General features: G+C 71.4%; 35 protein-coding genes, 1 tRNA gene and 2 pseudogenes. 16 read left to right on the forward strand and 22 right to left on the reverse strand.

Going from position 1 to position 42806, the window contains the following annotated elements; genetic code table 11:
* Positions 1 to 162: 162 nt before the first annotated feature.
* From ACIRFL_RS37875 to bldG, 3 genes are all read right to left on the reverse strand, one after another.
* Positions 163 to 2571: a sodium-translocating pyrophosphatase gene (locus ACIRFL_RS37875; RefSeq protein WP_404038375.1), complete on the reverse strand. Its 2409-nt coding sequence runs from the start codon at positions 2569 to 2571 to the stop codon at positions 163 to 165.
* A gap of 377 nt (positions 2572 to 2948) precedes the next feature.
* Positions 2949 to 3386 (reverse strand): ATP-binding protein, encoded by a 438-nt coding sequence (locus tag ACIRFL_RS37880; RefSeq protein ID WP_351731573.1) that lies wholly within the window; start codon positions 3384 to 3386, stop codon positions 2949 to 2951.
* Between the two features lie 157 nt (positions 3387 to 3543).
* Positions 3544 to 3885, reverse strand: coding sequence for an anti-sigma factor antagonist BldG (bldG, locus tag ACIRFL_RS37885; protein WP_010986038.1), 342 nt, complete (start codon positions 3883 to 3885; stop codon positions 3544 to 3546).
* Between the two features lie 81 nt (positions 3886 to 3966).
* Here bldG and ACIRFL_RS37890 point away from each other — a divergent pair, with 81 nt between their 5' ends.
* Positions 3967 to 6684 carry a DEAD/DEAH box helicase gene (locus ACIRFL_RS37890; protein WP_404038378.1) on the forward strand — a complete coding sequence of 906 codons (2718 nt, stop codon included), beginning with the start codon at positions 3967 to 3969 and terminating at the stop codon, positions 6682 to 6684.
* A 217-nt stretch (positions 6685 to 6901) separates the two neighbouring features.
* Here the strand turns inward: ACIRFL_RS37890 and ACIRFL_RS37895 are convergent.
* The 7 genes and pseudogenes from ACIRFL_RS37895 to ssd form a co-directional block, all read right to left on the reverse strand.
* Positions 6902 to 7225, reverse strand: a pseudogene (locus tag ACIRFL_RS37895) (Rv3654c family TadE-like protein); the annotation flags it as partial.
* Between the two features lie 224 nt (positions 7226 to 7449).
* Positions 7450 to 7797 carry a TadE family type IV pilus minor pilin gene (locus ACIRFL_RS37900; protein WP_404038381.1) on the reverse strand — a complete coding sequence of 116 codons (348 nt, stop codon included), beginning with the start codon at positions 7795 to 7797 and terminating at the stop codon, positions 7450 to 7452.
* Positions 7798 to 7825: 28 nt separating this feature from the next.
* On the reverse strand, positions 7826 to 8026 hold the full coding sequence (locus ACIRFL_RS37905; protein WP_404038384.1) for a DUF4244 domain-containing protein: 201 nt from the start codon (positions 8024 to 8026) through the stop codon (positions 7826 to 7828).
* Between the two features lie 128 nt (positions 8027 to 8154).
* On the reverse strand, positions 8155 to 8970 hold the full coding sequence (locus tag ACIRFL_RS37910; RefSeq protein WP_404038386.1) for a type II secretion system F family protein: 816 nt from the start codon (positions 8968 to 8970) through the stop codon (positions 8155 to 8157).
* Positions 8967 to 9836, reverse strand: a complete 870-nt coding sequence (locus tag ACIRFL_RS37915) for a type II secretion system F family protein (RefSeq protein ID WP_404038389.1) — start codon at positions 9834 to 9836, stop codon at positions 8967 to 8969. Before ACIRFL_RS37915 ends, ACIRFL_RS37910 begins: the two co-directional genes overlap by 4 nt.
* Complete coding sequence (locus tag ACIRFL_RS37920) at positions 9820 to 11034, reverse strand: TadA family conjugal transfer-associated ATPase (protein WP_404038392.1); 1215 nt, start codon at positions 11032 to 11034, stop codon at positions 9820 to 9822. The genes ACIRFL_RS37915 and ACIRFL_RS37920 overlap by 17 nt, the downstream gene beginning before the upstream one ends.
* Positions 11031 to 12134 carry a septum site-determining protein Ssd gene (gene ssd, locus ACIRFL_RS37925; RefSeq protein WP_404038394.1) on the reverse strand — a complete coding sequence of 368 codons (1104 nt, stop codon included), beginning with the start codon at positions 12132 to 12134 and terminating at the stop codon, positions 11031 to 11033. The genes ACIRFL_RS37920 and ssd overlap by 4 nt, the downstream gene beginning before the upstream one ends.
* 582 nt (positions 12135 to 12716) lie before the next feature.
* Here ssd and ACIRFL_RS37930 point away from each other — a divergent pair.
* Positions 12717 to 13550 (forward strand): HAD family hydrolase, encoded by an 834-nt coding sequence (locus tag ACIRFL_RS37930; protein ID WP_404038396.1) that lies wholly within the window; start codon positions 12717 to 12719, stop codon positions 13548 to 13550.
* A gap of 332 nt (positions 13551 to 13882) precedes the next feature.
* Here the strand turns inward: ACIRFL_RS37930 and ACIRFL_RS37935 are convergent, their stop codons facing one another.
* Entirely contained in the window at positions 13883 to 14707 is an 825-nt protein-coding gene (locus ACIRFL_RS37935) for an oxidoreductase (RefSeq protein ID WP_404038399.1), read from the reverse strand.
* Positions 14708 to 14806: 99 nt separating this feature from the next.
* Here ACIRFL_RS37935 and ACIRFL_RS37940 point away from each other — a divergent pair, with 99 nt between their 5' ends.
* A complete protein-coding gene (locus tag ACIRFL_RS37940) occupies positions 14807 to 15787 on the forward strand; it encodes an ATP-binding protein (protein ID WP_404038402.1) in 981 nt (326 codons plus the stop codon).
* A 3-nt stretch (positions 15788 to 15790) separates the two neighbouring features.
* Here ACIRFL_RS37940 and ACIRFL_RS37945 read toward each other — a convergent pair whose 3' ends face one another.
* A complete protein-coding gene (locus ACIRFL_RS37945) occupies positions 15791 to 17056 on the reverse strand; it encodes a hypothetical protein (RefSeq protein WP_404038405.1) in 1266 nt (421 codons plus the stop codon).
* A 328-nt stretch (positions 17057 to 17384) separates the two neighbouring features.
* Between ACIRFL_RS37945 and ACIRFL_RS37950 the strand changes: the two genes are divergently transcribed.
* The 6 genes from ACIRFL_RS37950 to ACIRFL_RS37975 all read left to right on the forward strand — a co-directional run bounded on the left by ACIRFL_RS37950 (position 17385) and on the right by ACIRFL_RS37975 (position 26165).
* Positions 17385 to 20126: a bifunctional SulP family inorganic anion transporter/carbonic anhydrase gene (locus ACIRFL_RS37950; RefSeq protein ID WP_404038408.1), complete on the forward strand. Its 2742-nt coding sequence runs from the start codon at positions 17385 to 17387 to the stop codon at positions 20124 to 20126.
* 626 nt (positions 20127 to 20752) lie between these two features.
* The gene (gene acs, locus ACIRFL_RS37955) at positions 20753 to 22708 is read left to right on the forward strand and encodes an acetate--CoA ligase (protein ID WP_404038411.1); all 1956 of its coding nucleotides are present in this window, start codon (positions 20753 to 20755) and stop codon (positions 22706 to 22708) included.
* 214 nt (positions 22709 to 22922) lie between these two features.
* Complete coding sequence (nhaA, locus tag ACIRFL_RS37960) at positions 22923 to 24359, forward strand: Na+/H+ antiporter NhaA (RefSeq protein WP_404038413.1); 1437 nt, start codon at positions 22923 to 22925, stop codon at positions 24357 to 24359.
* A 90-nt stretch (positions 24360 to 24449) separates the two neighbouring features.
* Positions 24450 to 24938 carry a phage holin family protein gene (locus ACIRFL_RS37965; RefSeq protein WP_404038415.1) on the forward strand — a complete coding sequence of 163 codons (489 nt, stop codon included), beginning with the start codon at positions 24450 to 24452 and terminating at the stop codon, positions 24936 to 24938.
* Positions 24935 to 25858, forward strand: a complete 924-nt coding sequence (locus ACIRFL_RS37970; RefSeq protein WP_404038417.1) for an alpha/beta fold hydrolase — start codon at positions 24935 to 24937, stop codon at positions 25856 to 25858. The genes ACIRFL_RS37965 and ACIRFL_RS37970 overlap by 4 nt, the downstream gene beginning before the upstream one ends.
* A 127-nt stretch (positions 25859 to 25985) precedes the next feature.
* Positions 25986 to 26165, forward strand: a complete 180-nt coding sequence (locus ACIRFL_RS37975; RefSeq protein ID WP_404038419.1) for a hypothetical protein — start codon at positions 25986 to 25988, stop codon at positions 26163 to 26165.
* Between the two features lie 18 nt (positions 26166 to 26183).
* Here ACIRFL_RS37975 and ACIRFL_RS37980 read toward each other — a convergent pair whose 3' ends face one another.
* The 3 genes from ACIRFL_RS37980 to nth all read right to left on the reverse strand — a co-directional run bounded on the left by ACIRFL_RS37980 (position 26184) and on the right by nth (position 29349).
* Positions 26184 to 27383, reverse strand: a complete 1200-nt coding sequence (locus ACIRFL_RS37980) for a MarP family serine protease (RefSeq protein ID WP_404038422.1) — start codon at positions 27381 to 27383, stop codon at positions 26184 to 26186.
* Between the two features lie 96 nt (positions 27384 to 27479).
* Positions 27480 to 28295, reverse strand: coding sequence for an NUDIX hydrolase (locus ACIRFL_RS37985; RefSeq protein ID WP_404038424.1), 816 nt, complete (start codon positions 28293 to 28295; stop codon positions 27480 to 27482).
* A gap of 79 nt (positions 28296 to 28374) precedes the next feature.
* Positions 28375 to 29349 carry an endonuclease III gene (nth, locus tag ACIRFL_RS37990; protein WP_404038446.1) on the reverse strand — a complete coding sequence of 325 codons (975 nt, stop codon included), beginning with the start codon at positions 29347 to 29349 and terminating at the stop codon, positions 28375 to 28377.
* A gap of 413 nt (positions 29350 to 29762) precedes the next feature.
* Here nth and ACIRFL_RS37995 point away from each other — a divergent pair, with 413 nt between their 5' ends.
* Positions 29763 to 30437, forward strand: a complete 675-nt coding sequence (locus tag ACIRFL_RS37995; RefSeq protein WP_023547771.1) for a Crp/Fnr family transcriptional regulator — start codon at positions 29763 to 29765, stop codon at positions 30435 to 30437.
* Between the two features lie 309 nt (positions 30438 to 30746).
* Here ACIRFL_RS37995 and ACIRFL_RS38000 read toward each other — a convergent pair whose 3' ends face one another.
* From ACIRFL_RS38000 to ACIRFL_RS38015, 4 genes are read right to left on the reverse strand one after another with little or no spacing between them, the layout of a single operon-like run.
* A complete protein-coding gene (locus ACIRFL_RS38000; protein WP_404038426.1) occupies positions 30747 to 31577 on the reverse strand; it encodes an MBL fold metallo-hydrolase in 831 nt (276 codons plus the stop codon).
* A complete protein-coding gene (locus ACIRFL_RS38005) occupies positions 31574 to 32461 on the reverse strand; it encodes an NUDIX hydrolase (protein ID WP_404038428.1) in 888 nt (295 codons plus the stop codon). The genes ACIRFL_RS38000 and ACIRFL_RS38005 overlap by 4 nt, the downstream gene beginning before the upstream one ends.
* Before the next feature lie 56 nt (positions 32462 to 32517).
* Positions 32518 to 32982 carry a RidA family protein gene (locus ACIRFL_RS38010; protein ID WP_404038430.1) on the reverse strand — a complete coding sequence of 155 codons (465 nt, stop codon included), beginning with the start codon at positions 32980 to 32982 and terminating at the stop codon, positions 32518 to 32520.
* Entirely contained in the window at positions 32982 to 33140 is a 159-nt protein-coding gene (locus ACIRFL_RS38015; RefSeq protein ID WP_003991873.1) for a DUF4177 domain-containing protein, read from the reverse strand. Before ACIRFL_RS38015 ends, ACIRFL_RS38010 begins: the two co-directional genes overlap by 1 nt.
* Before the next feature lie 71 nt (positions 33141 to 33211).
* Between ACIRFL_RS38015 and ACIRFL_RS38020 the strand changes: the two genes are divergently transcribed.
* Both ACIRFL_RS38020 and ACIRFL_RS38025 read left to right on the forward strand, forming a co-directional pair.
* On the forward strand, positions 33212 to 34189 hold the full coding sequence (locus tag ACIRFL_RS38020) for an ArsA family ATPase (protein WP_404038432.1): 978 nt from the start codon (positions 33212 to 33214) through the stop codon (positions 34187 to 34189).
* A complete protein-coding gene (locus tag ACIRFL_RS38025) occupies positions 34186 to 35565 on the forward strand; it encodes an ArsA family ATPase (protein ID WP_404038435.1) in 1380 nt (459 codons plus the stop codon). The genes ACIRFL_RS38020 and ACIRFL_RS38025 overlap by 4 nt, the downstream gene beginning before the upstream one ends.
* Positions 35566 to 35603: 38 nt before the next feature.
* On the opposite strand, the gene wblA is transcribed toward ACIRFL_RS38025, so the two are convergent.
* Positions 35604 to 35942: a transcriptional regulator WblA gene (gene wblA, locus ACIRFL_RS38030; protein WP_388715710.1), complete on the reverse strand. Its 339-nt coding sequence runs from the start codon at positions 35940 to 35942 to the stop codon at positions 35604 to 35606.
* A 440-nt stretch (positions 35943 to 36382) separates the two neighbouring features.
* Between wblA and ACIRFL_RS38035 the strand changes: the two genes are divergently transcribed.
* Positions 36383 to 38665: a transglycosylase domain-containing protein gene (locus ACIRFL_RS38035; protein ID WP_404038438.1), complete on the forward strand. Its 2283-nt coding sequence runs from the start codon at positions 36383 to 36385 to the stop codon at positions 38663 to 38665.
* A 713-nt stretch (positions 38666 to 39378) separates the two neighbouring features.
* Here ACIRFL_RS38035 and ACIRFL_RS38040 read toward each other — a convergent pair.
* Complete coding sequence (locus ACIRFL_RS38040) at positions 39379 to 39846, reverse strand: GatB/YqeY domain-containing protein (RefSeq protein WP_351731505.1); 468 nt, start codon at positions 39844 to 39846, stop codon at positions 39379 to 39381.
* Between the two features lie 95 nt (positions 39847 to 39941).
* On the opposite strand from ACIRFL_RS38040, the gene ACIRFL_RS38045 reads away from it, so the two are divergent.
* The 3 genes from ACIRFL_RS38045 to ACIRFL_RS38055 all read left to right on the forward strand — a co-directional run bounded on the left by ACIRFL_RS38045 (position 39942) and on the right by ACIRFL_RS38055 (position 41846).
* Positions 39942 to 40868, forward strand: coding sequence for a metallophosphoesterase (locus ACIRFL_RS38045; protein WP_404038441.1), 927 nt, complete (start codon positions 39942 to 39944; stop codon positions 40866 to 40868).
* 80 nt (positions 40869 to 40948) lie between these two features.
* Positions 40949 to 41740 (forward strand): Pr6Pr family membrane protein, encoded by a 792-nt coding sequence (locus ACIRFL_RS38050; protein WP_404038444.1) that lies wholly within the window; start codon positions 40949 to 40951, stop codon positions 41738 to 41740.
* Positions 41741 to 41772: 32 nt separating this feature from the next.
* A tRNA-Pro gene (locus ACIRFL_RS38055) sits at positions 41773 to 41846 on the forward strand.
* Positions 41847 to 41964: 118 nt separating this feature from the next.
* Here the strand turns inward: ACIRFL_RS38055 and ACIRFL_RS38060 are convergent.
* A pseudogene (locus ACIRFL_RS38060) lies at positions 41965 to 42718 on the reverse strand (LacI family DNA-binding transcriptional regulator); the annotation flags it as partial.
* Between the last annotated feature and the right edge of the window lie 88 nt (positions 42719 to 42806).

Genomic DNA, 42806 nt, shown 5'->3' on the forward strand with positions numbered 1-42806 from the left:
CCCGGGGGGGCGCGGGGGGGGCCCCCCCGCCTCCGTCCCCCCCCCCCGCCCCCCCGGGGGGGGGGCCGGGGGGGCGCGGGGGGGGGGGCCGCCCCGGGGGGGGGGGGGGGGGGCCGGCGCCCCCCCCCCCCCCCGCCCGTTGAGCGACCTTGGTGGGACCGCCTAGGGAACCACCGCGGGATCGGCCGACTCGGACGCCCGCTCGGCGTTCTCCTCGTCGTCCCCCACGGCGATGCCGCGCCGCTTGGAGACGTACACCGCGCCGACGATGACCACGAGCGCGAGGACCGCGATCAGGATCCGCACGCCGAGGCTCTTGTCGCTGCCGTAGGAGAACTTGATGATGGCCGGCGCGATCAACAGCGACACCAGGTTCATCACCTTCAGCAGCGGGTTGATCGCGGGTCCCGCGGTGTCCTTGAAGGGGTCGCCGACGGTGTCGCCGATCACCGTGGCCGCGTGGGCCTCGCTGCCCTTGCCGCCGTGGTTGCCGTCCTCCACGAGCTTCTTGGCGTTGTCCCAGGCGCCGCCGGAGTTGGCGAGGAACACGGCCATCAGCGTGCCCGCGCCGATGGCGCCGGCCAGATAGGAGCCGAGCGCGCCGACGCCGAGCGTGAAGCCGATGAAGATCGGCGCCATCACGGCCAGCAGGCCCGGCGTGGCCAGTTCCCGCAGGGCGTCCTTGGTACAGATGTCGACGACCCTGCCGTACTCGGGCTTCTCGCTGAAGTCCATGATCCCGGGCTTCTCGCGGAACTGCCGGCGCACCTCGAACACCACGGAGCCCGCCGACCGCGACACGGCGTTGATGGCGAGCCCGGAGAAGAGGAAGACGACCGCCGCGCCCGCGATGAGGCCGACCAGGTTGTTGGGCTGCGAGATGTCCAGCATCAGGGTCATCGGCGCGCCCGCCCCGGAGAGCCGTTCGCCGACGTCGTGCGCCCCGGTCGTGATCGCGTCGCGGTACGACCCGAACAGCGCCGAGGCCGCCAGGACGGCGGTGGCGATGGCGATGCCCTTGGTGATGGCCTTGGTGGTGTTGCCGACCGCGTCCAGGTTGGTGAGCACCTGCGCGCCCGCGCCCTGGACGTCGCCGGACATCTCGGCGATGCCCTGTGCGTTGTCGGAGACCGGGCCGAAGGTGTCCATGGCGACGATCACACCGACGGTGGTGAGCAGGCCGGTGCCGGCCAGCGCGACCGCGAACAGGGCCAGCATGATCGACGTACCGCCGAGCAGGAACGCTCCGTAGACGCCGAGTCCGATCAGCAACGCGGTGTACACGGCCGATTCGAGACCGATCGAGATGCCGGCGAGCACGACGGTGGCCGGACCGGTGAGCGAGGTCTTGCCGATGTCGCGCACGGGGCGGCGCGAGGTCTCGGTGAAGTAGCCGGTGAGCTGCTGGATCACCGCGGCGAGCAGGATGCCGATCGCCACCGCGACCAGGGCGAGGATCCGCGGATCGCCGTTCTTGCCGCTGATCGCCGCGTCCGTGACGCCGCTGAGGTCGGAGTATTTCCCCGGGAGGTAGACGAAGACCGCCACCGCCACCAGGGCGAGCGAGATCACGGCCGAGATGAAGAAGCCACGGTTGATCGCGGACATGCCGCTGCGGTCGGCCCGGCGCGGGGCGACCGCGAAGATGCCGATCATGGCGGTGATCACACCGATGGCCGGCACCAGCAGCGGGAAGGCGAGCCCGGAGTCACCGAACGCCGCCTTGCCGAGGATCAGCGCGGCGACCAGGGTCACGGCATACGACTCGAACAGGTCGGCGGCCATGCCCGCACAGTCGCCGACGTTGTCGCCCACGTTGTCGGCAATGGTCGCGGCATTGCGCGGGTCGTCCTCCGGAATGCCCTGCTCGACCTTGCCGACCAGGTCGGCGCCGACGTCGGCGGCCTTGGTGAAGATGCCGCCCCCGACCCGCATGAACATGGCGATCAGGGCGGCCCCGAGGCCGAAGCCCTCAAGCACCTTCGGCGCGTCGGCCGCGTACACCAGCACGACACAGGAGGCGCCCAGCAGGCCGAGCCCCACCGTGAACATGCCGACGACGCCGCCCGTACGAAAAGCGATCTTCATGGCCTTGTGCGAGACGGTGGTGAGATCCTTTTCCGGTTCTCCCTCCGCCGGTGTCGCCTCCCTGGCCGCCGCGGCGACGCGCACATTACTGCGCACGGCGAGCCACATGCCGATATAGCCGGTGGCCGCCGAAAACGCCGCGCCGATCAGGAAGAACACCGACCGTCCGGCACGCTGATTCCAGTCGTCCGCGGGCAGCAGCATGAGCAGGAAGAACACGATGACGGCGAAAACGCCGAGCGTGCGCAGCTGGCGGGCCAGATAGGCGTTGGCGCCTTCCTGGACGGCCGCGGCGATCTTCTTCATGCTGTCGGTGCCCTCGCCTGCCGCGAGCACCTGGCGCACCAGGATCCCGGCTACCACGAGCGCGGCCAGCGCGACGACCACGAAGACAGCCACCAGGACACGGTTGCCGTCGGTCAGTACTGCGGCTGCGAGGGGTGTGGGGTGGCCCAACTGATGAGGGGTAGAAAGCCCCGCCATTCGTCCTCCTTGACGCTTGGGCTGAGCTCAAGATGTGGACGGATTGTAGGTACCGGAACCTGATCAAAACAGAGCGCGGTAAACGGAATTAGCCTTCACTTGCTCTTCAGCAAATGATCGACGCCGCGCCACGGAACCCGAAAGCGGTAATGCCTCAAAAGCATTGACGCCCGCATTGACGCTTGATCAAATTATCGGGTCATTGATCGTGAATTTCTTCACGAATTCGGGCGGCGGTGGCCGACCACAACACGAAAGGCCCTGCTGAGCAGGGCCCTTGAGTGTGACGCCCGACGCGGCGCACGGCACCGACGGGTGCCGACGGCGTGCCAGTGGCGGGTGATCGCACCGGTGGAGCGTCGGTGGTACGGAACGCCTCAGCCGAGCGCGACCGCCGGCGGCGTGGTCGGCCAGGTCATACGGATCTGCCCGCCGTGTTCCCCGGCGGTCACTTCCACGTCGTCGACGAGGCCGCTGATGACCGCGAGGCCCATCTCGTCCTCCTCGGCCTCCGCGTCCGCGTCGTGTCCGGACCCGCCGGGCGCCCGGTCACCCGGGGCCGAGCGGGGCGCCTCGTCGCCGACCTCGATGGAGAACTGTTTCTCCTCCTCGACGAGCACCACCTTCACCGGCGCGGTGGTGCCGGAGCTCTGGTGCAGCCCGACGGCACGGGAGCATGCCTCGCCCACGGCGAGCCGGACCTCGTCGAGTACGGCCTCGTCCACCCCGGCCCTGCGCGCCACCGCTGCCGCCACCAGTCGGGCGGTCCGGACGTGCTCGGGCAGCGCGCTGAAACGGAGTTCAACGGTGGCCATGCATCCCCCTCGGAACTTCGGGCGTGCGGTCGGGGGGCCGGGCCGCCGAAAGCCACGCCCCCCTGATCAGCTTCTTCGGCCCGGGCGAGCGGCCCGGGCCGTGGTCCTACGGCGGATCGGGCCGCACGGCGGCCCGGATCCGGTCGACGGACCGGGGTCAGTCGGTGGCCGCTACCGCTTCCTCGACCGAGGTGTGAATCGGGAACACCTTGGTGAGGCCGGTGATGCGGAAGATCTTGAGAATGCGCTCCTGGTTGCAGACCAGGCGCAGGGAGCCCTCATGGGCACGCACCCGCTTCAGGCCGCCGACCAGCACGCCGAGCCCGGTGGAGTCGAGGAAGTCCACGCCCTCCATGTCGACGACGAGGTGGAAATTCCCGTCGTTCACCAGCTCGACCAGCTGCTCGCGCAGCTTGGGCGCGGTATATACGTCGATTTCGCCACCGACCTCGACGACCGTACGATCGCCGACGGTACGGGTCGACAGGGACAGGTCCACGGATCCTCCAGCACCTTGCTATCGAGCGGTCGCCCCTCGGGACACCTCGGCTTGCGGCCCCCGGGACGTACGCCAGCCGCGATGGCATTCAATCACTTACCGGCAGGCGTGCACGACGCCTTGGCCCCATTGTCCGTCACGCCGGTGACACACTCGGTGCCGATGGCCAAGAATCACCGATCCGATCGAACCCCGACGGACGCCGCATCCCGCTCCCCGGGCACGGTCCTGCACCGGCTCGCCTCGGGGCCGAACCGGTCTGCGCGCATCACTCATACGGAGCACTTGCCCCCGCGCGAGGGACGCCATGCCGTCTGGCCCGACCGGATCCGTGCGGAGGTCGTCGCGGCCGTCCAGGCCGCGGGTATCGACCATCCCTGGGCGCACCAGGCCCTGGCCGCCGAGCACGCCCTGGACGGCGACTCGGTGATCGTCTCCACGGGCACCGCCTCCGGCAAGTCACTGGCGTACCTCGTGCCGGTCCTGTCGGCCCTCCTGGACGGCTCCGAGGCCCCGAACGGCCGCGGCAGCACGGCGCTGTACCTGGCCCCCACCAAGGCCCTCGCGGCGGATCAGTGCAGATCGGTGAAGGAACTTTCACAACCGCTCGGCACCGCGGTGCGTCCCGCCGTCTACGACGGAGACACCCCGTTCGAGGAACGCGAGTGGATCCGCCAGTACGCCAACTACGTCCTCACCAACCCGGACATGCTGCACCGGGGCATATTGCCCTCGCACGCCCGCTGGTCCTCCTTCCTGAAGTCCCTGAAGTACGTCGTCATCGACGAGTGCCACACCTACCGGGGGGTCTTCGGCTCGCACGTCGCCCAGGTGCTGCGCCGGCTGCGCCGCCTCTGCGCCCGCTACGGCGCCTCCCCCGTGTTCCTGCTGGCCTCCGCGACCGCCGCGGAGCCGTCCGTGGCGGCCCGCCGACTGACCGGCCTGCCGGTCGTCGAGGTCGCCGACGACGCCTCACCCCGAGGGGAACTCGTGTTCGCCCTCTGGGAGCCCCCGCTCACCGAACTGCACGGCGAGAAGGGCGCACCCGTCCGCCGCACGGCCACCGCCGAGACCGCCGACCTGCTGACCGACCTCACCGTGCAGGGCGTGCGCTCGGTCGCCTTCGTCCGCTCCCGGCGCGGCGCCGAGCTGATCTCGGTGATCGCCCAGGAACACCTGGCCGAGATCGACCGCTCTCTGCCCGGGCGGGTGGCGGCCTACCGGGGCGGCTACCTCCCCGAGGAGCGCCGCGCCCTGGAACGCGCCCTGCACTCCGGCGAGCTGCTGGGCCTGGCCGCCACCACCGCCCTGGAACTCGGCGTCGACATCTCCGGGCTGGACGCCGTGGTGATCGCCGGATACCCGGGCACACGCGCGTCCCTGTGGCAGCAGGCGGGCCGCGCCGGACGCTCCGGCCAGGGCGCCCTGGCGGTCCTGGTCGCCCGCGACGACCCCCTGGACACCTTCCTCGTGCACCACCCCGAAGCCCTGTTCGAGCAGCCCGTGGAGTCCACGGTCCTCGACCCCGACAACCCGTACGTCCTGGCCCCGCACCTGTGCGCCGCCGCCGCGGAGGTCCCGCTCACCGAAGAGGACCTGGAGCTGTTCGGCCCGGCCTGCGCGGAGCTGCTGCCGCAGCTGGAGGCCGCGAAGCTGCTGCGCCGCCGGACCAGGGCCTGGCACTGGACGCGCCGCGAGCGGGCCGCCGACCTGACCGACATCCGCGGCGCGGGCGGCACGCCGGTGCAGGTCGTGGAGGCGGGGACGGGACGCCTGCTGGGCACGGTCGACGCGGGCGCCGCCCACTCGACCGTGCACGAGGGCGCGGTCCATCTGCACCAGGGCCGCACCTACCTGGTGCGCTCGCTCGACCTGAAGGACTCGGTCGCCCTGGTCGAGCAGGCCGAACCGCCCTACTCGACGGTCGCCCGCGACACCACGTCCATCTCCGTCCTGGAGACGGACATCGAGGTCCCCTGGGGCGCGGGCCGGCTCTGCTACGGCTCCGTAGAGGTCACCAACCAGGTCGTCTCCTTCCTGCGTCGACGTGTCATCACCGGTGAAGTGCTGGGCGAGTCGAAGCTCGACCTCCCTCCTCGCACGCTGCGGACGCGCGCGGTGTGGTGGACGGTCACCGAGGACCAGTTGGACGAGGCCCGGATCAACCCGGAGATCCTCGGCGGCGCCCTGCACGCCGCCGAGCACGCCTCGATCGGCATGCTGCCGCTCTTCGCCACCTGCGACCGCTGGGACATCGGGGGCGTCTCGGTGCCGCTGCACCCCGACACGCTCCTGCCGACGGTCTTCGTGTACGACGGCCACCCGGGCGGTGCGGGCTTCGCCGAACGCGCCTTCCACACCGCCCGCGACTGGCTGGCCGCCACCCGCGAGGCCATCGCCGCCTGCGAGTGCGACGCCGGCTGCCCGTCCTGCATCCAGTCCCCCAAGTGCGGCAACGGGAACGAGCCGTTGCACAAGCGAGGAGCGGTACGACTCCTCACGACCCTGCTGCGGGATGCCCCGCGGGAGCCGGGGGGCAGGCAGGAGACGCCGGACGCCGGGCAGGTGCCGCCGGCTGGGCACGCGCCGGATGCCAGGCAGGCACCGGAGGCTGGGCACGCCCCGGCTACCGGGCAGGCAGCGGAGGCTGGGCGCGCGCCAGGGGCCGGGCACGCGCCGGGGGCTGAGCGGACTCCGGGGCCGGAGCGGGCATCGGGGCCGGAGCGGGCGTCAGGGCTGGAGCGGGCGTCGGGCCCCGAGGAGAGGCCGGGACCCGCGCGGGTCTCGGAATCCCCATAGCCACCACGGTCGGAGGAGACACCCCGGTCTGGGCAGCCGCCCGAGCGGACGCCGGTTCCTGCGCGGACGCCGGTTCCTGCCCGAACGCCGGTTCCCCTGCGGACCCCGGTTCCCCTGCGAACGCCGGCCCCCGTGCGGACCCCGGCTCCCGGAGGGAGGCCGCGCCCGGAGGCGGCGCAACGGTCGGCGTGGGTGCGCGCAGCGGGTCCTCCGCAAGCGGTCCCGCAGGACCGGCCCGCGCCCTGACCTCGGCCGCGAACGGCCCGCCACCGGCCGCCGCGGTGACGTCCGAGGTCTCCCCGACGATCGCGCACCGCACCAGCCGCGTGCCCTGCGCGCCCGCGACCCGCTCGGCCCGGGCACAGGCCCCCTGTGGGCCCTCCGACCAGTGGTCCGCCGCCGCGAGCGCCGCGAGATCCGCACCGCCCGCCGCCCGATGCCGGATCACGACGGCCTGCCCAAGTGCCAGTACGACGCCGAACACCACGCACAGGACGGCGATCGCCCCGACGCTCCAGACGGTGGCGGACCCCTGATCCGAGAACCGCGCGGCGCCCCACCCCGGTGAGCGCTCCGAGAGCCGCCTGAGAAGCCGCCCGGTGAGACAACCCGGGAACCGCCCCCGGCGGACCCCAGTCAGCCGACCCGAGAGGCAGCCGCGAAACCACCGGGGAAGACCGCCGAGACGGTCCGGGCGGCGGCCCCCACGCCATCCGGATAACCGGCCCCGGACGGAGCAGCGGAAGCGCTCCGGCACCCGGCGCCTCATGGGCTCGCCTCCCCCGTCGGCGGTGCCCCCACCGCCTCCTCAGCGGCCGCCACGGCCTCCTCCCGCACCTCCAGGGGCAGCGCGCCGAGCAGCGGCGGCCGCGCCACGACCGTGACGCGCACCTGATCCCCCTCGCGGACGACTGTGACCTTCGCGCCGCCCGGTGCCGCCGCGCGGGTGACCTCCACGACCGCGTCGTCGGGATCCTGCCGGGCCGCCGCCCGCGCACCCGTCCTGGCCGCGTCCACGCACTGGATCTGCGCCGCCACCACGAACAGCCCCCAGACAAGTGCCATGGTGAACGCCACCAGGACGGGCAGCACCACGGCCGCCTCCGCCGTCACGAACCCCGCATCGCGCCTCTTCTTCCGCTCACATCCGCGCACTGAGGGCTCGCTTCACGATGGCCTGCAGTTCCGCACGGACCTGACCGCTCGTCACGACCTCGTAGAGCAGCAGCGCGAACCCCACCGCCGCGACGATCCCCATCGCGTACTCGGACGTCACCATCCCCGAGTCCCGGCGCCGCATCATCCGCAGCCGAGCCCACACCTCTTTGACCTTCACGTTCATCTCAACTCCCTTGTTCAGTGGCCTTGTCGGCCCTTTCTGTCCTGCCAGTCGTGCAGTCCCGCCGGCCCTGCCCACCTGTCGGCGGGCGGCTCGGGCCGCTGACGGCGCCGCGCCGCCGTCTCACCTCGTCATCCACCACCCCCTCGCAGCACTCCCCCGGCCAGCCCGATCACCACGGGCAGGACGCCGACGGTGACGAAGGCGGGCAGGAAGCACAGCCCCACCGGCGCGGTGACCATGACGGCCGCCCGGCGGGCCCGCGCCGTCGCGGTGCGTGCCCACTGCGCGCGGGCGTCCGTGGCCAGCCGGGCGACGGGTCCCGCCGCGGGCAGCCCGGACTCGTCGGCCCGCTCCAGCAGCCGGGCCAGCGGCCGGGCGCCCGGCAGGGCCGCCAACCGCCGCCAGGCATCGGCCGGTTCACCGCCCAGCCGCACCTCCGCCGCACCCCGCGCGAGCCCTTCCCCGACGGGTCCCGCCAGGGCCTCGCCGACGGCCTGAGCGGCGATCACCGGGCCGGCACCGGCCGCGATGCACGCCGCCAGAAGGTCCGCGGCGAGCGGCAGTTGGCGAGCGGCCTCGGCGGCATCGGCCTCCCCCGCCCCGGCCGCGGCCCTCTGCCGGCGCCGCCACCGCCACAGCGCCACGGCCACGCCCAGCCCCACCACGGCCCCCGCGACCCCGCCGACCAGCACCCAACCGGCGCACACCGCACCGGCCCACGGCAGCCACCGCCGTACCGCAGCGCGCGCCTCGAAGGCCGACTGCCCCGCGGCCCTGCGCGAGGCGGGCGCCCGCACGGCCGGCGCACGGGGCGTCAGCAGCCCCGCCAACCGTCCGCGCGCCCGGCGCTCGCGCCGCCCCACCACCAGCTGCCGTACCAACCAGCCGAGCCCCAGCGCCGCTCCGGCGGCCACCCCCAGCCTGTGGACAACATCCGCGCTCATACCGCCTCCGCTCCCCGTACGATCCGTGCCGCCCACCACAGCCCGGCGGCCTCGAAGAGTCCGCCGACCACCAGGCAGCCCAGTCCCGCTCCGGTGTGCAGCAGCACCCGCAGCGGGTCGGCGCCCATGGCCGTACCCAGCAGAAGCCCGAGGACGGGCAGGGCCGCGAGCATCACGGCCGTCGCACGGGCGCCCGCCAACTGGGCCCGCAGATCGGCGCGCTGGTCCCGCTCGGCACGCAGGGCCGCGTCGAGCCGGTCGAGGCCGGCCGCGAGTCCGGCGCCCTGGTCCACGGCGACCCGCCAGCACGCCGCGAGCCCCAGTAGCCCCTCGGCACCCGGCTGCCGGGCCGCCGCGGCGAGCGCTCCCGGTACGTCCCCGCCGAACCGGGCCGCCGCGAGGACCGCGGCCTGTGTGTCCCCGAGCCCGCCGCTGTCGCGCGCGGCGCGCAGCAGCGCCTCCCCTGGCTGCCGTCCGGCGCGCACCTCCCCGGCGAGCGCCCCGCACAGGGCGATCACGGCGTCCGTCCGCCGCTCCCGGGTCAGCCGGGCCGCCCTGGCCAGCCGCATCCGGCGCAGCACGGGCACGCCGGCCGCCCCCGCGACGGCCGGAATCACCGATGCGCCCAGCAGCGCGAGCAGCAGCCCGATGCCGAGGGCCCACCATTCGCCCCGCAACCGGCCGCGCAGGCGCCGCAGTTCGCCTGCCGCCGGGCCCCACCGGGGCGGCCCCGTCGCCACGGCTCCGCCGCCCGCGAGCAGCAGCCGCGCCCGCCGCGCGCCACGATGCCGCTCGCCGAACAACCACACGGCCACCGCGACGCACACCCCCGCGGCACCCGTCGACATCTCATGGATCACTCTCATCGCCCCCACAGTTCTGTTCGCTTGCGTCACCGCGGAGCAGCCCGCGCAGCCGCTCCCATCCGGGCTCCCGCGCGAACGCCCCCGGGGTCCAGCGCAGTGCCGGGACCGTCCGGACCAGGCCCGCGGGGTCCCGCTCCAGGACGTGCACTTCGGCGATCCGCCGGCGGCCGGTCCGGTCCCGGATCAGGTGCAGCACCACCGACAGCGCGGCCGCCAGCTGGCTGTGCAGGGCGGCCCGGTCGAGCCCGGCGGCGGTGCCCAGGGCCTCCAGGCGGGCCGGGACGTCCGCGGCGGCATTGGCGTGGACGGTGCCGCAGCCGCCCTCGTGCCCGGTGTTGAGGACGGCCAGCAGGTGCACGACCTCGGGCCCGCGCACCTCGCCCACGACCAGCCGGTCAGGGCGCATCCGCAGCGCCTGGCGCACCAGGTCCTCAAGGGTGACCAGGCCGGCGCCCTCCTGGTTGGCGGGTCTGGTCTCCAGGCGCACGACGTGCGGATGGTCCGGCCGCAGTTCCGCGGAGTCCTCGGCGAGCACGATCCGCTCCCCGGGTCCGACCAGCCCGAGCAGCGCACTGAGCAGGGTTGTCTTCCCGCTTCCGGTACCGCCGCTGATCAGGAAGGACAGTCGCGCCGCAAGCAGCGCCCGCAGGATCCGGTCCCCGCCGGGCGGCACCGTGCCCGCCGCCACCAGTTCGTGGAGGGTGAACGCCCGGGGCCGTACGACCCGCAGTGACAGGCAGGTGCAGCCGACGGCGACCGGGGGCAGCACCGCGTGCAGCCGGGTTCCGTCGGGCAGCCGGGCGTCGGCCCAGGGCCGTGCGTCGTCGAGCCGGCGTCCGGCCACGGCGGCCAGCCGCTGTGCGAGGCGCCGTACCGCCGCCGCGTCCGGAAAGGTCACCGTGGTCAGCTCCAGGCCGCCGCCCCGGTCCACCCACACCCGGTCCGGGGCCGACACCAGGACGTCGGTGACCGACGGATCGGCGAGCAGCGGTTCCAGGGGGCCACTGCCGACCAGTTCTGAGCGCAACAGGTCGGCCGCGCCTAGGACTTCGGCGTCACCGAGCACCCGTCCCTGGTCGCGCAGCGCCTGCGCCACGCGCGCGGGGGTCGGCTCGGCGCCGCTCTCGGCCAGCCGGCGGCGCACGCCGTCGAGCAGCCGCGCGCCGTCCGCCGGCTCCAGGCCGGGAATCGCCCTCATGCGGCACCCGCCTCGACCAGCGTGCGCTCCCAGAAGTCCTTGCAGAACCGGGCGAGGGGTCCCCGGCCGGCCGCGGCGGGTGGTTTCCCGCTGTGGTGCGGGCGCAGCAGCCCCGACTCGACGGGTACTTCCCCGGCCAGCGGGAGGCCGAGCAGGCGGGCCACCTCACGGTCGTCCAGTCCGGCCGCGTACGGCCCGCGTACCGCCACTCTCAGGTCGCGCAGGACCATGCCGACGGCGGAGGCCACCCGTCCGGCCGCCGCGACGGCGCGCAGTTCGGCGGGGACGACGAGGAGCGCGAGGTCGAGCTGGGCGAGGACTTCGGCGACGCCGTCGTCCAGTCGCCTGGGCAGATCGACGACGACCGTGCCGCCGCGCCGCCGGGCGGCGGCGAGCACCGCCCGCACGGCCTGTGGCGGGACGGCGACGCAGTCGCCGCGGTCCCAGCTGAGCACCCTCAGCGAGTGCAGCCGGGGCAGGGACTCCTCCAGGGCGCCGCCGCCGACCCGGCCGCGCGATGCGGCGAAGGCCGGCCAGCGCAGTCCTTCGGCCGTCTCACCTCCGAGGAGTACGTCGAGTCCGCCGCCGAGCGGGTCCGCGTCCACGAGCAGGGTGCGCAGTCCCTCGCGCGCGGAGGTGACGGCGAGGGCGCACGCGAGCGTGGAGGCTCCGGCGCCGCCCCGGCCGCCGATGACGCCGACGGTGAGCGCGGGCCGTCCGACTCCCTCGGCGACGTCGGCGATGCGGTCGACCAGCCACTGCTCGCCGTCGGGAAGCATCAGGACGTGGTCGGCGCCGATCTGGACGGCCCGCTTCCAGACCCCGGAGTCGTCCTGGTCCCGGCCGACCAGCACCACCCCGCGTCGGCGCGCGGCCCCGCGCACGCGCCGCGCGGCATCGTCACCGACCAGGATGAGCGGCGCCGCCTCCCAGCTGCCCTTGTGCTCCGGCACCCCGTGGTGGACCTCGGGTGTCGCGCCTGCCGCCGCGCACAGGCGCAACAGGTCGTCGAGGAGTTCGGCGTCCTCGGTGACGATGAGCGGCCTGCCCGGGCGTCCTCCGACGGCGGGCGGTGGATCGTGAGTGACGGTTCCGGCCATGTGTGGTCCCCCTTCGCTGCATCTGCGCGCGGCCCGATGCGGCCACGCGATTCCCGAACGTGTGAAGAACCGGCGACCGGCCTTCATATGAACGGCCGATACGAACCGGCCAAACGCGCGCCGACAAACGGAACCGGCCATGAACTCGCGGCGGGCGGAGCGCGTTGGAATCACGGTGCAGCGATCCCGGAAATCATGTGGATCTTGGTCGAAAACTGTGGACAACTCGGTGGTTGTGAATATCGCCGTCACCCATAGCGGTGCGCCGCGCACGAGGCGCCGTACGACTTCCGCAGCGCACGCCCTTGACTACCGTCCGTGACGGATCATGGGCATGCTGAAAGGGCGGTCGACGCCGCCCTGTCGCGGCACCGAGGCCGCCTGAAGAAGAGGAAAACCCACCCGGACATGCGACGACCCCCGCCGGGGGGGAGAGCGGGGGTCGTCCCCACGGCCGACTCGGGGGGGGAGGAGTCGGACCGGGTTAGCACGGTCGCGAACGATCCGTGACTTCCATGGTGTACCCGAGAGCCCTCTCAGGCAAACCCACGCGCCCCACCTTACGCCGAATGGTGGGCGCCTATGCTCAGGGTCGTGGAAAACCACCCCTTGGCCCGCACCGCGGCCTTCTTTGACCTGGACAAGACGGTCATTGCGAAGTCGAGCACGCTCACCTTCAGCAAGTCGTTCTACCAAGGCGGACTGATCAACCGCAGGGCCGCGCTGCGTACCGCATACGCGCAGTTCGTCTTCCTGGTCGGCGGCCTGGACCACGACCAGATGGAGCGCATGCGCGAGTACCTGTCCACCCTGTGCCGCGGCTGGAACGTCCAGCAGGTGAAGGAGATCGTGGCCGAGACCCTGCACGATCTGATCGACCCGATCATCTACGACGAGGCCGCCTCCCTCATCGAGGAGCATCACACGGCCGGGCGCGATGTCGTGATCGTGTCCACGTCGGGCGCGGAGGTGGTCGAGCCGATCGGCGAACTGCTCGGCGCCGACCGGGTGGTGGCCACCCGCATGGTCGTCGGTGACGACGGCTGCTTCACCGGTGAGGTGGAGTACTACGCGTACGGCCCCACCAAGGCGGAGGCGATCAAGGAGCTGGCCGAGTCCGAGGGGTACGACCTCGACCGTTGTTACGCCTACAGCGATTCGGCGACCGACCTGCCGATGCTCCGGGCCGTCGGGCATCCGCACGCCGTGAACCCGGACCGGGCGCTGCGGCGCGAAGCACTCGCGCGCGGGTGGCCGATTCTGGACTTCCACCGGCCGGTCCGGCTCAAGCAGCGGCTGCCCGCCTTCTCGGCACCGCCGCGTCCGGTCCTGGTGGCCGCGGCCGCGATAGGCGCGGCCGCGGCCACCGCGGGTCTGGTCTGGTACGCCTCCCGGCGCCGCAGCCCAGTCGCCTGACCCCTCGCCGCCGCCCGATTGATAGGCGTTTGAACCTAAAAGTAAAGAACCATGGCCAGGGGTTCCGCTTGCTCCGGGCTTGCAGTACAAAGGACTCAACGGCCCGCGAGACCAAAGGACATCCGAGAGGATTCCCTTTCAAGACGCTTTCGGCCCCACGGACCGAGCATGAACACCGGGCACCCACGCGACGTCGACCCGTCGATTACGGGCCAGCTGCACCAGGTGACGGGCGAAGATCCCGGCCTGATGGGCAATACATCGAGGACGCTTGGTAACCCGGTGCGCATGCCAGCGGCGGTACGAGGATTCGTACCGCCGCAACCCTGTTCTCAGGCCGCGCCGCGCTGCAGCGCCTCGCACACCGCCGTCGACTCGCGCACCCCCAGCTCGACCGCCTTGCCGCAGTGGGCGATCCAGGCGGCCATGCCCTCCGGAGTGCCCGAGACATAGCCGTCGAGGGCCGCCAGATAGGCTGCGCGGCCCAGTTCCGCATGTCCCACCTCGGCCGGGCACACCGCCTTCGGGTCCAGGCCGCTGCCCACCAGGACGATCCGCCCGGCCGCCCGCGCGACAAGGCCGTTGTGGGAGGTGAAGGGGCGCAGCGCGAGCAGTTCGCCGTGCACGACGGCCGCCGTCACCAGGGCGGGAGCGGCGCTTCCCGCGACGATCAGCTCCGCAAGTCCCTCCAGCCGGCCGGACACCTCGTCCGCGCCGGGTGCCGGCAGCTCGATCAGCGGCTCGTCGACGATCTCGCCGTCCCGGCGCGGCCTGCCGGCCTCGTCCGCGCCGCTCGCGGCGGCCACCAGATGCAGCCGGGCCAGCACGCGCAGCGGTGACTGCCGCCAGATCGACAGCAGTTGACCCGCCTCCGCGGTCAGCCTGAGAGCGGCGCCGAGCACGCGCGCGTCGTCGTCGGCGCCGAAGTCGGTGCGCCGCCGTACCTCCTCCAGGGCCCAGTCCGCGCCGGACAGCGCAGCGGAGCCCCGGGCACCGCGCAGCGCCGCCTCCGAGGTGATCTCGTTGCTGCGCCGCCGCATGATCCGGTGTCCGTAGACCCGGTCCACGGCTTTGCGCACGGACTCCACGGACTCGGCCACACCGGGCAGGGAACCCAGGGCCGCGAGCGGATCGGCGGTCGCGCCTGTCGTACTCATGAGTACGACACTACGCACCCGCGCGCCCGCCCCACGAAGGAGTGGTCTTCTTCTCACACTCCGCCACGCAACGCCATCATCCGACTACTCTTCGTGAACATGAAAATTGCTTTCGTCGGGAAGGGCGGCAGCGGCAAGACCACGCTCTCCTCCCTCTTCGTACGCCATCTCGCGGCCACAGGCGCGCCGGTCCTCGCCATCGACGCCGACATCAACCAGCACCTCGGCGCGGCCCTCGGCCTCGGCGAGGCGGAAGCGGTCGCGCTGCCCGCGATGGGCGAGCAGCTGCCGTTGATCAAGAACTATCTGCGCGGCGCCAACCCGCGCATCGCCTCCGCCGAGACGATGATCAAGACGACCCCGCCGGGCGAGGGCTCGCGGCTGGTCCTGGTGCGGGAGCCGAATCCGATCTACGACGCCTGCGCGCGGCCGGTGGAACTCGACGGCGGCGCCGTCCGTTTGATGGTCACCGGGCCCTTCACGGACGCCGATCTGGGGGTCGCCTGCTACCACTCTAAGACCGGAGCGGTGGAGCTGTTCCTCAACCACCTCGTCGACGGCCGTGACGAGTACGTCGTGGTCGACATGACCGCGGGCTCGGACTCCTTCGCCTCCGGCATGTTCACCCGCTTCGACATCACGTTCCTCATCGCCGAGCCGACCCGGAAGGGGGTCTCCGTCTACCGCCAGTACAAGGAGTACGCCCGGGACTTCGGGGTTGTCCTTCAGGTCGTGGGCAACAAGGTGCAGGGCGAGGACGACCTCGACTTCCTCCGCTCGGAGGTCGGGGACGACCTGCTCGTGGCTTTCGGGCACTCGGACTGGGTGCGCGCGATGGAGAAGGGCCGGCCGCCCCGGTTCGAGTTCCTGGAGGACGTCAACCGCCGCGCCCTGCGCAAGATCCGGGTCGCCGCCGACGCGACCTACGAGATGCGCGACTGGGAGCGCTACACGCGACAGATGGTGCACTTCCACCTGAAGAACGCCGAGGCGTGGGGCAACGAGCGCACCGGGGCCGACCTGACGGCGCAGATCGACCCCGGGTTCGTGCTCGGCGAGGGCGTCGCCGCCCCCGCCTGACGGCTACTGCCTGACCGCCGGCGCCCCGGGCACCCCCTTCGGGGCCGGGGCCGGGCGGGCCGCGAGGAAGGACGCCCAGCCCTGCTTGGGCGCCTCGCCCACCTCCAGGGTGCGCAGCTTCTCCAGGATCTGCGGGTCCTGGGCGTCCAGCCAGTCGGCGAGCTGCCGGAAGGACACACAGCGCACCTCGGGCTTGTTGCACGCCTGCTCGACGACCTCGTCGATGGCACGCATATAGGTGCCGCCGTTCCAGGACTCGAAGTGATTGCCGATGACCAGGGGGGCGCGGTTGCCGTCGTAGGCCCGGTAGAAGCCCTTGAGCAGGCCGTCCCGCATCTGGTCGCCCCAGTAGCCGTACTTGTCGGGGTCACCCTGGGTCGAGGCGCCGGACTGGTTGACCATGAAGTTGTAGTCCATGGTCAGCTGCTCGTAGGTGTGGCCGGGGAACGGCACGAGTTGCATCGACAGGTCCCACAGCCCTTCCTTCTTCTTGGGCCAGACCTGGTTGTTGACGCCGCTGGTGTCATAGCGGAAGCCCAGTTCCCGGGCCGCCTTCATGAAGTTCTTCTGGCCTTCCAGACACGGGGTGCGGGCGCCGATCAGCTCCTTGTCGTAGTCGAAGGGCAGCGGCGCGGACTTCGTCAGGCCGCTGTTGGTCTTCCAGTTCTTCACGAACTGCTTGGCCTGGGCGATCTCGCTCTTCCAGTCCTCCACGGACCACTCGCCGACCCCGCCGTCGGTGCCGCAGAAGTGCCCGTTGAAGTGAGTGCCGATCTCGTTGCCCTCCAGCCAGGCCAGACGCACTTGCTGGACGGTGTCGGCGATCCCCTTCTCGTCGTTGAAGCCGATGTCCGAGCGGCCAGGCGAGTGCTGCGGGGGACGGTAGAGGTCGCGCTTCTCCTCCGGCAGCATGTACACGCCACTGAGGAAGAAGGTCATGGTGGCGTTGTTGTCCTTGGCGACCTTGCGGAAGTGGGAGAACAGCTTCTGGCTGTCCTCGCCCGCACCGTCCCAGGAGAACACCACGAACTGCGGTGGCTTCTCGCCGGACTTGAGCCGTTCGGGCTTGGGCAGGTGGGGCTGCGCCCCGGTGTAAGCGGTGGATCCGTCCCCGATCAGACGGAGCATGCTGTTGGGCGCCGGCGCTCCCTTCACCGGACCGGGCGCCCCTTCCTTCGAACCGCTGGAGCCGGTCGCGCAACCGACGAGCGGCACGGCACACGCCGCGGCGACCATGGCGCCCACGGCGATCCTCTGGTTGGCGGCCATGTTCCGCCCACCTTCTTCCTTCTCTCAGGCAAACGCTGATCAGCCGCTTTGCGGCGATGTGCCGGTTTTGCCGACAGCGCCGCCAAGGTCGCACGGGGCCGAGAAGGACTTAATACGACAAGCCGATAAACAGCCCACTTCACCTCAACAGGTGAACATCTGCACCATTTGCGTAGAAAAGATATGCATGACCTTTACTTGCAATTACGATTCGTTTACTGAGCGTTGATCCATCCCGCCGCTGCACGCCGTGACCCACGGCCGCGACCGCCCCGTCATCGACGGGCCCCCCATTCCGCGACCGCGCTGCCCCGGAGGAGACGGGAACATGTCAGCCTGCGTCCACACCCGACCCAAACACCCGCACCAACCGCACAGCCCGCCCCCCGCACCGCACCGCCGGTTCCGCATCGCGGGCGCCGACCTGTCCGCGTCGATCGCGGTCTTCCTGATCGCTCTCCCTCTGTCCCTCGGCATCGCCCTCGCCACCGGCGCCCCGCTCCAGGCCGGCCTGGTCGCCGCCGCCGTCGGCGGGCTCGTCGCCGGACGGCTCGGCGGCAGCCCGCTCCAGGTCAGCGGCCCGGCCGCCGGGCTCACGGTGGTCACCGCCGATCTGATCCACCGCTATGGATGGCGCACGACGTGCGCCATCACCGTCCTCGCCGGACTGTGCCAGCTGGGCCTGGGATGCCTGCGCGTCGCCCGCAGCGCCCTCGCCGTCAGCCCCGCCGTGGTGCACGGCATGCTCGCCGGCATCGGTGTCACCATCGCCATCGCCCAGCTGCATGTCGTGCTGGGCGGCACCCCGCAGAGCGAAGTCATCGACAACATCCTCGGTCTTCCGGCCCAATTGGCCGACCTGCACCCCGCGGCGGTGTCGATGAGCGCGCTGACCCTGGTCCTGCTCCTGGCCTGGCCGCGCCTGCCCGGCCGACCGGGCCGGCTGCTGCGCAAGGTCCCGGCCGCCCTGGTGGCCGTCACCGGGGCCACGGTCACCGCCTCGCTCGCGGGACTGGTTCTGCCCAAGGTCGACCTGCCGTCCTGGGGCAGCCATGCCCTCGCCGGACTGCCGGAGGGGCCGGTGCTGGGCCTGGCCGCCGCCGTCTTCACCACCACGCTGGTGTGCAGCGTGCAGTCGTTGCTGGGTGCGGTCGCCGTGGACAAGATGGTCGCCGCCCGCCCCGGCCCGAAACCCCGCGCCGGCCGCTCCGACCTGGACCGGGAACTCCTCGGACAGGGCGCGGCCAACATCGCCTCGGGGGCGCTCGGCGGGCTGCCGGTCGCGGGCGTGGCGGTGCGGAGTTCGGCGAATGTGCAATCCGGTGCCGTGAGCCGGAACTCCACGATGCTGCACGGCGTTTTCGTAGTAGTCGCCGCGCTGCTGATGGTTCCGGTCCTGGACCTCATCCCGCTCGCCTCGCTCGCCGCCCTGGTGATGGCCGTCGGCATCCAGATGGTGTCGCTGCACCACATCCGCACGGTGACCCGCCACAGAGAAGTGCTGGTGTACGCCGTCACCACACTCGGCGTGGTGTTCCTGGGCGTCCTGGAGGGCGTGGCGCTCGGGGTCGCCGTGGCCGTCGCCGTAGCCATGCACCGCCTCACCCGCACCCGCATCACGCACGAAGAGAAGGGAGGAGTCCATCACGTACATGTATGCGGACAGTTGACGTTCCTGGCGGTCCCCCGGCTCAGCCGGGCCCTGCATCTCGTACCCCAAGGCGCCCACGCCGTGGTGGAGTTGGACGGTTCGTTCATGGACCACGCGGCGTACGAGTCACTGCAGGACTGGCGGAGCTCACACACCGCGCAGGGCGGCACCACCGAGCTGACCGGTTGTCGGACGGGGATCCGGACCAGCGAGCGGCCGGCCTCCGCCGAGTGCCACTGCCGGCCTTGGACACCATGGCGCAACCACCAGTGCGCCATGCCGTCCGGCGGTCAGGTCGGCCGGGACGGCTCGTCGGGCGACGGCATGTCCGGACACCGGGTGCCCGATGAGACCGGGCTGTCGGGCGAGAGCGGCGCACCAGGCGGCGTAGGTGGCGGAGGAGAAGGCGACGGCGCGGGTGCCGGCACCGGCCCGTTCCCCGCCACCTACGGCCCTGGGACACGCCCGGTCACCTCGGGCCCCGGCTCGGGCCCAACTTCCGGCTCCGACACGGGATCCGCCTCGGATTCGGGCTCCGGCTCGCGTTCGGAACCGGGCTCGGTCTCGGGCTCGGGCGCTGGATCGGGCACGGTCTCGGGCTCGGACCAAGGCTCTCGCTCCGGCACGGGCACCGGCACCGGCATCCGTGTCGGCGTCGGCACCGGCTCCGCAGGCGGTCCCGACACCCGTACGAGTACCGGGGCCCTCACCGGAACCGGTACGAGCGCCGCCCACAGCTTCGGTGGGCATGAACTGGCCCGTGGGATCAGCGCGTTCCAGCGCAACACCGCGCCCCTGGTGCGGGATGAGCTGGCACGGCTGGCGCGGGAGGGGCAGCGACCGTCCCAGCTCTTCCTCACCTGCGCCGACTCCCGGCTCGTCACGTCGATGATCACGTCCAGTGGTCCCGGCGACCTCTTCGTCGTCCGCAATGTCGGCAACCTGGTGCCGCCGCCGGGCGAGGAGTGGGGCGACGACTCGGTGGGGGCCGCGATCGAGTACGCGGTGGACGTGCTGAAGGTACGGTCCATCACGGTGTGCGGGCACTCCGGGTGCGGGGCCATGCAGGCCCTCCTCAACTCCGCCCCCGGGGACGGGCAGACTCCGCTCGGCCGGTGGCTGCGGCACGGGCAGCCGAGCCTGAAGCGGATGGCCGACGACAGCCGCCCCTGGGCACGGCTGGCCGGGCGGCCGGCCGCGGACGCGGTCGAGCAGCTCTGCCTGACCAATGTGGTCCAGCAACTGGAGCACCTGCGCACCCATGACTCGGTGGCGCGGGCTCGGGCGGACGGCGGGTTGGAGCTGCACGGGATGTACTTCCACGTGGGCGAGGCGCAGGCGTATCTGCTCGGCGGGACGGTCGGGCACGAGGTGTTCCAGCATGTGCCGGGGACGGAGGAGCTGCCCAGCCTCGCGTGAGCGGGCGGGGCGGGCCGAAGCGGGGCGGGGAGGCCGGTGTGCGGCCGCACGCGGAGCGGCCGCACACCGGGACCCGGAGCCTTCCGAACCCCGCGGCCACCGGTCCCGAAGCCTTCCGGGCGCAGGCGCTTTCGGGCATGCGGGCTTAGGAGGCCGGCGCCGCGAGAGGCAAGGGCGCTCAGCTTCCCAGGGGCGGGTGTCCCCGTGGCCGCCCGGGTGCGCCGTTTGAGTCCGTGCACGGACTGCGTGATCGGCAGGCGGGGCAGGCTGCCCGGCGGTTACTTCCTGCCCGCTGGGGCCCGGAGGAGCTGAAGGGCTTCGGGGTGCAAGCCCGTCGTGGCTGGGCGACACGCCGGACCCTGGCGGGGTGGCGGTGGGCCCGCGTGGCCCGGTGGGACTCTTCGCGGTGCCGGTCCGTGTCGCCGTGGCCAAAAGGCCCGTAGTCTTCGGCGGCGGGCACTCGGTGCCGTGGGCGTGAACTCGGGGCGGTCGGCGTCCGTGGGTAGAAGTAGCCGCGCCCCACACAGAGGTCTAAACCAATTCGCGGTCGACCCTTGTCATCGGCCCCCTGGGTCTGATGAGCTGTGGCCTGGGACACAACGGACACCCTTCGAAAGGGAGATGTCGTGAGCAACGAAAGCCTGGCCAACCTCTTGAAGGAGGAGCGACGCTTCGCGCCGCCCGCTGACCTGGCCGCGCACGCCAACGTCACGGCAGAGGCGTACGAACAGGCCAAGGCTGACAGGCTCGGCTTCTGGGCCGAGCAGGCCCGCCGGCTCACCTGGGCCGAGGAGCCGACGGAGACGCTGGACTGGTCGAACCCGCCGTTCGCCAAGTGGTTCAAGGACGGTCGGCTCAACGTCGCGTACAACTGCGTGGACCGGCATGTCGAGGCCGGGCTTGGCGACCGGGTGGCCATTCACTTCGAGGGCGAGCCCGGCGACAGCCGCGCGATCACCTACGCCGAGCTGAAGGACGAGGTCTCCAGGGCCGCGAACGCTCTGCTGGAGTTGGGGGTCCGCGCCGGTGACCGGGTCGCGATCTACATGCCGATGATCCCGGAGACGGCGATCGCGATGCTGGCCGCGGCCCGTATCGGCGCCGCGCACTCGGTCGTCTTCGGCGGGTTCTCGGCGGACGCGCTCGCCACGCGTATCAAGGACGCCGACGCCAAGGTCGTCGTCACCTCCGACGGCGGCTGGCGGCGCGGCAAGCCGTCCGCGCTCAAGCCGGCGGTGGACGAGGCGATCACGCGCGTGGACAACGTGGAGCACGTGCTGGTCGTGCGCCGTACCGGCCAGGAGGTCGCCTGGCACGACGAGCGGGACGTGTGGTGGCACGAGATCGTGGAACGGCAGTCCGCCGAGCACACGCCGGAGCCGTTCGAGGCGGAGCACCCGCTGTTCATCCTCTACACGTCCGGTACGACGGGTAAGCCGAAGGGCATCCTGCACACCTCCGGCGGCTACCTCACCCAGGTGGCGTACACCCATCACGCCGTCTTCGACCTCAAGCCGGAGACGGACGTGTACTGGTGCACGGCGGACGTCGGCTGGGTCACCGGGCACTCCTACATCGTCTACGGGCCGCTGGCCAACGGCGCCACCCAGGTCATGTACGAGGGCACGCCGGACACCCCGCACCAGGGCCGCTTCTGGGAGATCGTGCAGAAGTACGGGGTGACGATCCTGTACACGGCGCCCACCGCCATCCGCACGTTCATGAAGTGGGGCGACGACATCCCCGCGAAGTTCGATCTCAGCAGCCTGCGCGTGCTGGGGTCGGTCGGTGAGCCGATCAACCCCGAGGCGTGGGTCTGGTACCGCAAGCACATCGGCGCGGACCGTACCCCGGTCGTGGACACCTGGTGGCAGACCGAGACCGGCGCGATGATGATCTCGCCGCTGCCCGGCGTGACCGAGGCCAAGCCGGGCTCCGCGCAGCGGCCGCTGCCCGGCATCTCCGCCACGGTCGTCGACGACGAGGCGAACGAGGTGCCCAACGGCGGCGGTGGCTACCTCGTCCTCACCGAGCCGTGGCCGTCGATGCTGCGCACCATCTGGGGCGACGACCAGCGGTTCCTCGACACCTACTGGTCGCGGTTCGAGGGCAAGTACTTCGCGGGCGACGGGGCGAAGAAGGACGAGGACGGGGACATCTGGCTCCTCGGCCGCGTGGACGACGTGATGCTGGTGTCGGGCCACAACATCTCGACGACCGAGGTGGAGTCCGCGCTGGTCTCGCACCCGTCGGTCGCCGAGGCGGCCGTCGTCGGCGCGGCGGACGAGACGACGGGGCAGGCGATCGTCGCCTTCGTGATCCTGCGGGGTACGGCGTCCGAGGACGACGGCCTGGTCGGCGAGTTGCGCAACCACGTCGGCGCCGCGCTCGGGCCCATCGCCAAGCCGAAGCGGATCCTGCCGGTGGCGGAGCTGCCCAAGACCCGCTCCGGCAAGATCATGCGCCGTCTGCTGCGCGACGTCGCGGAGAACCGCCAGCTCGGTGACGTCACCACGCTGACGGACTCGACGGTCATGGACCTCATCCAGGCGAAGCTCCCGGCGGCGCCGAGCGAGGACTGAGCAGGCCGCCGGAGGGGACGCCTGACACCGGGGCGTCCCCTCTGCGCACAGCTGTGCGCAGAACGCGCCGACGATCCCCCGTGATGCGTTGGGTAAAATAAGGAAAGCGTCGAAGCAACAACAAGATCCACGAAGAACAACAAGATCCACAAGGTGCGCCGGGAAGTCTGGTCGGCATGTGCTCTGCCATGCCCACCGACCGGAGGTCTTCGCTGTGACCGCGCCCCGCACCACCACCGCTCGCAAGGTTCTCGGCCGGCTCTCGCTGCCCGAGCGGAGGTTCGTCGCGGACGCGCTGCGCACCGAGACGGTCGGCGGCGTGTTGCTGCTCGTCGCCGCCGTCGCCGCGCTGATCTGGGCGAACGTACCCGCGTTCGGGTACAGCTACGAGAGCGTCGGCCACTTCCACCTGGGCCCCGGCGCCCTCGGTCTGCACCTGTCCGTCGCGCACTGGGCGGCCGACGGGCTGCTGGCCGTCTTCTTCTTCGTCGCCGGGATCGAGCTGAAGCGCGAACTCGTCGCCGGTGACCTGCGCGATCCGAAGGCCGCCGTCCTCCCGGTCGTGGCGGCCCTGTGCGGAATGGCCGTACCGGCCCTCGTCTACACCCTGACCAATCTCGTCGGCGGCGGCTCCACCGACGGCTGGGCCGTGCCGACCGCCACCGACATCGCCTTCGCGCTGGCCGTGCTCGCGGTCATCGGCACCTCCCTGCCGAGCGCGCTGCGCGCCTTCCTGCTGACGCTCGCCGTCGTGGACGACCTGTTCGCGATCCTGATCATCGCCGTCTTCTTCACGAACCAGCTCGACTTCGCCGCGCTCGGCGGCGCCGTGGCCGGTCTCGTCGTCTTCTGGATGCTGCTGCGCAAGGGCGTGCGCGGCTGGTACGTGTACGTGCCGCTCGCGCTCGTCATCTGGGCGCTGATGTACAACAGCGGCATCCACGCCACCATCGCCGGCGTGGCGATGGGCCTGATGGTCCGCTGCACCACCCACAAGGGTGAAGACCGCTCGCCCGGTGAGCGGATCGAGCACCTTGTGCGCCCGCTGTCGGCGGGGCTCGCCGTGCCGCTGTTCGCGCTGTTCAGCGCCGGCGTGTCCATCTCCGCGAAGGCGCTCGGAGACGTGTTCACACAGCCGGAGACCCTCGGCGTCGTGCTCGGCCTGTTCGTCGGCAAGACGGTCGGCATCTTCGGCGGCACCTGGCTCATGGCCCGCTTCACCCGGGCCTCGCTCAGCGACGACCTCGCCTGGCCCGACGTGTTCGCGCTGGCGACCCTCGCCGGCATCGGCTTCACCGTGTCGCTGCTGATCGGCGAACTCGCCTTCGTCGGCGACGCGGTGCTGACCGACGAGGTCAAGGCCGCCGTACTGACCGGCTCGCTCCTCGCGGCCCTGTGCGCGACGGTCCTGCTGAAGATACGCAACACCAAGTACCGCCGCCTGTGCGAGGAGGAGGAACGCGACGAGGACAGCGACGGCATCCCGGACGTCTACGAGGAGGACGATCCGGCCTACCACCTGCGCATGGCGGACATCTACGAGCGCAAGGCCGCCGAACACCGCCGACTGGCCCGGGCGAAGGCCGACGCACGCGACGGGCTTGCCGAAGTGCCGGGCGGGGCAGGCGAGGAGAACGACCGTCCGGCATGATCTGACGAGACGGTACAAATTACGGGACCGTACGCAGTCAGGCAGAAGACGGATCCGTACGCGCGGCGTACGCAGAAGAGGGAGACCGCGATGAGCGCACCCGACGGCAGCCCGGTCGGCGCCGAACGGAGCATCGGCCAGCTGGTCGCCTCGGCGACCAGCGAGATGTCGGCACTGGTGCACGACGAGATCGCGCTGGCCAAGGCCCAGCTCAGGCAGGACGTCAAGCGGGGCGCGGTGAGCGGCGGCGTCTTCACGGTGGCCGGCCTGATCCTGCTGTTCTCCCTGCCGATGCTCAACTTCGCCCTCGCCTACGGCATTCGGACCTGGAGCGGCTTGAACCTCGCCGTCTGCTTCCTGCTGTCCTTCGCGGCGAACGTCCTGGTCACCGGCGTCCTCGGGCTGATCGGCCTGTACTTCGCACAAAAGGCCAAGAAGGGCAAGGGGCCGCAGAAGGTGGCCGCGTCCATGAAGGAGTCGGCGGGCGTCCTGCAGAACGCCAAGCCGCACCCGCGCCCGGAGCTGTCGCGGGATCGTACGCCCGAAGCCATCGAGGCTGTGGCACGCTCGTCGTCATGACGGACCCCGCCGCTCCCCCGGCCGTACGGATCGAAGGCCCCTGGACACACCGGGACGTCGCCGCCAACGGCGCCCGCTTCCACATGGCGGAGCTGGGCGACGGCCCGCTGGTGCTGCTGCTGCACGGCTTCCCGCAGTTCTGGTGGACCTGGCGGCGGCAACTGGTCGCGCTCGCCGACGCGGGCTTCCGGGCCGTGGCCATGGACCTGCGGGGCGTGGGCGGCAGCGACCGCACCCCGCGCGGCTACGACCCCGCCAACCTCGCCCTCGACGTCACCGGGGTGATCCGCTCCCTGGGCGAGCCGGACGCCGCGCTGGTCGGCCATGACCTCGGCGGCTATCTGGCGTGGACGGCCGCCGCGATGCGCCCCAAGCTCGTCCGGCGCCTCGCGGTCGTCTCGATGCCGCACCCGCGACGCTGGCGTGCCGCGATGCTGCGGGACGCCAGGCAGACGGTCGCCGGCTCCTACATCTGGGGCTTCCAGCGGCCATGGGTGCCCGAGCGGCAGCTCACCGCCGACGACGGCGCGCTCGTGGGCCGACTCATCCAGGACTGGTCCGGGCCCCAGCTGCCGGACGAGCACACGGTGGAGACGTATCGGCGCGCGATGTGCATCCCGTCGACCGCGCACTGCGCGATCGAGCCGTACCGCTGGATGGTGCGGTCCCTGGTCCGCCCGGACGGCATCCAGTTCAACCGCCGTATGAAGCGGCCGGTGCGCGTGCCCACGCTGCATCTGCACGGCTCGCTGGACCCCGTGATGCGCACGCGCAGCGCGGCCGGCTCGGGCGAGTACGTCGAAGCGCCCTACCGCTGGCGACTGTTCGACGGGCTGGGGCACTTCCCCCACGAAGAGGACCCGGTCGCCTTCTCCGCCGAACTCGTCAACTGGCTGAAAGACCCCGAACCCGATCGGTGACCGCGCCGATGCGCCCGGTATCCGGACGGGAACATCTGTCGTACGAACGGCCACATGCCCGGCGCATAGGCCAATTGAGGGGCCTCGGGGCGGTTATCGACCTTGGGGCAGGGGCAGAGGTCCGGGTATGGGCTGGACGCACGACTACAGTGACGCACCCCGCAAACGCCGCTCGGCCAGTGGCCTGAATTCCCATCGGCCGGGCACGCCACAGGCGCCGGACACGGATCTGCGCGTGGGAATCCCGCGCATCCTGCGCCGCCGGGCCCGCTGGGTCTCGGTACGCCTGCGCCACGCCCGCGGCTGAGCACCCCGCCGGGCCGCCCTACAGGGCGCAGTTGTCGGTCCCCACCTGCTCGTTCGCCGTACGTCCCCGGGCGATGTCCTGCTGGATCTCGTCGGCCGTGAGCGCGTACCCGGTCGCGGCGTCGTCGAGGGACTTCGCGAACACCACGCCGTACACCTTGCCGTCGGGCGTGAGCAGCGGGCCACCGGAGTTGCCCTGGCGGACGGTCGCGTACAGGGAGTAGACGTCGCGGCGGACGGTGCCGCGGTGGTAGATGTCCGGGCCGTTGGCCGTGATGCGGCCGCGCACGCGCGCGGCACGGACGTCATATGCCCCGTTCTCCGGGAAACCCGCGACGATCGCGCTGTCGCCGCTCGCCGCGTCCTGCGCCGTGAACCGCAGGGCGGGCGCCCTGAGGTCCGGTACGTCGAGTACGGCGATGTCGCGCCGCCAGTCGTAGAGGACGACCTTCGCGTCGTACCTGCGGCCGACCCCGCCTATCTGCACGGTGGGCTCGTCCACGCCGCCGACCACGTGCGCGTTGGTCATGATGCGGCGGTCGGCGAAGACGAAGCCGGTGCCCTCCAGGACCTTGCCGCACTTCTGGGCGGTGCCCATGACCTTCACGATGGAGTTCTGGGCGCGGGTGGCCACGGCGCTGCCCGCCAGCGCCGGGTCGGGCGGCTGGACGTCGGTGATCGGCTCGTTCGAGAACGGGCTGAAGACCTGCGGGAAGCCGTTCTGTGCGAGGACCGAGGAGAAGTCCGCGAACCAGGTGTCGGCCTGCGTGGGCAGCGCCCGGGAGACCCCGAGCAGCACCTTGGAGCCGCGGACCTCCTTGCCCAGGGTCGGCAGTGTCGTACCGGCGAGGGCCGAACCGATCAGCCAGGCGACCAGCAGCATCGCCACGACATTGACCAGCGCGCCGCCCGTCGCGTCCAGGGCGCGGGCCGGTGACCACGTGATGTGCCGGCGCAGCTTGTTGCCGAGGTGGGTGGTCAGTGCCTGCCCGACGGAGGCGCAGACGATGACGACGACCACCGCGACGACGGCGGCGGTCGTGTTGACCTCTGCGTTGTCGGTGAGGGCGTCCCAGATCACGGGCAGCACATAGACCGCGACGAGCCCGCCGCCGAGGAAGCCGATCACCGACAGGATGCCGACGACGAAGCCCTGGCGGTAGCCCACGATCGCGAACCACACGGCGGCGATCAGCAGCAGGATGTCCAGCACATTCACTTGTTCAGGCCTCGCCTCGTCACGCTCCGGTCCGACCGGCCAGGCCGGAGTGCCGAGGGGAGCCCCCCGGGAAAACACAGCACGGACGCCACCCTGTCATGACCGCCAGTCGAGCGGGACCTGCCTGTCTCCGTCCCACGGGCGCTCCCAGCCCGCGTAGTGCAGCAGGCGGTCGATGATCCCCGCCGTGAAGCCCCACACCAGCGCCGATTCGACCAGGAATGCCGGACCCTGGTGGCCGCGGGGGTGGACGGCGGTGGCTCTGTTGGCCGGGTCCGTGAGATCCGCCACGGGGACGGTGAAGACCCGCGCGGTCTCGTTCGGGTCGACGACGCCGACCGGGCTGCGCTCGCGCCACCAGCCGAGGACCGGCGTCACGACGAAGCCGCTGACCGGGATGTACAGCTTGGGCAGCACGCCGAAGAGCTGGACCCCGCGGGGGTCGAGCCCGGTCTCCTCCTCGGCCTCGCGGAGAGCGGCCCGCAGCGGCCCGTCGGCCGTCGGGTCGCCGTCCTCGGGGTCGAGGGCGCCGCCGGGGAAGGCGGGCTGGCCGGCGTGCGAGCGCAGGGAGCCCGCGCGCTCCATGAGAAGCAACTCCGGGCCGCGCTCGCCCTCGCCGAACAGGATCAGCACGGCCGACTGCCGTCCCGCCCCGTTCTCCGGCGGCAGAAAGCGGCTGAGCTGCAGCGGCTCGACCGTCTCCGCGGCGTACACCACCGGGTCCAGCCAGCCGGGAAGCCCCTCCTTGCTGAGCGGCACCGGTCCGGTCCGTGTGCTGCGCGGGTGCAGGTTCTTCGCGTGCGCAGCGTCGGCATGCGTCCCGTTCGCCCGCGCGGTGCCCGTACGCGCAGTGCCCGCATCCGCATCGCCTGCCTGCGGACCGCCGGTGTGCGTCCCGCTGATGTGCGTCATGACCACCCCCGTTCTGCCGAGTCCAACGCCCTGCGGGGCCGGGATCGTTCCAACCGGTCAAGCCAGGTTGACCGGCCCGTCACCCGGCCCCCAGCGGCGGCGCCGGCCTGCCACCCGCGTCGAGGTAGGCCTGCGGCGGCTTGAGGCGCTGGCCGGGGAAGCCGCCCTTCTCGTACTTGAGCAGTTTCTTCGCCTTCTCCGGGTCGGTCTCGCCCTCGCCGTACGCCGGGCAGAGCGGGGCGATGGGGCAGGCGCCGCAGGCGGGCTTGCGGGAGTGGCAGATGCGGCGGCCGTGCCAGATCACGTGGTGCGAGAGGTCCGTCCACTCGTTCTTCGGGAACAGAGCGCCGACGGCCGCCTCGATCTTGTCGGGGTCCGTCTCCTCGGTCCACTGCCAGCGCCGCACCAGCCGCTGGAAGTGGGTGTCCACGGTGATCCCGGGACGGCCGAAGGCGTTGCCGAGGACCACGAAGGCGGTCTTGCGGCCTACGCCGGGCAGCTTCACGAGGTCTTCCAGGCGGCCGGGGACCTCGCCGCCGAACTGCTCGGTCAGCGCCTTGGACAGCCCTATGGCCGACTTCGTCTTGGCCCGGAAGAAGCCGCACGGACGCAGGATCTCCTCGACCTCCTCCGGGTTGGCGGCGGCCAGGTCCTCGGGCGAGGGGTACTTGGCGAACAGCGTCGGGGTGGTCTGGTTGACCCTGAGGTCGGTGGTCTGGGCGGACAGGACCGTGGCGATCAGCAGCTGGAAGGGGTTCTCGAAGTCCAGCTCGGGGTGGGCGTACGGGTACACCTCGGCGAGTTCGCGGTTGATCCGGCGGGCCCGGCGGACGAGCGCGGCGCGCGACTCGTTCTTCGACGGCTTCGCGACGGCGTCCTTCTCGGCCTTCACAGCCTTCACGGCAGCAGACGCTCCGGCAGCCGTCTTCGTGCTGGCCGCCTTCGTGCCGGCCGTCTTCTTGGCGGCGGCTTTTCTGACGGGTGCCTTCTTAGCGGCGGCCGGCTTCGCGGCGGTCGCCTTCTCTGCCGCCTTCTTGACGGCCGTCGACTTCACGGGTGCCGCCCTCTTCACCGGGGCCGCCCTCTTCGCGGCGTCCGCCTCGTTCGCGGGCACCGGAGCCGCCTTCTTCGTCGGCACCTTTTCTACCGATTTCACCTTTTTACTACTACCGCCCGGGCCCTGTTCGCCCACAGCGGAATCGCGACGTACAACCACCCGCCCAGCCCCCTCGGCCTGTGCTCTACCGGCGATTTGGACACCCGGCCAGCCTAAGCCCCGGCACCGACATCCGCCCCGGACCCCGGGGATCGGCCCCCGATTGGCCCCCTGCCGCTTACCTCGGGACACCTGTGCGGCATCCTTGTGACAGATCACACTGTTTGGACCGTCCGGCAAAATGGGGAGCACGGTCCCCTGGTACACCGGGGGAGCAAGATCCCTTGAGCAGGTCGACAAGGAGAGAACTCGTGGACGACGTCCTGCGGCGCAACCCGCTCTTCGCGGCTCTCGACGACGAGCAGGCCGCGGAGCTGCGCGCCTCCATGAGTGAGGTGACCCTGGCGCGCGGCGATTCCCTCTTCCACGAGGGCGACCCGGGCGACCGGCTGTACGTCGTCACCGAGGGCAAGGTCAAGCTGCACCGCACCTCACCCGACGGCCGCGAGAACATGCTGGCCGTCGTCGGTCCCAGCGAGCTGATCGGCGAGCTGTCGCTCTTCGACCCGGGCCCGCGTACGGCGACGGCGACCGCGCTGACCGAGGTCAAGCTGCTCGGTCTCGGCCACGGCGACCTCCAGCCCTGGCTGAACGCGCGTCCTGAGGTGGCCGGCGCCCTGCTGCGCGCCGTCGCCCGCCGCCTGCGCAAGACCAACGACGCGATGTCGGACCTCGTCTTCTCCGACGTGCCCGGCCGTGTGGCGCGCGCCCTGCTGGACCTGTCCCGCCGCTTCGGCGTGCAGTCCGAGGAGGGCATCCACGTCGTCCACGACCTCACGCAGGAGGAGCTGGCCCAGCTGGTCGGCGCGTCCCGCGAGACCGTGAACAAGGCGCTCGCCGACTTCGCCCAGCGCGGGTGGCTCCGCCTGGAGGCGCGGGCCGTGATCCTGCTGGACGTCGAACGGCTCGCCAAGCGCTCCCGCTGACACTCCGGGGGCAGCCGCCCCTGATGACGGCGGGGCCCGTGCCGGGGCGATCCCGGGTACAGGCCTCGCCCCGAGGGCCGTCCGACGGCCCCCACGCGCGCGTACCGGCGCGATGTCCGCCTCGCCGTTGCGACCAGGGTGGACGCACCGCCCCCTCACCGAGCGGGGGTACGCGCGCGTGCAGGGCGTGAAGACCCGCGGACCGCAGCATCCCAGGCCCGACCGACCCTGCCCGGCCGGCCCAGGCCCATCGGCCCCGCCCCGACGACGAACGGATCAGCCCCGCCCGGCGCCCGGCGTCCGCCCCCGCTAGATCAGTCCATGTTCGCCGAGGTATTCCAGCTGGGCCCGTACCGACAGTTCCGCCGCGGGCCACAGGGAGCGGTCCACGTCGGCGTAGACGTGGGCCACGACCTCGGCCGGGGTGCGGTGGCCGTCCTCGACGGCCGTCTCGATCTGGGCGAGCCGGTGGGCGCGGTGGGCGAGGTAGAACTCGACGGCGCCCTGGGCGTCCTCCAGGACCGGGCCGTGGCCCGGCAGCACGGTGTGGACGCCGTCGTCGACCGTGAGGGACCTCAGCCGGCGCAGGGAGTCCAGATAGTCGCCCAGGCGGCCGTCGGGGTGCGCGACGACCGTCGTGCCGCGGCCGAGGACGGTGTCCCCGGTCAGCACCGCCCGGTCGGCCGGGAGGTGGAAGCACAGCGAGTCCGCGGTGTGGCCGGGGGTGGGTACCACCCGCAGCTCCAGGCCGCCGGTGGTGATCACGTCACCCGCGCCCAGCCCCTCGTCGCCGAGCCGGAGCGCCGGGTCCAGCGCGCGCACCTTGGTGCGGGTCAGTTCGGCGAACCGGGCGGCCCCCTCCGCGTGGTCGGGATGGCCGTGCGTGAGCAGGGTCAGCGCGACGCGTCTGCCCGCCTTCTCCGCCGTGTCCACGACCGTGCGGAGGTGGTCGTCGTCCAGCGGCCCCGGGTCGATCACCACGGCCAGGTCGGAGTCGGGCTCCGAGACGATCCAGGTGTTGGTGCCGTCCAGGGTCATGGCGGAGGCGTTGGGCGCGAGCACGTTGACGGCCCGCGCGGTGGCCGGGCCCGAGAGGACCGTGCCCCGGGGCTGGCCGGGCAGGGCTGCTGCGTCCGTCATGCGGGGCCTCCACCGGTGGGGGCGGTCGGTGCGGTCGGGATGTGCTTGGTGAACTCGTCGTGGCCGGGCCAGGCCAGCACGATCCCGCCGTCGACCAGGCGCGCGCGGGCCAGCACGGGTGTCATGTCACGCGCGGGCGCGGCGGCCAGCGCCTCGGCCGCGGTCGCGTACGACGACAGCTGCCGCAGGGTCGCGATGGTGGGCGGCATCATCAGCAGCTCGCCCCTGTCGTATCCGGCCGCGGCCTCGGCGGGCCGGATCCACACCGTGCGGTCGGCCTCCGTGGAGGCGTTGCGGGTGCGCTGGCCCGTCGGGAGCACGGCCACGAAGAACCAGGTGTCGTAGCGGCGGGACTCGAACTCCGGGGTGATCCAGCGGGTCCAGGCGGCCAGCAGGTCGGAGCGCAGCACCAGTCCGCGGCGGTCAAGGAACTCCGCGAAGGACAGCTCGCGGGCGACCAGGGCCGCCCGGTCCGCCTCCCAGTCCTCGCCGGTGGTGTCGCCGGCCACGGACGCGGCCGTCGGCCCGGCCAGCAGGACGCCCGCCTCCTCGTACGTCTCCCGTACGGCGGCGCAGACGATCGCCTGTGCCCCCGTCTCGTCGACGCCCAGCCGCTCGGCCCACCACGCGCGCGTGGGGCCCGCCCAGCGGACCTGGTGGTCGTCGTCGCGGGGGTCGACGCCGCCGCCGGGGTACGCGTACGCGCCTGAGGCGAAGGCCATGGAGGCGCGTCTGCGCAGCATGTGGACGGCGGGGCCGTGCGGGGTGTCCTTCAGGAGCAGCACCGTGGCCGCGCGCCTGGCCGGCACCGGCGTGAGGGTGCCTTCCGAGAGCGCGCGGATGCGGTCCGGCCACTCCGGCGGGTACCACTGCCCATTCGCCATGGGCGGAGGCTATCCCGATGTGCGCGAATGTTCGAGAGGCGCCCGGGGCCGGGGCCTCACGGCACCAGTTCGACCTGGACCTCCACCTCCACCGGGGCGTCCAGCGGCAGCACGGCGACGCCGACCGCGCTGCGCGCGTGCACGCCCTTCTCGCCCAGGACCTCGGCGAGCAGTTCGCTGGCGCCGTTGATGACACCGGGCTGGCCCGTGAAGTCCGCGGCCGAGGCCACGAAGCCGACGACCTTCACCACGCGCGCGATGCGGTCCAGGTCGCCCGTGACGGACTTGACGGCGGCCAGGGCGTTGAGCGCGCAGGTGCGGGCCAGCTCCTTGGCCTCCTCGGCGGTGACCTCGGCCCCCACCTTGCCGGTGACCGGCAGCTTGCCCTCCACCATCGGCAGCTGGCCCGAGGTGTAGACGTACGCGCCGGTCCGGACGGCCGGCTGGTAGGCGGCCAGCGGGGGCACGACCTCCGGCAGGGTCAGACCGAGTTCGGTGAGCCTCGTCTCGACGGCGCCCATCACTGCTTCTCCCGCTTCAGGTAGGCCACCAGCTGCTCGGGGTTGTTCGGCCCGGGCACGACCTGGACGAGCTCCCAGCCGTCCTCGCCCCAGGTGTCCAGAATCTGCTTCGTGGCATGGACGAGCAGCGGCACGGTTGCGTATTCCCACTTGGTCATGCGGCGACTGTATCCGCTGTTATCCACAGCCTCCCGCGTAGCCCGACGGCGGACTGGTTAGTCTCGAAGACGTGAGCAGGCTCCAGGTCGTCAGCGGCAAGGGCGGGACCGGAAAGACCACGGTCGCCGCGGCTCTCGCGCTGGCTCTCGCCACCGAGGGGAAGCGGACGCTTCTCGTGGAGGTCGAGGGCAGGCAGGGCATCGCACAGCTCTTCGAGACGGAGGCGCTGCCCTACGAGGAGCGGAAGATCGCCGTCGCTCCTGGGGGCGGCGAGGTGTACGCCCTCGCCATCGATCCCGAACTGGCTCTTCTGGACTACCTCCAGATGTTCTACAAGCTGGGCAGCGCGGGCCGCGCCCTGAAGAAGCTCGGCGCCATCGACTTCGCCACCACCATCGCCCCGGGCCTCAGGGACGTCCTGCTGACCGGCAAGGCGTGCGAGGCGGTGCGCCGCAAGGACAGGAACGGCCGGTTCGTGTACGACTACGTCGTCATGGACGCGCCGCCGACGGGGCGCATCACCCGCTTCCTGAACGTGAACGACGAGGTCGCGGGCCTGGCGAAGATCGGTCCGATACACAATCAGGCGCAGGCTGTGATGCGGGTGCTGAAGTCCCCCGAGACCGCTGTGCACCTGGTCACCCTCCTGGAGGAGATGCCGGTCCAGGAGACCGCGGACGGCATCGCCGAACTGCGGGCGACCCGGCTGCCGGTGGGCCGGGTCATCGTGAACATGGTGCGGCCGGAGGTGCTGGACGCGGCCGACCTCGACCTCGTGGACACCGTGTCGCGCACCGCCGTGGCCCGTTCGCTGTCGGCCGCCGGGCTGGGCGGGGCGCGGCGCGGCGGCAACGCCGAGCGGCTGGTGGACCCGCTCCTTGAGCAGGCCGCGGAGTACGCCGAGCGGTACGCGCTGGAGCAGGAGCAGCGCGCGGTCCTGGGCGAGCTGGAGCTGCCGCTGCACGAACTGCCGCTGCTCGCCGAGGGCATGGACCTCGCGGGCCTGTACGAACTCGCCACCGAGCTGCGCGAACAGGGGATGACATGAGTCCGGACCCGGCCCACGCACAGGACACCGCACGCCATCGTCTCTCCCCCGCGCGCGTGCTCGACATCGATCCGCTGCTCGATGATCCCGAGACCCGGATCGTGGTGTGCTGCGGTTCGGGCGGGGTCGGCAAGACCACGACCGCGGCGGCCCTGGGGCTACGGGCCGCCGAGCGCGGCCGGAAGGTGGTCGTGCTCACCATCGACCCGGCGCGCCGGCTGGCCCAATCGATGGGCATCGACTCGCTGGACAACGTGCCGCGCCGGGTGAAGGGCGCCGAGGACCGCGCAGGGACCTCGGGCGGCGATCCGGCCGGGGACGGCGGCGAGCGACGGGCGGGCGGGGAACTGCACGCCATGATGCTCGACATGAAGCGCACCTTCGACGAGGTCGTCGAGGCGCACGCGGATCCGGAGCGGGCCGCCGCGATCCTGGCGAACCCCTTCTACCAGTCGCTCTCGGCGGGCTTCGCGGGCACGCAGGAGTACATGGCGATGGAGAAGCTGGGCCAGCTGCGGGCGAAGGACGAGTGGGACCTCATCGTGGTCGACACCCCGCCGTCCCGCTCCGCGCTGGACTTCCTGGACGCGCCCAAGCGGCTCGGTTCCTTCCTGGACGGGCGGCTGATCCGGTTGCTGACTGCGCCGGCGAAGCTGGGCGGCTGGGCGGGAATGAAGTTCCTGAACGCCGGGATGTCGATGATGACCGGCACCCTGGGCAAGCTGTTGGGCGGTCAGCTGCTGAAGGACGTACAGACGTTCGTGGCCGCGATGGACACCACCTTCGGCGGCTTCCGTACCCGCGCAGACGCCACGTACAAGCTGCTCCAGGCGCCCGGCACGGCGTTCTTGGTGGTGGCGGCCCCGGAGCGGGACGCGCTGCGCGAGGCCGCCTACTTCGTGGAGCGGCTGGCCGCCGAGGACATGCCGCTGGTCGGTCTGGTGCTCAACCGCGTCCACGGCAGCGGCGCCGACCGGCTGTCGGCCGAGCGGGCGCTCGCCGCCGCGGAAAATCTTGAAGAGCCCGGCATTGTGGATCAGGGGGACGGGAAAGCTGGACTTCGTAACTCTCCCGAGCCGCCTGACAGTTCAGAATCCCCCGCTGCTTCCTCCGCGTCCCAGCCCCGCCCCCCGGGCACGGACCCGGACGTCGACCAGCTGACCGCAGGTCTGCTGAGGCTGCACGCCGACCGTATGCAGTTGCTCTCCCGCGAACAGCGCACGCGTGACCGCTTCACCGCGCGCCATCCCGAGGTGGCCGTGGTGGAAGTGGCCGCGCTCCCTGGTGATGTGCACGACCTCGCGGGACTGCGGGACATCGGCGACCGGCTCGCGGCCAAACGGCCGGAGCTGCCCGAAACGCGTACCGATGCGTGAGAGGGGACGCCCTCTCACGCATGAGAGAGGACGGCCTCTCAGCTGACCGCCGCGTAGTTCTCGTACACCTCGTCGTCGTCGAGGGGCACGATCCCGGCTCCGCGTTCGTACTCCGAACGCGCGGTCTCCAGGAGCCTGCGCCAGGAGGTCACGGTGGGGCGCCTGCGCAGCAGTGCGCGGCGCTCACGCTCCGTCATGCCTCCCCATACGCCGAATTCCACACGATTGTCCAGCGCATCGGCCAGGCATTCGGTGCGTACCGGACATCCGGTGCACACTGCCTTGGCCCTGTTCTGCGCTGCTCCCTGAACGAACAGTTCATCCGGATCGGTAGTGCGGCAGGCGGCCTGCGCACTCCAGTCGGTTACCCAGCCCATACCGGCGCCGTCCTCTCCCGAATCGAGGCTCCCCCACGGCGGCAGCGGCATATTCACCGCAGCCAGTTGAGGACGTTACGGAAGGCGGGCACAGCGCAACACCCCCGTCGGGCCCAATCTTGAATGGCCCGAACGGACTATGGGTAAGCGGCAGATCACCCGCGGGAGTGAGCTGGTGACATGCGTGATCATCCCGGCAAAGCGGGACAGTTATGGTGCGTCACAACGGACGCCGCGTGACACACGAGGCGGATTCGGACACGCCTCCAACACGCCCCGACATGCCCGACGGAGGAACCCGTCGGAGAAAGCCGGGAAGATCCGGAACGATTCGGGGTCGCCGGACGTATTGATAGGTGACCGCGCTGCTGTGACAGTTGAGAGCAGCTTAGGCCAAGGCATATACGCGTGTCCGGCGAATGAGAACGTAGGCTGCCCCTATGCCAAAGAAGCGCTCGGGCGGTGGTCTGTCGCCAACGCAACAGGCCGCCAAGTTCCTCGGTGTCAGTGTCCTCGCAGGAGCCGTCATGGCCGGCATCGCGCTGCCCGCGGCGGGCGCGCTCGGCCTCGCGGCCAAGGGCTCGGTGCAGGGATTCGACGAGATCCCGGCCAATCTGAAGAGCCCCCAGCTCAGCCAGCGGACCACGATCCTGGACAGCCAGGGTCAGCAGATCGCCACGGTCTACTCCCGGGACCGCACGGTGGTGGAGCTCAAGGACATCTCGCCGTACATGCAGAAGGCGATCGTCGCGATCGAGGACTCGCGCTTCTACCAGCACGGCGCGGTCGACCTGAAGGGCGTGCTGCGCGCCCTGAACAAGAACGCGCAGAGCGGCGGGGTCGCCCAGGGCGCCTCCACGCTCACCCAGCAGCTGGTGAAGAACTACTTCATCGAGGAGGCCGGCGACGACCCGACCAAGGTCGCCGAGGCCACCCAGCAGACGCTGGGCCGCAAGGTCCGCGAGCTGAAGTACGCGATCCAGATCGAGGAGAAGCTCGGCAAGAAGAAGATCCTGGAGAACTACCTGAACATCACGTTCTTCGGGCAGCAGGCCTACGGCGTCGAGGCCGCCGCCCAGCGTTACTTCTCCAAGCACGCCAAGGACCTCAACCTCCAGGAATCGGCGCTGCTCGCGGGCATCGTGCAGTCCCCCAGCCGCTACGACCCCGTCAACGACGAGGCCGAGGCCACCAAGCGGCGCAACGTGGTCCTCCAGCGCATGGCCGAGGTCGGCGACGTCTCCCGGCAGGAGGCAGACAAGGCCAAACAGGCCCCGCTCGGCCTGAAGGTCAGCCAGCCGAAGAACGGCTGCATCACCGCGGCCAAGGGCGCCAGTTTCTTCTGCAAGTACGTCGAGAACGTCTTCCTCAGCGACCCGGTCTTCGGCAAGACCAAGGAGGCCCGCGCGAAGATCTGGAACCGCGGCGGCCTGACGATCCGTACCACGCTGGACCAGCAGGCCCAGGACTCCGTCCAGGCCTCGCTCAAGGACCACATCAACAAGTCGGACTCGGTGGCCGCAGCCGCCACCCTGGTCGAGCCCGGCACCGGCAAGATCCTCGCCATGGGCCAGTCGAAGCCGTACGGCTACGCGAAGGACGAGACCGAGTACAACTACTCGGTCAACCGCGACATGGGCGGTTCGAACTTCGGCTTCCCGACCGGTTCGACCTTCAAGCCGTTCGTGGCCGCGGCGGCGGTCGAGGGCGGCAAGCCCCCGACGCAGGAGTACGCGTCGCCGTACAAGATGGAGTACCCGAGCCCGGTCCAGCGCTGCGACAGCCGGCCCTACGTCAACACCGACCACACGACCGCCGAGAACGAGAACAAGGCGGAGGTCGGCCCGTACCGGATGAAGGAGGCGATGGCCAAGTCGGTCAACACCTACTTCGTCCAGATGATCGCCGACATCGGGCTGTGCCCGGTGATGAAGATGGCCGACGCGCTGCACGTGGTGCAGGGCAACGGCGACAAGCTGCCCGAGGAGCCCGCCATCGCGCTCGGCGCGGTGGGCCTGTCCCCGCTGACCATGGCGAGCGCGTACGCCTCCTTCGCCTCGCGCGGCATGTACTGCACGCCGGTCGCCATCGAGTCGATCACCCAGAAGGTCGGCAACGAGCGGAAGTCCCTGGAGGTGCCGAAGTCGACGTGCTCGCGCGCGATGAGCGAGCAGACCGCCGACACGGTCAACACCCTGCTGCGCGGCGTGGTCGACTCGGGCACCGGCCAGCAGGCCGGCCTCACCGACCGCGAGAGCGCCGGCAAGACGGGTACCACCGACGAGCGCAAGAACGCCTGGTTCGTCGGCTACACGCCGAACATGTCCGGCGCGGTCTGGGTCGGTGGCCCCAAGCAGAACGTCAAGATGCGGAACATCACCATCGGCGGCGTCTACCGCCCGCTCGTCTACGGCGGTGAGGTCCCCGGCCCGATCTGGAAGGACGCCATGACCGGCGCCCTGCAGGGCAAGCCCGTCCAGTCCTTCAACCTCGTCGACATCCCGGACGACAACGGGGACGGCAACGGGCACGGCAGGGACCGGGGCGACGGAAACGGCAACGGCGACAACCGCGGCGGGGACAACGGCGGCATCATCGGCGGCCTGACGGACGGCGGCGCGAACGGCGGCGCCAACCCGGACCCCACCATCTCCTTCCCGGGCAACTTCATCCAGGGCCAGGGCAACGGAGGACGGAACGGGAACGGCGGGCAGCGGCCTTAGGCACGCGGGGCGGCAGCGGCGTCAGCGCCGGGGCGCGGGAGGCGGCAGCGGCTTCGGCGCGGAGGCGCGTGGGGCAGCAGCGGCTTCAGCGCCGGCGCGCACCGAGCGGAGGAGCGACGGCCTTGACGCCGGGGCGCGCGGGGCGGCAGCGGCCTGGGCGCACCGGGTGGTGAGGGCAGCGGCCTTAAAACGCCGGGACCCGAGGGACGGTGCGGGCAGCGGGCTTGACGCCAGGGCGCACCGGGCGGAGGGGCGACGGATCGGGCGCATCGGGGGCGGTGGCTCGGGGCACTTCGGCTGGGAGGCCGAGCGGCTCGGGCTCCTCGACTCGGGACGCTTCGGAAGGCCGGTGGCTCCGGGCGCTTCGCGCAAGGACTGGCAGCGCGGGCGTCTCGGCTCGGGGCCGGTGGCTGCGGACGCTTCGGCTGGGAGATCGGGCGGCTCGGGGCGCGTGGCTGATGTTTGACGCGGCTGGGCCGCACCCTCACTTGGGTGCGGCCCCGTTGCGTGAGGTGGGGGCGGGCTGGATCGGCTCGGGCCCATACGGCCGGTCGCTTTGGGCCCCGGGGTCACTCTGGACGGCTGAGCCGAGCCGGGTCCGACACGCTCGCCCAGGACGAGCGGTCCACCTCGGGGTCTACTGGGCCACCAGTCCGCATGGGCCCCGGGCCGGCCCCGAAGAGAACCCCAGGCCGGCCCTGGCGCAGCCCGGGTCAGCCCTGGAGCAGCTTCTTGACCGCCGCGGCGACCCGGCCGCCCTCCGCCTGACCCGCCACCTTCGGGTTCACGATCTTCATCACGGCGCCCATGGCCCGCGGCCCCTCCGCACCGGCCGCCTTCGCCTCCTCCACGGCCTGGGCGACGATCGCGTTCAACTCCTCGTCGGACAGCTGCTTGGGCAGGTACGCGGCGAGCACCACGCCCTCCGCCTTCTCCCGCTCGGCCTGCTCGGCCCGACCACCCTGCGCGAAGGCCTCCGCCGCCTCCCGGCGCTTCTTGGCCTCCTTGGTGATCACCTTCAGAACCTCGTCGTCGGACAGCTCACGCTTCTCCTTGCCCGCGACCTCCTCCTTGGTGATCGCGGCCAGCGTCAGCCGGAGCGTCGAGGAGCGGAGCTCGTCACGCTCCTTGATCGCGGCGTTGAGGTCGTCGTGCAGCTTCGACTTGAGCGTGGTGGTCATGGATCCGATTGTCGCAGGTACGAGAGCCCGGTCGCCCGTTGATTTCAGGGGCGGCCGGACGCGGCGCAGGGTCCCGGGTCTGACACCATGGTCGTATGCGCGCGCGATACGGAGTACCCCTGGGAGTCATGGCGGTCGGCGCCGCCGGTCTGGCCTACGCGGCGGGGTTCGAGGCCCGTTTCTTCCGGCTCCGCCGGATCACGGTCCCGGTCCTGCCCCCGGGCATGCGCCCGCTGCGCGTGCTTCAGGTCTCCGACATCCACATGGTGAGCGGCCAGCGCAAGAAACAGCGCTGGCTGCGCTCGCTGGCCGGCCTGCGCCCCGACTTCGTGATCAACACGGGCGACAACCTGTCCGACCCGGAGGGCGTGCCCGAGGTACTGGACGCGCTCGGCCCTCTGATGGAGTTCCCCGGCGCGTACGTCTTCGGCTCCAACGACTACTACGGCCCCAGACCCCGCAACCCCACCCGCTACTTGCTGGAGAAGGCGAGCGGCCGCCACGGCCTGAACGGCAACCCGCCGGTCGTGGGCGCGATCCACAACCCGTGGGAGGACCTGCGGGACGGCTTCGACGCGGCGGGCTGGCTGAACCTGACGAACACCAGGGGCGTGCTGAAGATCGAGGGCGTCTCGGTGGAGATGACGGGCCTGGACGACCCGCACATCAAGCGCGACCGCTACGAACGCGTGGCCGGCGGCCCGTCGAACGGCGCGGACTTCTCGATGGGCGTGGTGCACGCTCCGTACCTGCGCGTGCTGGACGCGTACGCGGCGGACGGCTACCCCCTGATCCTGGCCGGCCACACGCACGGCGGCCAGCTGTGCATCCCCTTCTACGGCGCTCTGGTCACCAACTGCGACCTGGACGCGGACCGGGTGAAGGGCCTGTCCACGCACACGGCCCAGGACCGTACGTCCTATCTGCACGTCTCCGCGGGCTGCGGCACCAACCGCTACACACCCGTACGGTTCGCGTGCCCGCCGGAGGCGACACTGTTGACGCTGGTGGGACGGGAGTAGCGATACCATCCCATCCCGGAATTAACCCGCCCAGCCCACACCAAATCGCCCGTTTCGCCCATTCTGCTTAGCGTGAGGGCATGACGGCCCCGATACCCAGGGAGATCCCGGACCTTCCCGCGGTCCCGGGCATGCCCGCACTGATGCCCTCGTACGTCCCCGCCGCCGCAGTGATGGCCCCCGTCCCCCGCCCGCTGACGGCGCTGTACCGCCTGCTCATCGCTCTGATGGCCCTCGCGGGCGTCGCACTGGAGCTGCTGCTCGGCTCCCCGGCGCGCGCGCTGAGCTACTTCAGCGTCCAGAGCAACGCCTTCCTGGCCCTGGTCATGGTCATCTCGGCCCACCGCGCTTGGGCGGCCCGCCGCCCCCTGCCGGCCATCGTCACAGGAGCCGCGCTGCTCTACGTCCTGACCACGGGCCTCACCTACCACCTACTCCTCGGGCACACCACGCCACCGTTCTCCATGACGGGCGCGACCACACCACCGACCCCGTGGCACGGCCAATGGACGGCCCTCCAGCTCCTCCACACCGCAACCCCGATCGCGGCGCTCCTGGACTGGCTCCTGCTCACCGCCCGCGGCAACCTGCACCTCCGCCAGACCGCCGCCTGGCTCGTCTACCCCCTGGCCTACCTGGCCTTCTACCTCGGCAGGGCCGAACTGCTGATCCCCGGCACGGCCGGCCGCTACCTCTACCCCTTCCTGGACGCCGAACACCACGGCTACCGCGGCACCCTCGCCAACGCCCTCCTCATCGGCCTAGCCATCTACGCCCTGGCCATCCTCCTGATCCTCGTCGACCACATCCGCCCGAACCCCGTCCGCCGCCGCGCCAAAACCGGATTTCGTCTCCGGGCACCGGTGGGCTAAAGTAAACGTCGTCGCCGCGACAGCAGCGACACCGGGGTGTAGCGCAGCTTGGCAGCGCGCTTCGTTCGGGACGAAGAGGTCGTGGGTTCAAATCCCGCCACCCCGACAGCGAAACACCAGTTCAGGGCCGGTGCTGAGAGATCAGCACCGGCCCTGAACTGTTCTCCAGAGGCTCTCTGGAGAAATCCTGGAGAAGATCTTGGAATCGTCTCCAGACCAGTGCCCTACACGCGAGCCCTCAGCAGCGCATCCAGAGCAGCTACAGGCGAGCCGGGGCTCATCGCCCGGCGCGCGTCCAACGCCTCCTCCCACATTCCGGTGAGCGCGGTCATCAGCGCCTGCCGCATGCCAGCCGTGATGTGGTCATAGCGGGACTGCACCGAGCCGTCCTCGTGCCCCCATGCGTTCGTCCATCAGCTTCGGCGGGGTCCCCACCTCTCTCATCAGGGTCTTGTGCGAATGGCGCAGTCCGTGCGGCGTCAGACCAAGAGCGATCGGCACCCAGCACGCCTCAGCCCGCTTGGAGGCCCCTCGCCCACGTGCGGGAATCCCGGGCCACGGCTCAGCGACGACCGGCACAGGGTGCTCTTCCTGATTGCCGCGTCCGGGGTACCGTCCCGTGGCGGCAGGTCGAAAGAGCCAGGTGGCGAAGCCCGAGCGCCGCCAGTGTGCGGCCAGTTCCCCCGCTCCCGCGTTACGGACGTACCCGAGATCGGTGATGGCCTCCAGCACCTTCAGGCGAGTCGGCTCCGCCACAGCGCCAGGGCGGTTGAGGACGTTGGACACCGTGCCTGTCGAGACGCCGGCGCGGCGAGCGACGTCGACCAGCTTTGCTCCTGGACGGCTCACAGAGCCATTGGCAGCGCCGTGACCACGGAAGACGTAGGCCAGTCCGTGGCACCCACAAGGCTTCGGTTTCGTCCGGGCGATGTGGCTCGCAAGCAGTGCGGCGAGGAAATCCGGAGCACCAATGAGCCTTTCCCGGTAAACGGTCATAGCTGTGTGTGATCGTTTAGATGGTGCGGTCGTATTCGAGCTGGAGCAGGACGAGGGCTGCGGCGGCGAT

This window comes from Streptomyces sp. NPDC102462 (assembly GCF_044765425.1).
Lineage (GTDB): Bacteria > Actinomycetota > Actinomycetes > Streptomycetales > Streptomycetaceae > Streptomyces.

Excerpts from the sequence above, each read along its gene's own strand:
- ACIRFL_RS37875 (WP_404038375.1), bottom strand. The coding sequence starts at position 2,571 with ATGGCGGGGCTTTCTACCCCTCATCAGTTGGGCCACCCCACACCCCTC.
- ACIRFL_RS37880 (WP_351731573.1), bottom strand. The coding sequence starts at position 3,386 with ATGGCCACCGTTGAACTCCGTTTCAGCGCGCTGCCCGAGCACGTCCGG.
- ACIRFL_RS37890 (WP_404038378.1), top strand. The coding sequence starts at position 3,967 with ATGGCATTCAATCACTTACCGGCAGGCGTGCACGACGCCTTGGCCCCA.
- ACIRFL_RS37905 (WP_404038384.1), bottom strand. The coding sequence starts at position 8,026 with ATGAACGTGAAGGTCAAAGAGGTGTGGGCTCGGCTGCGGATGATGCGG.
- ACIRFL_RS37910 (WP_404038386.1), bottom strand. The coding sequence starts at position 8,970 with ATGAGCGCGGATGTTGTCCACAGGCTGGGGGTGGCCGCCGGAGCGGCG.
- ACIRFL_RS37915 (WP_404038389.1), bottom strand. The coding sequence starts at position 9,836 with ATGAGAGTGATCCATGAGATGTCGACGGGTGCCGCGGGGGTGTGCGTC.
- ACIRFL_RS37920 (WP_404038392.1), bottom strand. The coding sequence starts at position 11,034 with ATGAGGGCGATTCCCGGCCTGGAGCCGGCGGACGGCGCGCGGCTGCTC.
- ssd (WP_404038394.1), bottom strand. The coding sequence starts at position 12,134 with ATGGCCGGAACCGTCACTCACGATCCACCGCCCGCCGTCGGAGGACGC.
- ACIRFL_RS37930 (WP_404038396.1), top strand. The coding sequence starts at position 12,717 with ATGCTCAGGGTCGTGGAAAACCACCCCTTGGCCCGCACCGCGGCCTTC.
- ACIRFL_RS37935 (WP_404038399.1), bottom strand. The coding sequence starts at position 14,707 with ATGAGTACGACAGGCGCGACCGCCGATCCGCTCGCGGCCCTGGGTTCC.
- ACIRFL_RS37940 (WP_404038402.1), top strand. The coding sequence starts at position 14,807 with ATGAAAATTGCTTTCGTCGGGAAGGGCGGCAGCGGCAAGACCACGCTC.
- ACIRFL_RS37945 (WP_404038405.1), bottom strand. The coding sequence starts at position 17,056 with ATGGCCGCCAACCAGAGGATCGCCGTGGGCGCCATGGTCGCCGCGGCG.
- ACIRFL_RS37950 (WP_404038408.1), top strand. The coding sequence starts at position 17,385 with ATGTCAGCCTGCGTCCACACCCGACCCAAACACCCGCACCAACCGCAC.
- ACIRFL_RS37965 (WP_404038415.1), top strand. The coding sequence starts at position 24,450 with ATGAGCGCACCCGACGGCAGCCCGGTCGGCGCCGAACGGAGCATCGGC.
- ACIRFL_RS37970 (WP_404038417.1), top strand. The coding sequence starts at position 24,935 with ATGACGGACCCCGCCGCTCCCCCGGCCGTACGGATCGAAGGCCCCTGG.
- ACIRFL_RS37975 (WP_404038419.1), top strand. The coding sequence starts at position 25,986 with ATGGGCTGGACGCACGACTACAGTGACGCACCCCGCAAACGCCGCTCG.
- ACIRFL_RS37985 (WP_404038424.1), bottom strand. The coding sequence starts at position 28,295 with ATGACGCACATCAGCGGGACGCACACCGGCGGTCCGCAGGCAGGCGAT.
- ACIRFL_RS38000 (WP_404038426.1), bottom strand. The coding sequence starts at position 31,577 with ATGACGGACGCAGCAGCCCTGCCCGGCCAGCCCCGGGGCACGGTCCTC.
- ACIRFL_RS38005 (WP_404038428.1), bottom strand. The coding sequence starts at position 32,461 with ATGGCGAATGGGCAGTGGTACCCGCCGGAGTGGCCGGACCGCATCCGC.
- ACIRFL_RS38010 (WP_404038430.1), bottom strand. The coding sequence starts at position 32,982 with ATGGGCGCCGTCGAGACGAGGCTCACCGAACTCGGTCTGACCCTGCCG.
- ACIRFL_RS38015 (WP_003991873.1), bottom strand. The coding sequence starts at position 33,140 with ATGACCAAGTGGGAATACGCAACCGTGCCGCTGCTCGTCCATGCCACG.
- ACIRFL_RS38025 (WP_404038435.1), top strand. The coding sequence starts at position 34,186 with ATGAGTCCGGACCCGGCCCACGCACAGGACACCGCACGCCATCGTCTC.
- wblA (WP_388715710.1), bottom strand. The coding sequence starts at position 35,942 with ATGGGCTGGGTAACCGACTGGAGTGCGCAGGCCGCCTGCCGCACTACC.
- ACIRFL_RS38035 (WP_404038438.1), top strand. The coding sequence starts at position 36,383 with ATGCCAAAGAAGCGCTCGGGCGGTGGTCTGTCGCCAACGCAACAGGCC.
- ACIRFL_RS38040 (WP_351731505.1), bottom strand. The coding sequence starts at position 39,846 with ATGACCACCACGCTCAAGTCGAAGCTGCACGACGACCTCAACGCCGCG.
- ACIRFL_RS38045 (WP_404038441.1), top strand. The coding sequence starts at position 39,942 with ATGCGCGCGCGATACGGAGTACCCCTGGGAGTCATGGCGGTCGGCGCC.
- ACIRFL_RS38050 (WP_404038444.1), top strand. The coding sequence starts at position 40,949 with ATGACGGCCCCGATACCCAGGGAGATCCCGGACCTTCCCGCGGTCCCG.